We start from the raw sequence: 57,671 nt of genomic DNA, 5'->3' as shown, positions 1-57,671 counted from the left end.
CTGTCAGATCGGACAGTACCTTTCCACTGTTTTTCCGTAGACGAAACCAGCAATTGGTGGACACACGGCCGCGTAGCCACTGAACAGGCAGCGGGGAGACTAGCATTGGCCCGATGAACTGTGGCTAAATGCGAACAGCCACGTCTATCAATTAGATCGAACGCGACAAACGGAAACGAAAGCTATGCCTGGCTATCAAGCGGGAAAACTATCACTGCACACAAAAGGTGACTCCTTGGCACAGACGACTCGTGCGCTGAGGAAAACCGGGCGTCCTGTGGTGCTTGTTCCGGTGCAATTGCCTCTCCATGAAGCTCATATCGAATTGATTTGCGCTGCACGGAGCCTGCCGAGGGCGGTGGTCGTAGCGGCAGTGATTGATGAACAAACTCTTATGGGGAATGGCGCCGACAAAATGACGGTTGCCGTCATCGCTGACCAGGATCGCGCCCGATTGGAGCAAGCAGGGTGTGAGCTAGTCTACGTTCCCTCGATGGATGAACTTTTCCCCTCGGGATTTCGCACTACTGTGACTGCTGGTGAATTGGGGGCGTGTCTGGAAGGTGCCGTGCAACCGGGATACTTCGATAAATATCTCACCGCTGTCGCCAAGCTCATCAACCAGTCACATTGTTCCGACGTTGTCATCGGTGAGAAAAAATACCAACATTTGTTACTCGTTCAACAGATGGTTACTGACCTATCGTGGGAAATAACTGTGCATTCCGTTCCGGTTATTCGAAGGCGTGATGGGGTGGCCGTTTCGCGGGCGGAAAAGCAGCTGTCTCCCGAACAACGTGAAACCGCTATTGCGCTTTCCGCCGCACTGACTGCCGGTGCCCATGCCGGGCCGCAGGGACCGGAGAAGGTGAAAGAAACCGCGCAGATGGTCCTTGAATCGGTACCCGGCATCGACATCGACTACCTGGAGATCACCGACTGCTGGCTCAACCCGATCACCGCAGTCACCGGTGATCACACCGAGGCGCGGCTGATTGCGGCGGTGAGAATAGGGGATACCCGGCTGGTCGACAATGTGGGCGTGATCTGTGAGGACCTGACGGCCCGGCAGGAAAAAGAGATCGTCCAGGCGGCCTTGAATGCTGCAGGGTTGGACAGTGAGTTGTCCGAGCAGGAATACCGGGAACTGAAAAGCCTCAAACGTAAAGTCGACGAAATCCGCTCCGCCCGACACCACCGTGACAGCGACACAGACAACAGGTGAGCTGTCTTAGAAAAAAATGAGAAACCCTGGTTTCTCGCGTAAAAACAAGTCACATTCGCCCCACTAGTCACACAAGCATTCACGAGCAACGCTTATTGTCAATAGTTTTCGCGTCCTGCTGCCGTCTTAACCTATATGTGACCATGGGAAATTGTGCTTTGATCTGTGTTTACATGTCTTGACGTGCAACTTTTAGACATGTGTCAATTTTGGGGTCTCAGTTGGGTAACCTGAAACCACCCCCCAATGGGGGAGGGTAAAAAATTTTTTTCCGGCCCCGTCGGGATAGTTGTGCAGATATCGGAATGGCAGTCCGGGGTGTTACTGGGGAGGTTGAAAAGGCCACCCAACTTAAGCTTGAAAATGGTGCCGGAGCGGCCCTGATCGATCGTTAAGTTGTGAAAATCCCAGTTGAGATGCTTTTTAATTGGCTGTGACCGTGCGGGTGATATCTATCACAAAACCTATCTTCCGGGCGGGGTTCTCAGTTGCGGCCGCCGTTGTTCAGGCTTGACGGGGGCGATGCTCAGAATTATGTTGGTCCCTGACGTCCTGAGGGGCGTCAGCAACTGGAAACCTTCACCAGCTCCAGAGCTGGTACCTCTCAAGGAGAACTCATATGGATCTCGATGTCATCAAAGAGCAGCTCGGCAACTTCAAGGATTTTGTCGAAAGCATGTCCGGTCTGCTGAAGACCCTCCCCGCCTCCCTGCAGAACCTTGCCGGCCTCTTCGAGGGCGACATCAAGCCTTTCGGCGACACCGCTGATTACGAGGCGTCCAAGAAGGTATTCGACGAGAATTACGCTGCGGCTGTCGCTAAGAAGGCCAAGTAGTCGAACACGACTCGCGGGTTGATTTTTGAATCAGCCCACCAATGATCACCACACATCTTTCCAGCGGCTTGATCATAAGAGCCGTGATCCTCTAGGAGAAATCACATGTACGATTTTGTTGTTACCGTCACCAGCTTCTCTGTCGACGGCCCGCTGCCGAACATCTTCGACTTCCTGGCACCGTTCGCCAGCCTGGCCGGCAACGTCCAGAAACTGATCGGTCTGCTGCCCGCTATGTAGTGCGGCTTTTTTCGACCCTGTGATCTAGGGTCAAGACTGCAACCCCGACCTTTTGGTCGGGGTTAATGTCATTTCGGGGAAGGGGAAGAAAATTGAATGCGAAACGTTTTGAATTCGGCGCGAACACGGCAATTGCGGACTAATCTTGAGTTATGGCTGACACACACGACGACGAGCTTCCGGTCATCAACCTCGCCGCCACTGAAGGGTATGTGGTCGACGATTCCGATGACGATGACCCGGTTCTGATCAAACCGAACGGTGAACCTGTTCAGACGTGGCGGGAAAATTACCCCTACGACGAACGGATGACCCGCAAGGAATACGAGCACATCAAACGTGCCCTCCAGATCGAATTGCTGAAGTGGCAGAACTGGACCAAAGACACCGGCCAACGGCACATCATCTTGTTCGAGGGGCGCGACGCCGCCGGTAAGGGCGGTACGATCAAGCGTTTCAACGAGCACCTCAATCCCCGTGGCGCCAGGACTGTGGCACTGGAAAAGCCCTCCCCGCGGGAGTCGACGTCCTGGTACTTCCAGCGCTACATCCAGCATTTTCCGGCAGCCGGCGAGATCGTGTTTTTCGACCGGTCCTGGTACAACCGCTCCGGTGTGGAACGGGTGATGGGTTTTTGCACCGAATCACAGCACGCCGAATTCCTGCGTGAAGTGCCGATGCTGGAGAACATGATCATGGGGTCGGGTATCTCGTTGACCAAGTTCTGGTTCTCGGTCACCCAGAAAGAGCAGCGCACCAGGTTCGCCATCCGCCAGGTCGATCCGGTCCGCCAATGGAAGCTGTCGCCGATGGACCTGGCTTCCCTGGACAAGTGGGACGACTACACCCGCGCCAAGGAAGAACAGTTCCGCTACACCGACACCGACGAATCCCCCTGGATCACCATCAAATCCAACGACAAAAAACGCGCCCGCATCAATGCCATGCGGTTTGTGCTCTCCAAGTTCGAATACACCGGCAAAGACCACTCGATTGTCGGTGAACCCGATCCGAAGATCGTGCTCCGCGGCCGGGATCAGATCGGCGACTAAGATATCGGCCCCGCCCTGTGACCTTGGGTTGCGCCCGCCCGCCGTTCCCGGGCGGGCGCATACGACGGTGGGGCGGCTAGCGGGAAAAACACAACGAAACCCCGTGTTATCCCCGCCATCCGGACGGTGCGGTGTCAGCCGCATGTACCGCCCGGGTGGCGGGGATTGTGTGTCTTCGGCAGGATGTGGACGCATCGCTGTCTCGGGGGTAATGGCAGCCGGGTGCTGTGGGCGCTACATGTCGTGGCGCGCCCGCATCTGTCCCTATATAAGGTTGGTTCAGGGTAGTCTTGATGAGAGGTCGGACACAGTCGCGGTGTTGCAACCAGCGGTTTTGAAAATTATGACGCGATGTAGTTTTCTGTCAAACAGTCCGTGAGTATGATTGATTCACGGGCGAGAGATTATCTTGAGCAGGCTATATCCGCTGGTAGACGCCTTTTATGAACGACTGCAAAAAATACGGTCGTCGCCGGCGGATCGCCGTGAAGTCGCCGCAGGATTGCGGTGGCGGCCATGGCCGAGCCTGCTGACATTTTTTAAGGAAGCACAGCTATGACTATTGACGACGGGCAGGGCTACGTACCCCCGGTTTCCGGCAGCCCGGAGAATCCGGCCATGCGCATGGTTCCGGTCCCTTTGTCCACCGGCCCCGACAGCGGGGAGGAACACACCCAGCCGCCGGGCCGCCGGCGGATTCTTGACGCCGCCAGGGAACTGTTCCCGCGGCGCGGCTACGCCGGCACCACGTTGCGGGCGATTGCGGCGAAAGCGGAAGTGGATGTGGCGTTGATCTCCCACCACTTCGGCGGCAAAAAGGGCCTCTACGAGGAAGCCACCGCGTTGATGATCAACCCGCAGGAGGTGGCCGACCAGTTGTCCGGTGTGCCGCTCGACCAGCTTGGCACCACTATTGTGCGGGTGCTGGCGGCCAACTGGGAACGCACCGAAGGCTATGCCATGGTGGCCCGCTTCAAAACCCTGCTCATCGAGGACCCGGACGGGCTGCGCACCGCGGTCTACCAGTTGATCTGGGACGGGGTGGATGAGCGTCTGCGGGCTGAAGGCATCGACCAGGTGGATCTGCGGGTCGCCATTGCCGCCGGCCATTTGATGGGGCTGGGTATTGCCCGCACAGTGCTGGGGTATCCGGGGATTTCCCGCATGAGCGTCGGGGAAATCACCGCCATCTACGGGCCTGTCGTCCAGCAGGCTTTGACCGGGCCGTTGACCACGGACCGGTAACAGCGGCCACCCCACCCGGGCCAGGCCATCCCACCCCGGGTTGCGGGCCATATCACCGGCGCGCCCACCGCCCGGGGCTGTGGTCTGTGCGGGGTGTGTGCCGGTGGGGGAGCAGGTTGTCCGGGCGGCTATTTCTGCGGTTCGATCGGGTTGCCGCGCCAGCGGGTGCGGTCGGGGACATGGTCGCCGCGCATGACCAGTGATGCCGGGTGGATGACGGTGTCTGTGCCCAGGGTGGAGGCGGGAAGCATGACCGACTGGCTTGCCAGGGTGGCGCCGTCACCGATGGTGACCCGGTCAAGAGTCATCACCCGGTCCTGGAACAGGTGGGTTTGCACCACGCAGCCCGGGCCCACACTGGCGCCGTCACCGATGGTGACCAGGTCGGCTTCCGGCAGCCAGTAGGAGTCGATCCAGGCGCCCCGGCCGATGGTGGCCCCCAGGACGCGCAGAAACATGTTCAATGATCCGGTCCCCAGGTTGGGCACGGAAAACCACGGGGCGGCCACAGTTTCGACGAAGGTGTCCTGCAGCTCGTTGCGCCACACAAACGACGACCACAGCGGGTGGTCACCGGCGCTGATCCGGCCGACACACACCCATTTGACCGTCACGGTGATCACCGCCGCGGCAAGACCGGCCAGCATCAGCACCGGCCCGCCCGCCAGCCAGGCCAGCACAAGGCCCTGCAGCGGTGACGCGGCGTGGTGGACAATGGCCTGCAGGACGGCCACCACGGCTGCCGCCAGGGTGAAAGAGGTCACCGGGGCGAAAAGCCGGAGGGTTTCGACGGCTCCGCGCCTGGCTTTCAACCCGGCTGTCGGGGAGTAGGTCTGTGACTGGTCGTCACAGCAGGCGGCGGTGCGGCGCAGCCGCTCCGGCGGGGAACCCCACCAGTTGGAGCCGGATTTCGTTTTTTTCGGCACCGCCGACAGCACGGCCACCAGCGAATTTTTCGACAGTTTCCTCCCCGGCCCGGCCAGCCCGGAATTTCCCAGGAAGCTTCGTTTGCCGATGCGGGCACGGTCGGTGGTCAGCCAGCCGCCGCCCAGCTCGTAGCCGCCGATGGTGGTGTCGTCGGCCAAAAAAGCACCGTCTTTGATTTCCGTCAGCTTCGGGATCATGACCGCGGTCGATATTTCGACGTCCGTGCCGATCGTGGCACCCAGTGTTTTGAACCACCAGGGGGTCAGCTGGGCTGCGTAGAGGGCGAATAGGTGGGTGCGGGCGGCATCCAGCAGCCGTTCGGTCATCCACAACGCCACCCCCTGGCGGGAACGCACCGGATGCACGCCCGCGGTAATCCAGCCTGCCGCCAGCCGGATCAGGATTGTCACCTGCAGCATGTAGACGGCGAACGCGGCGGCGGTGCCGCACACCACGGCCGGAATCATGGCGAGAATGATATCTGCTGTGCCGCGGGGTGGGCCGGCGGTGAAAAACCCGCCCAGCCACAGGGCGGTGACCGCCCCGGCGGCCAGGGCCACCACCGGCAGCAGGGAGACCACCAGTCCGGCGGCAGCGTACGCGGCCACCCACTGGGGTGCGCGGGGCGGGGTGGTGTCGGGGAAGCGGTGTTTGGGGCGGCCGACTTTGCGGGCCGGCGAGCCCGCCCAGCGGGAAGAGGCCTTGATTTTTTTGGTGGCTGTCACCGCCGAACCGGATTCCACGTGGGCGTTTTTGCCGACCACCGTATTCGGGTAGAGCACACTGCGGGCGCCGATGCGGGCACCGTCTTTGATGGTGATGGTCCCGACATGGACGGTGTCGCCGTCAATCCAGATGCCGGACAGATCGCAGTCCGGTTCCACTGAGGCGTAGTCGCCCAGCTGCAGCATGCCGGTGACCGGCGGCAGGGAATGCAGGGTGGCGCCGGTGCCGATCCGCGCCCCCAAGGCCCGGGCATAGGTTTGCACCCAGGCGGCCCCGGCGATGCCCTGGGCGCCGACCGCATCGGTGATCCGCTGCGCCGCCCACAGCCGTAGATGCACCGCACCGCCGCGCGGGTAGTCCCCGGCGGTGATCCCGGCGGTGATCAGCCGGGCGCACAGCGCCCCGACAGGCAGGCGGCCCAGTGGGGTGGCGAAGACAACAAACATCACGGCCACCACCGGCCAGGGGATATCCACCGCCCAGTCGAGACCGAAAAAGTGGCCTATCGTATTGCCCACCGCCAGCCAGGCGATCCAGGTGGCGGCCTGGATGATCATCACCGGTATCTGGATCACGGCCTGGGCAAGCCGTGTGCCCGCCGGTACCGGGGCCACCTGTGACCGGACCTGCGAGGGGGCCGCGGCGGATCCGGAGGCCAACTGCGCGGCAAGATCGATGCCGTTGGCCTCCGCGATGTCGGTGATCCTGTCGGCCAGGGCCCCCAGCCGCGGGTGGTCGTAGAGATCCCGCACACTGACGGTGGGCACGGTGCCGCGGATACGGGCCACCAGCCCGGCCGCGGCAAGGGAAGTGCCGCCCAAAGAGAAAAAATCGGCGTGGTCGCTATCGACACTGACCGCCAGGGTCTCCACCCACAGTTCCGCCAGCCAGGCGGCCACCGGACCCAGCCCCGTGGCGGTGACATCGGCGCCGGGCAGCGGCCAGGGGAGGGATTTTTTGTCCACTTTCCCCGATGAGGTGACCGGCAGATCCTCCATGACATGGATACGCGGGACCAGCGCCCGGGGCATGGTGGCCGCAAGACGTTCGGTGGCGGCAGTGTGGTCGAAGCCTTGTGCGGTATCCACGAGACTGAGATAGGCGACCAGGACTTTATCCGCCGCGGCGGTGGTGCGCACCACCACGGCCGCTGATTTGACGTTGTCCAGCGCCCCCACATTGGCGTTGATTTCCCCCAGTTCAATGCGGCGTCCCCCGATTTTGACCTGGTCGTCGATCCGGCCGACGAAATACAGGCCGTCTTCTTCCAGCCGCACATGGTCACCGGAGCGGTAGGCGCGCCGCCAGCCCAGCTGCGGGGCGGGGGCGAATTTTTCGGCGTCTTTGTCCGCATCCAGGTAGCGGGCAAGACCCACCCCGCCGATGACCAGTTCACCGGTCTGCCCGATACCGACCGGCATACCGTCGCCATCGACGACCACCGTATCCCAGCCATCCAGCGGAACACCGATGGAGACCTCCCGTCCGGGTTCCAGCGGCGCCAGGGTGGAGACAACAGTGGCTTCCGTCGGCCCGTAGGTGTTCCACACCTCCCGGTCGTCGGTGGCCAGCCGTTCGACCAGTTCCGCCGGGCATGCCTCCCCGCCGAAAATCAGCAGCCGCACACTGTCGAGCGCTTCCGCCGGCCACATGCCCGCCAGGGTCGGCACCGTGGAGACCACCGTCACCGACTGCCTGATCAGCCACGGGCCCAGATCCATTCCGGAGCGCACCAGCCGCCGGGGGGCGGGCACCAGACAGGCCCCGTGGCCAAACGCCAGCCATATCTCCTCGCAGGAAGCATCGAAACCCACCGACAGCCCGGCCAGCACCCGGTCTTCCGGGCCGAGTGGCCCGCCGGGGGAGGAAACGAGAAAATGCCTGGCTTCGGCATCGACGAACGCCGCCGCCGAGCGGTGGGTCACCGCCACCCCCTTGGGCAGGCCGGTGGAGCCGGAGGTGAAAATAATCCACGCATCATCATCCGGGCCGGGCGGCCCGCACCGGCGGTCATCATTGACCGGGTGTGCCCGGCCACCGTCGCCGTGCAGGCGGCTGCGGACGGTATCGGTGACAGTGATCCCGTCGTCGGTGATCACCGCCGCCACATCCGCCTGGCTGAAGACCAGCTCGACGCGCTCATCCGGGTCGTCGGCATCCACCGGCACATAGGCGCACCCGGCGTGCAGCACCGTCACAATCGCGATGTAGAGATCATTGCGGCCCGATGTCAGCCGCACCCCGACCCGGTCGCCGCGCCGCAGCCCCGCCTCGGCCAGCCGGTCGACACCGACGGCAATAATGCGGTCCAGTTCCCGGTAGGTGACCACCCGCCCGTCATCAAGCGCCGCCGCATCCGGGTGCCGTGCCACCGATTCGGCGAACACATCCACCAGGGTGCGCGGGGCGGGCGCCTGATCGGACAGCAGAAACTGCGGCGGCACCCCGGCCGGTGGGCCGGGTACCTGGGCGGGGGTGGATTCGGTCACGGTCACTCACTCGCAAAAGGTGAAAAGACAGCAGGGGCAATGAAAGCTGGGGGAAACCGGCACCCGCGATCGGCGCCCCGGCGGGGGCCGGGGGTGCGCCCCGCGGCAGGCGCGGTGCCGGAACAAAAGTATATCCAGCAGCCATGCCCCGGGATGCCGCCCCCAGCAGCGAAAACAAGGTCGTAGTCGAATCGACACCGTCGCTTTACCGCCGTACAACCCCACCGTTTCCCGGTGTTCATGTTGTGCCCGCCCCGGGTGGCGCGGGCCGCCGCCGCCCGGAGCGGATGCGGGCGGGGGAAAACAAGCGTGCGGGAGAAAAACACCACCGCCGGTCTCCTGCCCGACCGGGCAGCCGGCGGCGGGAGGGCGCCACCCTCCGGGCATGCTGCAGGGGGCAGACACCGGCCGGCCTAATGCGGCGGGCGGGAGTGCCGCGGGAATCAGCCGGCTATCGCCCGGGGTGCGCGCCTAGTCCTCTTCGGCGGCGATAATGGCTTTGGCCAGTTTGCGCAGGTGCTTGAGCTGCTTGGAGGTTGATTCATCCAGCGCCCGGTCCTCGGCGGCGCTGACCAGAGAGGCAAGTTCCTTTTGCGCCTGGCGGCCTTTTTTGGTGGCGGTGACAATCTGGCGGCGGCGGTCTTTTTTGTCCCGCTGCCGTTTGACCCATTTGCGGTCTTCCAGGCAGTCAAGAAGCCGCACCATATCAGAGGCGTCGATGGCCAGCAGATCGCACAACGCCGACTGGGATCCGGTGGCTTCGGCCACCAGACAGGTCAGCACCCAAAATTCCCGCAGCGTGGTGTCCCGGCCATCCAATGTGGCCTCCACTTCGTCGCGGGTCCGCCGCCGCAGCCTTTCCAGCTGGAATGACGGTGACTGCAACAGCTCTGTGGGGATTCCCTCATTCGTCGGCATACCCACCGATCATAGTGGCTGCCGGTGGTCGGCACGGCGGGTTTGTCCCACAAGTCCGGGCGGGCGGCGCCTGCGCCCGCAGGTGGACAGTCAGCTCATCGGCAGCCCGGCGGCCGCCCAGGCGCTGGTGCCGCCGTCAACATTTGTCGCCTCAACCCCCACCGACTGTTCCAGCCACTGGCAGGCCCGGGCCGACCGGCCGCCCGACTGGCAGATGATGTAGACGGTCTCATCCTGGTTGAATTCCCGCCAGCGGGCGGGAACATCGCCCAGTGGCACATTGACTGCCCCGGCGGCATGCCCGGCGGCGAATTCCTCCGGCTCACGGACATCGATGAGCTGGGCGTCGGCGGGAACCTGTGCGGGAGTGATCTGCTGCATGGTGAAAAGTCTTTCCTTATGTACAAAAACTTAGGGGTTTTTTGCCGGGGTATCCCACCGCCTGTGGGGTGGCGCGGGAGCAACACACCCGGTGGTGCACATCCTAGGCCGCGGGACGCGGCCGTCACCGCCGGGGATACGCCCGGCGGGGGGCGGGATCAGGCCCCCGCCCGGCCGGTGCCGTTGCCACCGCTGTCGCCGTTGTCGCCGTTGTCGTCGTCCCCGTCGTCCCGGACGCGGCCGGTATCCCGGCCTCGACCGGTGCCACCGGCGGTACCGGGGCCGCCGGTCGTGCCCGCCACGGGGGTGCTCGACTCGGTGGCGGCGGATGCGCTGTCACGCGGGTGGTCCGGTGCTGTCCCGGCTGCCTGGTCCGCCGGTTCCTCCGGCTGGTCGGCGGTGTCGTCCGGGAGTGCGGGACGGGGGGAGGCAGGATCGGGTGATGCGGCGGCAGGTGGGGTCCTGCTGCCGTTGACCGGCTGGTGGGGGCCGATCTTTTTGAAATGGTCGAGCCAGCGGGCGAGACTGGAATCCCGGCGCGGGTGGCGGTGGTGCGGCCCGTCGGTGCCGGTGTCTTTTCCGGGGGGTGCCCCCTCTGCGGCGGGCCGGTCTGCGGGGGCCTGCTGTGTGCCCGGGCCGTCCCCCGCCGGGGTGGGGGCTGCCGCGGCCGGGGCTGTGCCGGTGGCTGCTTCGACCTCGGCGCGCAGGGATGTGATTTCCCGGCGCAGGGCAATGATCTCCAGCATGAGGTTTTGCTGCAGATCATCGGAGGAATTGTGGTCCTCGACCTGCTGCACCAGCCAGGCGGCCACCGTCGCGGTGACGATACCGGCGACGGCAATACCGCCGATCATGAGGAAAATGCCGATACCGCGGCCGAACTGGGTCACCGGGGTGATATCGCCGTAGCCGACGGTGGTCACCGTCACCACCGACCACCACAGGGCGTCACCGAAGGAGGTGATGTGGGAATCGGGCTGGCCGTATTCGGCGTCATACATCGACAACGCGGCGACCAGAATCATCAGCAGTGACGCCGCACCGGTGTAGATGGCCACCGTGATGCGCTGGTTTTTCGCCGAGAACCGCTGCATGAGGAACAAAATCGGCACGATGCGCAAAATCCGCAGCGGCCGAAACCACGGCAGCGCCACAATCAGCAGCTCATGGAGATGGGTGAGAAACCATTTGCCCCGCGGATTGGCCAGGATCAGCCGCACCACATAGTCGATGACGAAAATAATCCAGGTCACCCACATGCCGATTTCGGCGATCTGGGTGCCGAAAGCATCGGTTTTCCCCAGGGCCGCGCCGGTGAACAGGATCAGAAACACCACCGAGACCACCAGCATCGGGCCTTCCACCGATGCTTCCCATTTCCGCTGCGGGGGCGCGTCGTCGGGAACATCCGGGTAGAACAAAACCTCGTACGCGTAGCGTGCCCGGGCGAAAAAACCGGCCAGGGACTGCGGTATCGGCGACCGTGTGCTGCGGGGGTGTGTCGTCGGCATGGTTCCAAGTGTGCCACGGTGGGGGCACCGTGCCCGGCCCGGTCCCCTCACCGCCGCCGGTGGGGGGGAGGGGTGAAAAAACCGCCGCCGGTGCACGGAACCACCGGCGGCGGGAAATACTTCGGGGGCTGCGGGACTATTTGCCGAAGCGTTCGACGGCCTCGGAGAAAATCTTTTCCGCGGCGGCTTTATCGCCCCAGCCGGTGCCGTGGACTTCCTTGCCCGGCTCCAGATCCTTGTAGTGGACGAAGAAGTGCTCGATTTCGTTGCGCACATCCTGCGGCACATCGTCGATGTCCCGGTAGCCGTCGAAACGCACATCGTCGAGCACACAGATCAGCTTGTCATCGCCGCCGGCTTCATCGGTCATGTTGAACACGCCGACCACCCGGGCATCGACCACGCAGCCGGGAAAGACCGGCTCCGGCATGATCACCAGGGCGTCCAGCGGGTCGCCGTCCTCGCCGAGGGTGTTGTCGATGAAACCGTAGTCGGTGGGGTAGGCCATCGGGGTGAACAGGTAGCGGTCCAGTTTCACGCGGCCGGTTTCGTGGTCGACCTCGTACTTGTTGCGGGACCCCTTGGGGATTTCAATGGTGACTTCAAGGCTCATCGCAGTATCTCCCCGCCACCGGCCACAGGCGGCGGGGATGTCCTTTCTTGGTTGTGTCAGGAATAAAACGCACCCGCACCCCGGCGGTGGCACGACAAAATCAACCCGGCGGGCGGATGCGTCAACGGTCGACACCAGTCTAGGCCGACCCCGGCCGGCCGCGGTCGGCAAGGGGCCGCGGCGGGGCGTGACCGGCCGCGGCAGAGTATAAAGTGGTGTCGGCGGCGACCCGCCGCAGTGCGCTGCGCGCCGGGTTGCCTTTCGTGCTTTTTCACCTCTTGTCGTCTTGTTGTCTGTTGTTGTTTGCGAGTTTAAGGAGCGGGTCCGTGGCGAAAGCCGGATTTGTCGCCACTGCCGGTGTGGTGGCGGTGGCTGTTGCCGCCACCGCAGGCTACGCCGGGGTGAAAGCCGCCGCCGTCCCGGAGCTGGTGCATGATCCGGCGGTGGAGGTGGCCACACCGGCCGCCCTGGTGGCCCCGGCCACCGGCCTGCCGGCCGCCGACGATGTGGCCCGTATGACGGCGGAACTCGACCGGCTGGCCACCAGCGACGGTGCCGGGCAGCTCAGCGGGGCGGTGGTGGCCGTTGACTCGGGGCAGATGGTGTGGTCGCACGGCGGCCAGCCGCTGCGCCCGGCCAGTGTGACCAAACTGCTCACCGGGGCGGCCGCTTTGCGGGTGCTCGGCCCCGACCACCGGGTGGACACCACTGTTGTTGCCGGTGACAGGCCGGACACGGTGGTCATGGTCGCCGGCGGGGATGTCATGCTCGATCAGGCGCGCCTGGATGACCTGGCCGCACAGGTCATTGCCGCCCGCGGCCAGGGCACGGTCACCCGGGTGCTGGTGGATACCGGGGTGTGGTCGGACAACGATTTCGCTTCCGGCTGGCATGCCGAGGATGTGCCCGGCGGGTACATCGCCCCCATGCAGCCGGTGATGGTCCACGGCGGCCGGATCGGCGGCGACAGCGGGGATCTTCCCCGCTCAGCCGCCCCGGCCCTGGATGCGGCAGCCGCCCTGGCCACCCGCCTGGGGGCCGGGGACACCGGTTTCGGCGGCAGCCCGGAGCAGGCGGAGGTGCTGGCCCGGGTGCACTCGGCGCCGCTTGTCGAGCGTTTGGGCGCGATCATGCAGCATTCGGACAATGTGATGGCTGAGGCGCTCGGCCGGGAAATCGCGGTGGCCCGCGGTGTGCAACGCCCCGACAGCGCGGCCGCGGCCCGGGCCGTCATTGATGTGCTGGCCGGTATGGGCGTCGACACCACCGGGGTGGTGCTGGCCGATACCTGCGGGCTGTCCGACGACAACCGCATCCCCCCGGCGACACTGACCGGGGTGCTGGTCCAGGCGGTGGAATCCCCGCCACTCACCCCGCTTGTGGGCACCCTGCCGATCAGCAATGCCACCGGAACCCTGGCCGGACGCTACGCCGACACCCCGGCGAAAGGATTCGTGCGGGCCAAAACCGGCACCCTGCTCGAGACCTCCGCTCTGGCGGGAACAGTGACCTCCCGCGGGGGTGTGGTCTATGTGTTCGCCCTTCTGTCCAACGGCACCCCACCATTTGCCGCCCGCCCGGTCCTGGACCGGATGGCCGCCGCCGTGCAGGGCTGAAAAAACACAAGGATCATCCGCCATGCCCGCCACCATCGGTGACATCCCCATCCCGGAACCCAGCCCCCACTTCCTGGCGCTGCGGCACGCCCTGCGGCGGGCCTGTCCGGACGGCGGGCTGGCGGTGGGATGCTCCGGGGGGCCGGATTCCCTGGCGCTGGTGGCTGCCGCGGTCGCCGAAACCCCGCAGGTGCATGCCCTGATCATCGACCACGGGCTGCAGCAGGACCACGCGGCGGTGGCGGCCACGGCCGCCGCCACCGCCCGCCGCCTGGGGGCGGAAGCCGAGATCATCCCGGTGACGGTCCCCGCCGCGGCGGTGGCGCGCGGCGGGGTGGAGGCTGCGGCACGTGCCGTGCGGCTTGACGCCTTGACAGCCCGGGCAGCAGCGTTGGGGCTGGATGTGGGCTTGGCGCACACCCAGGATGATCTGGCCGAAAACCAGCTGATCAGCAGTCTGCGGGGGCAGCCGAACAGTATGCGGCCGGTCAGTGTGCGCGGCCCGGTGGTGGTGCGGCGGCCATTTCTCGGGGTGCGCCGTGCCGACACCACCGGGGCGATGAAAGAACTCGGCGTTGACTACTGGGACGACCCGATGAACAGTGACCCGTCTTTTCTGCGGGTGGCCATCCGCCGGCAGATCATCCCGCAGCTGGCGGCGGTGATCGGCGGGGATCCGGTGGCGGCTTTGGCCCGGGCGGCGGCAATCGGCGCCGACAACGCCGGATTTGTCGCCGCCGCCGCCGAGAAACAACTCGCCGAACTCACCGACACCGACGGGCGGCTGTCGGTGACGCTGGCCTGCCGCCCCGAACCGCTGCGGCGGGCGGTGATCGCCGCCTGGCTGACCGGCCACGCGGTGGCGGTGAGCGCGAAGAAACTCGCCGCCATCGACTATCTGCTCACCGACTGGCACGGCCAGGGACCGGTGGCCGTCGGCAAAGCCGGTGCCGGCCGCCGGTTGGTTGTCACGCGCAAAGGTGGCAAGCTGGCAGTTGCCGCAGGCGGTCCATCCCTGCCCGCCGCGCCCGCCCCGGGCGGGCGCCGGCAGCTGCCGGACAGACCACCGACCCCGCATCCCCCGTTGAACACCACCGTCACGAAAGACCAGCCACGCGATGATGACCACCCCCCCAGCCCGCCCGGTACCAGCCAACGCCTACGGCGATGATGTGGAACGGGTTTTAGTCACCGAGGACGAACTGCACACCCGGATCCAGCAGATGGCCGACAAAGTCTCGGCGAAATTCGGCGACGAAGACGACGACATCATTCTCATCGGGGTGCTCAAAGGGGCGGTGTTTTTCATCACCGATTTCGCCCGCGCCCTGACGATTCCCTCCCAGATGGAGTTTATGGCCGTATCCTCCTACGGCAACCAGACCTCCTCCTCCGGGGTGGTGCGGATTCTCAAAGATCTCGACCGGGACATCACCGGCCGCAACGTCATCATCGTCGAAGACATCATCGACTCCGGGCTGACGCTGTCGTGGCTGATCAAAAACCTAAAAAACCGCGGCCCGAAATCGCTGGGGGTGGTGGCGCTGCTGCGCAAACCCGACGCGGTGAAAACGAAACTCGACCTGGAACTGCAGGATCTGGGATTCGACCTGCCCAACGAATTCGTCGTCGGCTACGGACTCGATTTCGCCGAACGCTACCGGGACCTGCCCTTCGTCGGGGTGCTGCGCCCGAGCGTCTACCGGTAAACCCGACCCCGGCCGGCGGGGCTGGTTTCGGTGATACCGCGGCCGGTAGCTACTGTTAGAGACCTGAAAAAGTCGGCGCTACTGGGCCGGGCCGCGGTCTGCGGCCCGCGCCAGTGCCCCGTGCACCCGACACCACGACCGACAGAAAGGCGGCCGGCACCCCGACTCATCCCCCGTGCCACCAGTTCACCACCCCCACGGTTGCAGCACAACCGTTGCGCCGGTGGGGCGGCACCCCGGGTTGTGGAGCGGCTGGTTTTTAAAGGATGGACAACAAAAAGATTCTGAGGTACGGCCTCATTGCCGCCGTGGCGCTGATCGCCCTGTACGTGATGACCATCGTCACCGATGACACGCGCGGCTACCGGACGGTCGACACCTCGATTGCGGTGGCCCAGCTGGCTGACGGCAACGTGAAAAAAGCCCGCATCGACGACCGGGAACAGACGCTGAATCTGCAGCTGACCAAGGCCATCAAGGTCGAGGACAAAGAGGGTGTGGACAAAATCACCACCCAGTATCCGGCGCGGACCTCCCCGAAGATTTTCGAGCTGGTGGAGAAAGCCGAACCGGAATCGTTCACCACCAAGGTCACCAAGGATTCCTTCCTCGGTTCGATGCTGATGATGATGCTGCCGATGCTGCTCATCTTCGGGTTGATCATGTTCGCGTTTTCCCGGATGCAGGGCGGCGGCATGGGCATGTTCGGTTTCGGCGGCTCGAAAGCCAAGGAACTCAACAAAGACATGCCCACCAACACCTTCGCCGATGTGGCCGGGTGTGAGGAAGCCGTCGACGAACTGCACGAAATCAAAGACTTCCTGGAAGACCCGTCACGGTATGAGGAACTGGGGGCGAAAATTCCGCGCGGCGTGCTGCTCTACGGGCCACCCGGAACCGGTAAAACACTGCTCGCCCGGGCCGTGGCCGGGGAAGCGGGGGTGCCGTTCTATTCGATCTCCGGATCCGATTTCGTGGAAATGTTTGTCGGTGTCGGTGCCTCCAGGGTGCGGGATCTGTTCAAGCAGGCCAAAGAAAACAGCCCCTGCATCATCTTCGTCGACGAAATCGATGCCGTCGGCCGACAGCGCGGCTCCGGCATGGGCGGCGGACACGATGAGCGGGAACAAACCCTCAACCAGCTGCTGGTGGAAATGGACGGTTTCGGTGACCGGGAAGGCGTCATTTTGATGGCCGCCACCAACCGGCCCGATATTTTGGATCCGGCGCTTTTGCGCCCGGGGCGTTTCGACCGGCAGATCCCTGTGACCAACCCGGATCTCGTCGGCCGGGAACAAATCCTCACCGTGCACGCCGACGGCAAACCGTTGGCCCCGGATGTGGATTTGAAGGCGCTGGCCAAACGCACCGCCGGGATGTCCGGTGCCGATCTGGCCAACGTGCTCAACGAAGCCGCCCTTCTCACCGCCCGCATCGGCGGCAATGTGATCACCGCCGATGCCCTGGAAGAAGCCACCGACCGGGTGGTCGGCGGCCCGCGGAGATCCTCGCGGATCATCTCCGAGCACGAGAAAAAAGTCACCGCCTACCACGAGGGCGGCCACACGCTGGCTGCCTGGGGGATGGAAGACATCGACCGGGTGCACAAGGTCACTATTTTGGCCCGCGGCAAAACCGGCGGGCACGCCATGACCGCCGGCGACGATGACAAAGGCACCTACACCCGGGCGGAGCTTTTTGCCCGGCTGGTCTTTGCCATGGGTGGGCGTGCGGCGGAAGAACTGGTCTTCGGCCAGCCGACCACCGGGGCGTCCGCCGATATTGAGCACGCCACCAAAATCGCCCGCGCCATGGTCACCGAATACGGCATGTCCCCGGCGGTGGGAACCGTCAAATACGGTGAAGAACAGGGCGATCCGTTTGCCGGCTACGGCGGCGCCGGGGGCAGCCTCGACTATTCGCCGAAGGTGGCCGCCACCATCGACGAAGAAGTGGAATATCTGCTGGCCAAAGCCCACCGGCAGGCCTACAGCATTTTGTCCGACAACCGGCAGTACCTGGACCGGTTGGCGGAGAAACTGCTGGAAAAGGAAACCCTGCGCAGGCCCGACCTGGAGGCGTTGTTCGGGGATCTCCCGCGGCGGGCATCCGGGGAAGTCTTCCCCGGGGAAGACGCCGACTTCCCCCGCCAGCCGGGCTTTGAACCGGTGAAAACACCGGCCGAGATCGCCAAGGAAAAAGGTGTCCAACCGCCGAAACGGTTCTCCATTCTGGAGGCGTCGAAAGCAGCCCGCGCGCGGCGGGAAAAACAGCTCGCCGTCTCCCCGGCGGAGTCGTCTTCCGCTGCCGGTGACAGCTCCGGCGGCGGGCCGGGGGCGAAAACCTACAGCCACTCGCCGGTCTACGGTGGGGCCACCCCGCCGCCGCCGGACTGGGAAGTCCCCGGATGGCAGGAAACTCCCGCACCGCAGCGGGGCGACACACCGCATCCCGGACACCGGTCCTACCCGGCGGACGGTGCCGGCAGCGCCCATGACCGTCCCACACCGCCGGAGAGTGAACTCATTGGTTTCCGGCTGCCGGACAACGAGCGCCCCGACCACCCCGAAGAGGACGGCTGGGGGCAGGCCGAGTACCGCAGCCAGTTCGATGACCTGCCGGACGGGGATGACTGCCCGGCCACCGGTGACAGTGACGGCACCGCCGGCGGGCACGCCGAACAAGTGGATCCGCACACCGGCAGTGACCGTTTCGGTGACGCCGACGGTCCGGAACACACCCCCCGGCCCGGCACCCCGGGGCAGGGCGATGACCCGTGGAGGTCGAAGTGACCGGGGTGGATATGCCGCGGGCGGAAGCCGCGGTGAAACAACTGCTGCTGGCCATCGGCGAGGATCCGGAGCGTGAAGGCCTGAAAGACACCCCGGCCCGGGTGGCCCGGGCGTGCGCGGAAATATTCGCCGGCCTGCACACCGACCCGGCCGGGGAGCTGTCGACCGTGTTCAACGAGGACCACCAGGAGATTGTGCTGGTGCGTGATATCCCGGTGTATTCGGTGTGCGAACACCACCTGGTGCCCTTTTTCGGCACCGCCCACATCGGCTACATTCCCAACCACACCGGCACCGTCACCGGCCTGTCGAAACTGGCGCGGCTGGCCGACATGTACGCCAAACGCCCCCAGGTGCAGGAACGGCTCACCCGGCAGATCGCCGACGCCATCGTCGACCGGCTCGACCCACAGGCGGTGATCGTGGTCCTCGAGTGCGAGCATCTGTGCATGTCGATGCGGGGCATCCGGAAACCGGGGGCGGTGACAACCACCTCCGCGGTGCGCGGCGGATTCAAGAAAAATGCCGCCTCCCGGGCGGAAGTGCTCTCTTTGATCGGAATGAAAAGGTAGAAACCCCACTGATGGCTGCCCCGCATTCACCCACCACCGCCTTCCCGCCGGTGAGTCTTCCCGGTATTCCCGCCGCCGCCACCACGCAGGTGATGGGCATTGTCAATGTCACCGACGATTCTTTTTCCGACGGTGGACGCTACATCGACCATGACCGGGCCATCGCCCACGGCACAGAGCTGGCCGCCGCCGGTGCGGCCATTGTGGATGTGGGCGGTGAATCCACCCGCCCCGGGGCAACAAGAGTCACCGAACACCAGGAACTGGACCGGGTGATACCGGTGGTGGAGCAGCTGTCGGCGGCCGGTATCGCCGTGTCGGTGGACACCATGCGGGCCGAAGTCGCCCGGCAGGCGGCCGCCGCCGGGGCGGTGTTGATCAACGATGTCTCCGGGGGGTTGGCCGACAATGACATGTACGCCGCCATCGCCGACGCAGGTATCGCCTGCTGTCTGATGCACTGGAAAACCGACCGTTTCGGTGACGCCGCAGGCTTGGCCGGGCACCATCCGGACACCATTGTCGACGAGGTGCGCGCCCACCTGGACCGGTTGGCCGGGCGGGCGGCCGCCGCCGGGGTGGGCGAGCATTTGATCACCGTCGACCCGGGGCTGGGTTTCGCCAAAACCCCGGCCGACAACTGGGCGCTGATCCGCGGGCTGGACACGATCATGGCCGACGGCCGGCCGGTTCTGGTCGGTGCCAGCCGCAAACGCTTTCTGCAGCAGGTCCGTTCAGCCCGCCGGGGGCAGGTGACGCCGGTGGATGCCGACGGGGCGACTGTTGCGCTGACTGCCCTGGTCGCGGCGAAAAAAGTGTGGGCGGTGCGCACCCACGAAGTGGCCGCCAACGTCGACGCCTGTCAGGTGGCGGCACTGGTCTCCGGCAGGGCAGGTGGTAGCGATGGCTGACCGTATTGAGATCACCGGCCTCCATTTCACCGCCTGCCACGGGGTGCTGGAAGAGGAAAAAACCACCCCGCAGCCCTTCGTGGTCGATATCCGGCTGTGGCTGGACTGCGCGCCGGCCGCCGCCACCGATGATATTGCCGCCACCGTCAGCTACGCCGATGTTGCCGGGATTGCGGAAAAAATAGTGTCCGCCCAACCGGTCAACCTGATCGAAACCGTGGCCGCCCGCATCGCCGATGATGTGCTGGCCACCTACCAGATGCTGCATGCCGTGGAGGTTACGGTGCACAAACCCCAGGCCCCGCTGCCGCAGCGTTTCGACGATGTGGCGGTGGTGGCCCGACGCTCCCGGCCACGGCGCGGCCCGGGCCGGGCGGGGGAGTGAGACCATGCGGGATATCTGCGGCCGACTACGGGCGGAAAGGGGGGCACCCTGATGCGTGCGGTGATCTCCATCGGGTCGAACATGAACGACCGGTTAGCCCTGATGACCGGTGTCTACCGGCATTTTTACCACGATCTTGTGGCAGTCTCCTCGATGTGGGCCACCCCGCCGTGGGGTGGGGTGGAACAGGACGAATACCTCAACGCGATCCTTGTCGTCGACACCTCCCTGACCCCGCTGCAGCTGCTGCGGGAAGGCCAGGCGCTGGAGGATGCGGCGGAAAGGAAACGCACCATCCGCTGGGGGCCACGCACCCTTGACGTCGATATCGTGCAGTGCACAACACCCGACGGTGACAGCGGACAGGAAGAGATCCTCTCCGACGATCCGGTGCTCACCCTGCCGCACCCGTGGGCCACTTCCCGGGCTTTTGTCCTCCTGCCGTGGCTGGAAGCCGAACCGGATGCACAGCTGCTGGGCCGGACGGTGAGGGAATGGGTCAAAGAACTCGACCCGGCCGATATCGGCCAGCTGCGGGCGGTGGCGAGTTTTCCGCCGCGGGAAACAAGCCGGTAAAAAACAAGTCAATACAACACATGCCCTTTTCAGCTGCGGCATCCCGGGCAAAAAGCGGATGCCACGGCAGGGGACAACACACGATCAGGCTGGCGTGGCGCCAGTGGAGAAAGGACGCACCGGTGACGAAGACCGCAACAGCGAACCTGGTGTTCGCCGGTTGTTTCTGCGCGGCCGCCGCTTTCATTCTGGTGCGCCGCTTCTACGGATCCCTGCCGCCCGCCGCGGTCGGGGCCTCGGTCACGCTGTGGGCGCTGGGGCTGGTGTGCTTTGTCATGGGGCGGAAAATCCGCGGCATGATCGACGACCGCAAAGTCGGCATGGACCGCAGCCAGATCAGCCCCACCCAGGTGGCCCAGTGGCTGGTGGTCGGCCGGGCCTCAGCCTGGACCGGGGCGATTGTGGGTGGCGCCTATCTGGGGGTCACCGCCTGGCTGGCCATGAAGCTGCCGGTCCTGGACGCGGCGGCCGATGATTTTCCCGGCGCCCTGGCCAGCCTGGCCGGTGGGCTGGTGCTCAGCGTGGCCGGAGTGTATCTGGAACGCTCCTGCCAGGCCCCGCCCCCACCCGCCGCACAGGCCGCCGAACAAGCCTAGGCGCCCCGGATTTTTTGGTGCTGAGCAGGCCATTGTGATCCCCTCCCGGCCTGGTGCGTGGGGTAGGCGGGGCCGGTGGTACCGATGTGACTTGCAGCCTGAATGGGTACATACAGGACACGATCGCGTAACATTGTGGGGTAAAAGGCCAGTCGAATTTTTTTACCCGGACAGATTGGAAGCCATGAGTGACACCGTGCCGCAGGGTACTGAAGCCGAACTCGAGGAAAACGAGTCCCAAGCAACCGACCGCGGACAAATCGTCCTGACGGTTTTGGTGATCCTCGCCCTCGGCGCGTCGATCGCCATGCTGTTCACCGATTCCGCCGCCGTGATGAAAGTCGCGGCGTTGGCGGCATTGTGGGCATCGTTTCTCGGGGTATTCCTAGTCTCCCGGTACCGCAGGCAATGGGCGCATGAAAAATCCCGCGCCACCGAAATGTCGCGCACCCATGCCGCGGAGCTTGCCCACGAGCAGGAACTGCACCGTGAGCAGGAGCTGCTCATGGAGCAAAACTACGCCGATGCGCTGCGCGACCAGCAGGACCGGGCCCTGGCGGAGATCTCCGCGCAGCTGGCGGAGATGCGCGCCGTCCTGGAAGCACTCACCGGCGGTGACTGGACCTATGATCCCCCCACCCTGCATGTCGAGGCCCGCCGACGCGGTGAATTGACCGGCACCGACTGGCCGGACGCCGATATGGTGGCGACCTACACCGCCGGACCCGACCATGCTGAGCAGGCCGATAAACGCCGCAAAGAACTGGAAAAGCAGCGCCGCGACCAGGAACGCAGCGCCGCCGATTCCTCCGGTGCCAGCGACGCGGCCAAAAAAGCCGAAGCCATCAAACGGCAGCGGGCCGAAGCCGATGCCCAGGCCAAACGCAAAGCCGAGGAAGCCCGCAAAAAGGCCAACGAAGAAGCAACCAAAAAAGCTGAGGAACTCCGCCGCCGCAAGCAGCAGGAACAGCAGCAAGCCCCGGCGAACGAAGAAACAAGCGCCGCCGACAAGGCCCGCGAACTGCAGGAACAGCAGCGCAAAGCCGACGAGCAGCGGCGCAGCAAGCAGATCGAGGACGCCAAACGCAAAGCCGAGCAGGAAGCCAGGCGCAAAGCCGAGCAGGCCCGCCAGCGTGCCCTGGAAGAAGCCAAGCGCAAGGCCGAGGAAGCCAAACGCAAGGCCGCGGAAGAGGCCCGTAAGAAGGCTGAAGAGGAAAAGCGCAAGGCTGAGGAGGAAGCGCGGAAGAAGGCCGAGGAAGAGCGCCGGCGCCGCATGGAAGAAGCCAAACGCAAGGCAGAGGAAGAGGCCCGTAAGAAGGCTGAAGAGGAAAAACGCAAGGCCGAGGAAGCCAAGCGTAAAGCCGAAGAGGAAGCCCGGAAGAAGGCCGAGGAAGAAGCCAGGCGCAAAGCCGAGGAAGAGCGCCAGCGCCGCATAGAAGAAGCTAAACGCAAGGCTGAGGAAGAGGCCCGTAAGAAGGCTGAAGAGGAAAAACGCAAGGCTGAGGAAGCCAAGCGTAAAGCCGAAGAGGAAGCCCGGAAGAAGGCCGAGGAAGAGCGTCAACGCCGCATAGAGGAAGCAAAGCGCAAGGCTGAGGAGGCCCGCCGCAAGGCTGAAGAGGAAGCCCGCCGCAAGGCCGAGGAAGAAGCCAAACGCAAGGCCGAGGAAGAGGCTCGCAAGAAGGCTGAAGAGGAAAAACGCAAGGCTGAGGAAGCCAAGCGTAAAGCCGAAGAGGAAGCCCGGAAGAAGGCCGAGGAAGAAGCCCGTCGCCGCGCCGAGGAAGAGGCTCGCAAGAAGGCTGAAGAGGAAAAGCGCAAGGCTGAGGAGGAAGCGCGGAAGAAGGCCGAGGAAGAGGCCCGCCGCCGCGCCGAGGAAGAGGCCCGCCGCAAGGCCGAGGAAGAGGCCCGTAAGAAGGCTGAAGAGGAAAAACGCAAGGCTGAGGAAGCCCGCCGCAAAGCGGAAGAGGAAGCACGCCGCCGCGCGATGGAAGCTGCCCGGCAGCGGGCCGAAGAGGAAGCCCGCCGCCGCGCCGAGGAAGAAGCCCGTAAAAAGGCTGAGGAAGAAGCCCGCAGGAAGGCTGCTGAAGAGCAGGCCCGCCGCCGGGAGGCCGAGCGGATCGCCGCGGAAAACGACGAGCATGCCGCCCGGGCGCGTAAGGGCCGTATCGCCATGACCGCCACCGGACCGCTGGTATTCGACGACAACTCTGAGGCCGCCCGCCGTAACCGCCCGCACCGTCATTCCCGCGACGAACAGGAACCGGACCGTTCGGTGTTCTCGGTACAGGAGGTCAACGCCACCTACCGTGACGACGGCACCCCGCGCCGGCACCGCCGTGACACCCGCGGCGGCGGATCCTTTGACACCGGTTCCTTTGCGTCGGTGCGCTGGGACGAAGGCGGCACCGCCGCCACCGGTGACACCAGCCCCGCCGGCCACCGTCGTGAGGAACGCCCCGACACCCCCCAGGCTGCCGCACCCGAACCGGAGGTTATCGATGAGGCCGACTTCGGGATCATCGACCGGGCCCGCCGGGCCGATGGCGCCGATGATGTGAGTGTGGCCGATCTGCTGCGCCTGTCGCGGGAGAAAAGGAAGAAAAATTCCTGATCATTCAACCCCGGCACTGCATGCTGGAATCGTGACCGACAGCCCGTCAGGAGAAATCCTGGCGGGCCGTCTGGTTCAGGCAGGGCATGTGGTCACCGGTATCACCCGTATCCCGCCGTCCCCGGTCCCCGGCGGCAGTTCCGGCAGCCCGGATGAGACTGTACTGGCAAGTGAACTGCTCCTGATTGATCTGCACCGGGACAATCTGCTGGCCTTTGCCGGCCATTTCACCCCGGCGGCGTCCAACCGCATCATCATCCACACCTGTGCCTCGGTCGGGGTGGCTCCGCTGGCCGCGGCCGGTGACCAGCGCATCATTGCCGCCGCCACTCCGCTGGCGGTACTTGACGCCGCCCACCCGGATAATCTTGACGGATGTTTCTGGGCTGTCACCGCCCACGGGCTGCGCAATAAAGCGGTGACGGAAGTATTCATCGAGGATCTTCAGGGCCGGGTACTCGATGTCCCGGACAGCATGCGCCCCGGGCTGGCCGCCGCCCTGGCGCAGGCAACCGGACACACCGCCACAGTGATCAGTGATGCAGTCAACCAATTGACTTCTGCTGTGGGGGAGCGGGAATTCGCGGTCGCGGCTTTGCGCCATCTGCTGGCCCAAACCGTGCAGGCCGGGTTGGAGCCACCGGCGGCCCGCCGCCAACACAACCAGCAGCCCGCCTGCGGCTACACCGCGGGACTGGGGGACCCGGATGAGGCTGCCCTGGCCCATGCGGCAGTGACTGATCCCTCAGCTGCCGAGGCGTTCATGCATCTGATCCGCCGCACGGCGCAAACAACCGGTGCGCTGGATGTGGAACTGTGGACCCACACCGCCGGCAGCTGACCGCGGCGGTCCCGCCGCGGCCCGGCGGGACCTGTCCGTGCTGTGCTGCATGAAGGTGGACTAGTCTTGTGGCCGTGAGTCAAGCAAAAAACACCCCGGTCCCCGACAACGACGACGACAATGCCCCCGAGCAGATCCGCATCCGCAAAGACAAGCGGGCCAAACTCATCGAGCAGGGCATGGATCCCTACCCGGTGCAGGTGGAGCGCACCCATTCCCTGAAACAGGTGCGCGAGGCCTACACCGTGGTCGCCGAAGGGGACACGGCCACCCCGCGCGACGGTGTCACCGTATTGGGTGTCGGCGAGGAAACCGACGATGTGGTCTCGGTCGCCGGCCGCGTTATTTTCGTCCGCAACACCGGCAAACTGTGTTTTGCCACCCTGCAGGACGGCGACGGCACCCAGCTGCAGGCCATGCTGTCGCTTCGGGAAGTCGGCGATGACGCGCTCGCCCTGTGGAAGTCCGATGTGGACCTGGGCGATATTGTCTCTGTCACCGGCCGGGTTATCTCCTCCAAGAGGGGTGAGCTGTCGGTGATGGCCACCAGGTGGCAGATGGCCTCCAAGGCGATCCGGCCGCTGCCGGTGGCCCACAAGGAGATGAGCGAGGACACCCGCATCAGGCACCGCTACACCGACCTGATTATGCGGGAACAGGCCCGCGCCAACGCCATGACCCGCATCAAAGTGATGCGTGCCCTGCGCCACCACCTGGAAGGCGAAGGCTTCGTCGAGGTTGAAACCCCGATGCTGCAGACCCTGCACGGCGGCGCCGCGGCCCGGCCGTTTGTCACCCACTCCAATGCTTTGGATATCGACCTCTACCTGCGTATCGCCCCCGAGCTGTATCTGAAAAGGTGCGTGGTCGGCGGTATCGACCGGGTCTTCGAGGTCAACCGCAACTTCCGCAACGAAGGCGTGGATTCCTCCCACTCGCCGGAATTCGCCATGCTGGAGACCTACCAGGCGTGGGGCACCTACGACGACGGCGCGGAAACCATCAAAAACCTCATCCAGGCCGTGGCGGTGGAAGTCTTCGGCTCCACCACCGTCACCCTGGCCGACGGCAGCCAGTACGACCTCGGCGGGGACAAGTGGACAACCATCGAAATGTATCCCTCGCTCAACGAGGCGCTGCAGCGCAAATTCCCCGGCCAGCCGGAAGTCACCATTGATTCCACCGTTGAGGAGCTCCAAGCCATCGCCGATGTCATCGGCCTATCGGTTCCCGAACACGGCGGCTGGGGCCACGGCAAACTGGTGGAGGAAATCTGGGAGGTCTTGTGCGAAGACCAGCTGGAAGGCCCGATTTTCGTGCGTGACTTCCCCGTGGAGACCTCCCCGCTGACCCGCCAGCACCGCTCCAAACCAGGCGTGACCGAAAAATGGGACCTCTATGTCCGCGGTTTTGAACTGGCCACCGGCTACTCGGAGCTGGTTGACCCGGTTATCCAGCGGGAACGTTTCGTCGACCAGGCCCGCCTGGCCGCCAACGGCGATGACGAAGCCATGGTGCTCGACGAGGACTTCCTCACCGCCATGGAACAGGGCATGCCGCCCACCGCCGGCTGCGGCATGGGTATCGACCGCCTGCTGATGGCCCTGACCGGCCTGGGTATCCGGGAAACCGTGCTGTTCCCGATTGTCAAACCCGAAGCAAAACAGTAGAAGGTCAAACAACCACCGGCAGCCGATGAGGTTGCCCGCCACGGCCCGCGTCAGGCTGTGCCCCGGTGTCACCACCGGGCACATCCTGGCGCGGGCCGCAGTCGTGTCACGGCAAGAAAAAACCGTCCCCGTCGGCGGCTGCCGTGGACCGGGCAGTCTCAACCGGGCGGGGAGAACAAGCGGGAGGCGCATGCCACCGTGTTGCGCCGGTTGACCGGCCCACGCGGTAGGAGCGGGCGGCGCCGCAGCTGTGTGCGTAAAACGGCTGGGGAGTAAAGGGGCAAGGCACACAATGCGTGTAAAAATTTCCGCGATGAAAACCGCTCGCACACGCTAAAACAGCGCCCTTTCATCCCCGCCCGGAAACACCGGCGCCAGACAGCTGTGGCATCGTGCGCCGGGAAAGCATGGTTGGTTTCCCGGCGGGTTGGCCGGAGGGATCACCCCACACTTGCGGGGTGGACGAACCTGGCTGTTTGCCCCCTGCCGCGCAGCGATAAGACTGCGCGTTCGATCATTGCCATGAATCCGGCGAGAACAAAGAAAAACACGTAGACCAGGACAATATTGCGGATCGTCGCACCCCAGCCGATGGTGGGCACATCAACAATGCTGTAGGGGTAAAACCCGCCGGTGACCTCACCGCGGTAGAGCATCCACGCCGTCCAGGTCACCGGGATCACCAGACACCAGGCGACGGTTTTGAACGTCACGTCGCACCTGCCGCGGGCCGGGATCGACACAAGCCACACAAGCGGTACCGCAAACGGAAGCACCGTGTGCATCGTCGGGGAGGTAATTGTCCACACCCCGTGGTACGGGTCGTGGGTGAGCACGAAGTTGTAGACAATGCCGGTCACCGCGATCATGGTGACCGCATTGATCCGCAGGACCGCCGAAAAACGGCTTCGTGCCAGCACAATCAGCCCGAACAGGATCGCGGCCAGAGTCGACCAGATCGTGAAGTAGGAGTAGTAGGCGAGAAGCTTTTCGCCGGCGGTGGAAAACTCCGGCCAATCGGAGAAAGGCTCCTGTGCGGTCGCCCAGGACGCCACCGTCAAAACGATGGCCGCCAGGGCGCTGACAGCAAGGCTGATGCGTGTGATGACAATGTGCTGCACGCCATCACGATACCGGCGCTTGAGCTGGAACTGTCCCCGGCACCCCCGCCGGTAAAAACGGCTGTTCGGGCTGCACAGCAGATGTGAACAGTCCCTTGACCGGATGCTGGAAGGGGGTGCAGCCCGCCGGGGATGCTCCCGCCGGGTTGGGGGACAACCACGTCTGTGCCTGCTGCCGCGGGGCTGCGGCCGGTGTGAACCCCAGGTGATGACCTGCTGTTCGCTTAAGGCGTACAGTGCGTAATTCATACCGGGAAATATGCGTTGAGCAGGAAAAACAATTATTTTTTGTGGGGGTGGGTGTGTCTTGTCCACAGGCTGCCTGCGCCAAGCGGGCAGGCAATATCGGGCCGCCGCGTTAGAGTGGACCCACTTACTGAGAATGATCTTTGCGTGTGAAGGGAATGGCTAATGTTCGAGAGGTTCACCGACCGGGCCCGCCGCGTCATCGTGCTGGCGCAGGAAGAGGCCCGGCTTTTAAACCACAACTACATCGGTACCGAGCACATTTTGCTCGGCCTCATCCACGAGGGTGAGGGAGTTGCCGCCAAGGCACTTGAGTCGATGGGTATTTCCCTGGATGCGGTGCGCCAGGAGGTCGAGGAAATCATCGGCCACGGCTCGCAGCCGCACACCGGCCATATCCCGTTTACCCCCCGCGCCAAGAAGGTTCTTGAACTGTCGCTGCGCGAGGGTCTGCAGATGGGCCACCGCTACATCGGCACCGAATTCCTGCTGCTCGGCCTGGTCCGTGAGGGCGAAGGCGTGGCAGCCCAGGTGCTGGTGAAACTGGGGGCGGATCTTCCCTCCGTGCGCCAGCAGGTCATCAAACTGCTGTCCGGTTACGACAACAACCAGTCCGGCTCCCCGGAAATGCCGGCCGGTCCGGAAACCGCCGGAGCCGGTGCCGCCCCCGGCGGCCGCCCGCAGGGTGGTCCCGGTGAGCGCTCCAATTCACTGGTTCTCGACCAGTTCGGCCGGAACCTCACGCTGGCGGCCAAGGAAGGCAAACTGGATCCGGTTGTCGGCCGTGAAAAAGAGATCGAACGCATTATGCAGGTGCTTTCCCGGCGCACCAAGAACAACCCGGTGCTCATCGGTGAACCCGGTGTCGGTAAAACCGCCGTCGTCGAGGGCCTGGCGCTGGATATCGTCAACGGCAAAGTCCCGGAGACACTCAAAGACAAGCAGCTGTACTCGCTGGATCTGGGTTCCCTGGTGGCCGGTTCCCGCTACCGCGGTGATTTCGAGGAACGCCTGAAAAAGGTGCTGAAAGAAATCAACCAGCGCGGTGACATCATCCTGTTCATCGACGAGATCCACACCCTGGTCGGTGCCGGTGCCGCGGAAGGCGCCATTGACGCAGCCAGCCTGCTGAAGCCGAAACTGGCCCGCGGTGAACTGCAGACCATCGGTGCCACCACCCTCGACGAGTACCGCAAGCACATCGAAAAGGACGCCGCCCTGGAGCGTCGTTTCCAGCCGGTGCAGGTGCCCGAGCCCTCCGTCGAGATGACCATCGACATTCTCAAAGGTCTGCGGGACCGCTACGAGGCCCACCACCGGGTCTCCATCACCGATGGTGCGCTGGCTGCTGCCGCCAACCTGTCGGACCGCTACATCAACGACCGGTTCCTGCCCGACAAGGCCGTCGACTTAATCGACGAGGCCGGTGCCCGCATGCGCATCAAGCGGATGACCGCGCCGGAGGGCTTGAGGGAAATCGACGAGCGCATCAACGATGTGCGGCGGGAAAAAGAAGCCGCCATCGACAACCAGGACTTCGAGAAAGCTGCGGGCCTGCGGGACAAAGAACGCAAACTTTCCGAGGAACGCGCCGAGAGGGAAAAGCAGTGGCGTTCCGGTGACCTGGAGGAAATCGCCGAGGTCGGCGAGGAGCAGATCGCCGAAGTGCTGGGCACCTGGACCGGTATCCCGGTGTTCAAACTCACCGAGGAGGAATCCTCCCGCCTGCTGCGCATGGAAGACGAACTCCACAAGCGCATCATCGGCCAGGACGATGCGGTCAAAGCCGTGTCCAAGGCGATCAGGCGTACCCGTGCGGGCCTGAAGGATCCGAAGCGGCCCTCCGGTTCGTTTATCTTCGCCGGTCCCTCCGGTGTCGGTAAAACAGAGCTGTCGAAGGCTTTGGCCGAGTTCCTGTTCGGCGAGGAAGATGCCCTCATCTCCATCGACATGGGTGAATTCCACGACCGGTTCACCGCTTCGCGCCTGTTCGGCTCACCCCCCGGCTACGTCGGCTACGAAGAGGGCGGGCAGCTGACCGAGAAGGTCCGCCGCAAGCCGTTTTCGGTGGTGCTGTTCGACGAGATCGAAAAAGCCCACAAAGAGATCTACAACTCGCTGCTGCAGGTGCTGGAAGAAGGCCGCCTCACCGACGGCCAGGGACGCATCGTCGACTTCAAGAACACGGTGCTGATTTTCACCTCGAACCTCGGCACGCAGGACATCTCCAAGGCCGTGGGTCTCGGTTTCTCCGGCCAGACCGGCATGGATGAGGACGACCAGTACGACCGGATGAAGCAGAAGGTCAACGACCAGCTGAAAAAGCACTTCCGTCCGGAGTTCCTCAACCGTATCGATGACATCGTGGTCTTCCACCAGCTGACCCGCGACCAGATCGTCGAGATGGTCGACCTTTTGATGCACCGCATCGAAAAGGCCCTGGCGCAAAAAGACATGGGGATCGAACTGACCGACCAGGCCCGTCAGTTGCTGGCCAAACGCGGTTTCGACCAGGTGCTCGGCGCCCGGCCGCTGCGCCGCACCATCCAGCGCGAGATCGAGGATGTGTTGTCCGAGAAGATTCTCTTCGGCGAACTGGGTGCCGGCGAGATCGTCACCGTCGGTGTCGACAACTGGGACGGCACGGGCAAGGGCAAGGACGCGGAGTTCACCTTCACCCCGCGGCCGAAGCCGCTGCCGGAGGACAAGTTCGAGGACTACTCCGACGACACCCGTGAAGCGATCAAGGATGTCGCCGATGCGGCAGGTGACAACGAGGTTCCGGAGACCGAGACCGCCTTTCTGATCGAGGAAAGTGACGCCGCGGACTCCGACAAGAGCTAGCTTGTTGCCGCCGGTGGCATGCTGTGTCACCGGCGGATGGGGGCACATATTCCCGGCGGGATCCGGGTGGGCCAGGTCGCTGCGCCCCACCCGGGTCCCGCCGGTTTTTTCACCTGCTGCCAAACCGGTGGGACCAATCTCACGCCGGCAATTTTCACCGCCCCGAAAACACCTGTCCGCCGGGTGGTGAAAAGCACTGTTTTTCTGCGTTAACGGGCGTTGCCGGGGTGGTGTTGACTGCAGGGCTGCCGCGCCGGTGAATACGCCCGGTGCTTTTATTTGATGTGAAACCGTGTTGCCTGACGGTGGTGTGGCGGGATTAAAATGGCCACGCCCGCCTGACGGTTCCATCGACGGGTGTTCATTCCCGGCGGTTGTTTCCCCGTCCGGGCGACGACCGCAGATTAGGAAGGTGGCCGGTTAAGCAGTGTCCGGTCAAAAAGACGCGAGCCGCAAACCCCCCGAGGATCTCAAGTGGACCCAGGAGGCGAAAGTCCAGCATGAACTGGGAGTTGAAGCGGAAGCGGTGATCCGTTTGGGCACCATGCTCATGGAGTCCGGGACCGCCGGCTACCGGGTGATGCGCGGCATGAAACGTGCCGCCCGGGCGCTCGGCTTCGACGGCCTGGATCCGATTGTCGGGGTCAATACGATCACCTGCACCTTCCGGGAGGGGGAGCATTTCCGCACCGTGGTGTCGGTGCGGCAGAACCCGGCTGTCAATGCTTCCCGTATCGAGGCGCTGGAAAACCTCACCCACAGACTGCACCACCGCATCAGTGTCGACGACCTCAACGAGGCACTCGACTACATCGATGCCAATGTCAACCAGCGCTGGAGTAGAACCTCGGTGGTGCTGGCCTCGGGTTTCGCCTGTGGGGCGTTCGCGGTGCTCAACCACTACCCGTGGGCTGAAATCCCGGTGGTTGCCATTGCCGCCGCATTCGGTCAGTATGTGCGCACCGTGTTCGGCCGCAGGCATTTCAACCAGCTGGGCACCGTGGCGGTGGCCGGTGCCGCATCGGCGCTGATGTACTACGCGGTGACGATGCTCATTGTCACCCTGAACCTCACCGACCGGGATCCTTCCAGCTTTGCCGCCGGGTATGTGGCCGCCGCCCTGTTCCTCATTCCCGGTTTCCCGCTGTTTTCCTCCCTGCTGGATTTGTCCCGCTTCGACATTGACGCCGGGGTGGCCCGGTTGACGTATGCCCTGTCGGTGATTTTGACCGCCACGATTTCGGTGGGCATGGTCTCTGCCGTGACCGGGTTGAACCCGCTGCCGGCAGCCCCCGGGCCGCCGGATGCCGGCTGGTACATTGCCGCCGCCGGGGCGACATTTGTCGGTGTGGCGGGCTTTTCGGTGCTGTTCAATTCCTCCCGCAGGATGGTGTTGACCGCGGCCTGTGTTGCCGTGGTCGGCAATATGGTGCGCCTGGTGATGGTGGGGCATGATGTTTCCGTCCAGTACGGCGGTTTCGTCGCCGGCCTGATTATCGGCCTGATTGCCGCGGTGGTGGCCAACACCGCCCGCATCCCGCGGATTACGGTCACAGTCCCGGCCTCAGTGATCATGATTCCCGGGGTGGCGATGTACCGCTCGATGTACTACCTCAACACCCGCAATATGGATCAGGCCATCGGCAATGCGGCAACAGCCTGCCTGGTGGTGGTGTTCATTGCCGCGGGTCTGGCCGCCGCCCGCATGCTCACCGACCGGAACTGGACCTTCGGCCGGGTGATTGACTTTTCCAAACCGCTCGACCCGGTCGATGATCTGCCGCAGCCGACGGTGGTGAAAACCGCGGCCAAAAAGATCGGGGAGGTCGCCAAACCGACGAACCTGCTCACCCGGCTGCCGCACACCGACACCACGACCCTGCGCGGCAGGCTGCTCCGCGACAAAGACCACGGCCGTTTTCCCGCCGAGCCGACAGATCCCGGTGCCTTGCCGCGCCGCGACCGCGGCGGAGAAGTGTTTCCCGACTAGCGGTGGCACCCGCCACCACAGCCGGTTGTGTGCTACTGCTGCGGCAGCCGGTAGCGTCCGCCACCGGTGTGTTCGGCCAGCCCGTCGCTGATGAGACTGTCCAGGCACCGCCGGAGCTGGATGCCATCCGGCCACAGGCGCGATATCTCTTCGTCGGTGATGCTGGCGGTACCCCCGCGCAGCGCCGCCATGATTTTTCCGCGCACCTGCCGGTCGGTGCCGGTGAATTTCTGCACCCGTTTTTTCGCCGCCACAAGCTCGCCCGCATCCGGTTCCGGTTGACCGGCCGCAACCCAGGCGCATACTGCGGCAACCGGGCAGCTGCCGCACTGCGGCGCGGCAGCGGTACACACCAGGGCCCCCAGTTCCATCAAAGCCACAGACACCACCGGTCCGGTATCCGGATCATCGGGCAGTAGGGCCGCGGCATCAGCCAGATCGGATTTTTTCGCGTTGCCGGCCAGCGGCCGGGCTTTGACCAGTCGGGCGATGACCCGCCGGACATTGGTGTCAACCACCGGCACATTGTGCCCGTGGGCGAAACAGGCCACCGCCCGGGCGGTGTAGTCGCCGATACCGGGAAGAGCCAGCAGCTGGTCAAGATCCTCCGGCACCCGGTTGGCGTGGTCGGCGGCTATTGTCTCGGCGGCGCTTTTCAGCCTCAGCGCCCGCCGCGGGTATCCCAGGTTTCCCCACGCGGTAATCACCTCCGCCGGTGTCGCAGCCGCCAGATCGGTGGGAGTGGGCCAGCGGCGCATCCAGTCGCGCCAGGCGGGTTCCACCCGGGCAACCGGTGTCTGCTGGCTCATGACCTCACTGACCAGCACACCCCAGGGGCTGGTGGAAGCGGTGCGCCAGGCAAGCTGCCGCCGGTGCATCCGGTACCAGCGGCACAGCACATCAGCCAGATATGCCGGATCAACCGGTGGGGGTGTGCGGGTGCTGGTGCTGGTGCTGGGGACGGTCATGGTGATGCGGATTGTAGCCGGTTGCGGCCCGCGGGGGATGATAAGCGCCAGATGACACCCGCCGGTGCCGGGGCGGGCAGCGGCAGCCGATGGGTGAGGTGCAGGTCGAAGCAGTCGGGCGGATGGTATTCGACCAGTATCACACCGGGTTTACGCCCCGTCGCCTGAACGGGGGAGTCATAATGGTCCCGGAAGGCACCGCGTGTCCTTTCACGCCCCGGGGCGTGGGGATTGTGTTTACCGTGATGGTGTCCTTCCCAGCCCACCCGCGAAAGAAAGCCCACCGATATGGCCCGGACAATCACCACCGACCGCCCGCAGACCCCCTCCGCCGCCTGGCGGGCGCTGAAAGACGGCAACCGGCGTTTCATGGATTTCAAAACCGAAAGACCCAACCAGGACCGGCGCAGGCGCCTGGAATTGACGTTGGGGCAGTCGCCGATTGCCGCGGTGCTGGCGTGTTCTGATTCCCGCGCCCCGGTGGAGATGATCTTCGACCAGGGGCTGGGGGATTTGTTTGTGGTGCGCACCGCCGGGGAAATCATCGACATGGCGGTGCTGGGTTCTTTGGAATACGCGGTGGAATCACTGCATGTGCCGCTGGTGGTGGTGATGGGCCATGAATCCTGCGGCGCGGTGCAGGCCACCGTGGACGCCATTGACGGCAAAGGCATTCCCAACGGCTACCAGCGCGTCCTGATCGAAAAAGTATCGCCGTCGATTATGGAGGCCCGGGCGGCCGGAACCGGCACGATCGCCGAAATGGAGGAACGCCATGTCGGTGAAACCGTCGACCAGGTGCTGTCCCGGTCGCCGGAAATCAAAGCCCGGGTCACTGCGGGCATGTGCGGCCTGGTGGGGGTGCGCTACCGGCTCAGCGACGGGTTGGCCGACCCGCTGGTGGAGGTCGGTTTCCGGGAATCCGACTGGGAGGAAGCCTTCCCCGACGGGGCGTGAGTGAAAAAACCCGGCCCGCCCCGGCCGGTGCAGAACCGCCGCCGTGGGACACGCCGGGGTGCGCCTATCGCACGTTCGGCTGTGACCCCGCCTTAAAGTAACAGGTTATGGAGTCGCGTCAGAGTCACGGTCGTCCGGATCCCGCCCGCCCCGGCGGGGCCCCCGGCCACCGCCCGCTGCCGAGGAAAATCTACATCCGCCGCCGGGTGGCGGCACTGGTGGTCCTGATCGCCGTGGTCGCGGTGATCATCTGGATCATGACGCTGTTCGGCGGGGCCACAACCGGCGACAGCCAGCAGTCCGGCGCCGTGGAGACCACAACCACCCAGGCCAGCGGCACGGGGGCGTCCACCACTTCCGTAACGCCGTCGGATCAACCCACCCAGGGGGTGACCACCGCGCCGCCGGCCGAAACCGGCGAGCAGACCATGGCGCCGACCACCACTGTGGTGCGGGAAGCCCCGGTGAAAAACACCTGCCAGCTGGACGATCTGGTGGTCACCGCCACCACCGACAAGTCTACCTACAGTCCCGGTGAAATGCCGAAGTTCTATATGACGGTCAGCAATCCGACCACGGCGGACTGTGTCATCGACCTGAACGACAATATTTTGCGCTTCGAGGTCTATGATCTGGCAACCAACCGCCGGGTGTGGGCCGATGTGGACTGCAATTCCTCTGAGGGAACCGGTACCCAGACGTTCCCGGCGGGCAAGGAAACCTACTACGAGGCGGTGTGGTCACGCACCGAATCAGCCCCCGGCGCATGTGAACTCCGCCCGGAAGCCGCCCCCGGTGGTTTCTACCTGCACGCGCTGATCGGCAGCAATCATTCCGACGCGAAAACCTTCAACCTGGCCCCGCCGGCTGATTTGAGCCGCTGATCACTCCCGCCGTGGATGGGGGGACAACCGGGCTGCCGGGTAAAAAACACTGCCCCGCCGACACGGTGCTGTGGGCCGGGGTCCCGGAAAAAACTAGCGTGTGGCGTCGCCGAAAACACCGGCCACAGCCTCTGCCAGGCTGGCGACCCCCCGGACGGTCATGGTGGCCGGAACAGCGGTATCCGACAGGCCGGCCTGCGGCACCAGAGCGCGGGTGAAACCCAGCCGGGCGGCTTCTTTCAGCCGTCGCCCCAGATCAGGGACCCGCCGGATTTCACCGGCCAACCCCAGTTCACCGACAGCCACTGTGCCCGGCGCGATCACCCGGCTGGTCTGGGCTGACACCACAGCCAGGGCGATGGCCAGATCGGCGGCCGGTTCGGTGACTTTCATTCCGCCCACCGTGGCCACATACACATCCTGGTTGGAGGTGCCGGTCACTTTCGCCCGGGCCTGCAGTACAGCCAGAATCATCGGCACCCGGGTGGGGTCCAGGCCGGTGACGGCCCGCCGCGGATTGGTCTGGCGGGGGGATTCGACAACCAGGGCCTGCACTTCGGCCAGCAGGGGGCGCAGCCCGTCGACGGCCACCGTGACCGCCGCCCCGTCGGGGGTGGTGTCCCGGTGGGACAAAAACAGTCCCGACGGGTCGGGGACTTCCCGGATACCGCCGTCGGTCTGTTCGAAACAGCCGACCTCATCGGTGGCGCCGAAACGGTTTTTGATTCCCCGGAGCATCCGCAGCGAGGAGTGTTTGTCGCCCTCGAAACCGAGGACCGCATCCACCAGGTGCTCCAGCACCCGGGGGCCTGCCACAGCGCCGTCTTTGGTGACGTGGCCGACCAGCAGAATCGGGATTCCGGTGGATTTGGCCAAACTGGTCAACCCTGCGGTCACCGCCCGGGATTGGGCGACCCCACCGGCTGTTCCCTCCACCCCCGGGGCGCGCACCGTCTGCACCGAGTCGACGATCACCAGTGACGGTTTGAGTGTGTCGACATGGCCGAAGATGACCTCCAGATCGGATTCGGCGGCCAGATAGCAGGTGTCGGCGATGGTGCCGGTGCGTTCGGCCCGCAGGCGCACCTGGCCGACGGATTCCTCGGCTGTCACATACAACGCGGTTCTGGTCGCCCCACCCCGGGTGGAGGTGGTGGGCTGTTTCGCCCACCGGGAGGCAACCTCCAGCAGCAGGGTGGATTTACCCACCCCGGGTTCCCCGGCCAGCAGCACCACCGAGCCGGGAACAATGCCGCCGCCCAGCACCCGGTCCAGCTCACCGATCCCGGTGGTGGTGCGCACCGCGGCCCCGGGATCGATATCGGTCAACGGCAGTGCCGGACTGGAGGGCGCCAGGGTGGCAATCGCCGGGGCTGTGCCGGGGGAGGCCACAGCCTGCTCACTCATGGTTCCCCACGAGCCGCATTCGGGGCAGCGGCCCAGCCACTTGGGTGTGGAGTAGCCGCACTCGGAACAGCTGTGCATTACCCGGGGTCTTTTCGCCATGGTGATAAACATAGTCCGGGGGTGCGAGACGGCCTTTCCGGATACCTGCGCCACCCCACCGCGCCGTCTGCCGGGCACGGCGGTCACCCACCCGGCCGGTGACTGTCGGCACCCTGTTGAAGACACGACAAAGACCCCGCAGCCTGCGGGGTGCACGGTGGGGGCCACCGTGCCCGGCTGGGGGTCGTTGTGCCATGAGTGCGAGAAAAACTCACCCGACCCTGCCACCGGGTCCGGCCGGTGGGGCAGGGACAATTGTCACGGGGTTTTTACGGCCGCCACGCACCAATCAATCAACCGTGGCGGGACAGCCCCGGGCCTTTAGTGGCCTTCCTTGCTGTCGGCGTGGTCACCTTTGTAGTTGCGGTCGACCTTGCCGGCTTTCAGGACCGGCTCGGCGACAGCGGCAGTAACGGCCACGGTGGTGCCGTCACCGAAGTCGAACTGCACCGGAACACTGCCGCCGACCGGGAAACCGGTGTTTTTCAGATTGGCGGTGGTGTAGTACATGCAGGAGTTCTCCGGCACCTGCAGGTTGTCTTCCTGCATCAGGGTGTCGGCCACCAGCAGACAGTTGCGGGCAAGCTCGGGGGAATCGCCGAGTGTGACTTTCTGGCCGTCCACGGTCACCGACTTCAGGGTGTAGGTCTTCATGTCGGTGTCGTTGTTGATGGCGGTGAATTTCAGGTCAGCCATCGGATCGTCATCACTGACAACAACGGTGACGTCGCGGACGCCGACTTTACCGTTGTCTGTGTCAGCTGAGGCGCCGTTGACGGCGGCAACCTGGTGGGCGGTCTGGGACACCTGGCCGGCGCTGCAGGCACCTAAGGTCAGCGCGGCTGCTACTGCGGTCACCGCGACAGCACCGGGCCGTGCGACGGACTTGAGGGTCATCACTTGTTCGTCCTCCATCTGAAGACTTGGGGTCGGGTGGATCAGCTTCTGGGAAACACCTTAGTATTCGGGTGGGGCCGCTCCCAGTTTCAGACCACTTCACAGGGGTGGTCCGGGGGCATACTTTTGCAAGCGTTATCTGTCGCCCGGGAACCGTGTGGCCAGTTTAACCGACGCTGTGGGGGCTTGTGGCCGCTTTCGGGCACGCGGCAGCGTCCCGAAACGTGATCAATCCCACGTTATCCACCCCGGCGGGGACGGCGGCACCGGGGTGCCGGGCAACGGGATCTCTGCGCCCGGAGCGAACCCGTACAGGGCAGGGGGATGATCCCGGCCGAAAAAACGGGGGCAAGAACATCTGCTGTCTTTTCTGTCTGTCCCGCCGGTTCCGGGATATGGCCCGGGGCGTGCCGGCCGCGGTGGTCCGAAACCCCGGGCCACTTACCGGTCAGCGGCCCGAAATACGCTGGTTGCCGGCATGATAGAATGGCCGACCGTATCCCCGTCCGGTACACGGTTGCCGGGCTGTATGGTGCAGTCGGCTGACGCAGCCGGGAAACAACACCTGTGCACCAGGTAAAAGAAGTCTTGAGTTTTTAACGACAAGCTTGTTGACAAAGCTGGCAGGAGAATCAAACGCATGGAGTTCAAGGTTGGCGACACCGTCGTCTACCCGCACCACGGCGCCGCCGTCATTGAGGGCATGGAAAAAAGGAAAGTCGGTGACGAGGAACTCGACTTTCTCGTCCTGCAAATCCACCAGTCCGATCTGACGGTGAAAGTGCCGGCCAAAAACGCCGAACTCGTCGGTGTGCGTGACGTTGTCGGCGAGGAAGGTTTGCGCCGCGTGTTCGGTGTCCTGCGGGAAACCGATGTCGAGGAAGCAGGCAACTGGTCCCGGCGCTACAAAGCCAACCAGGAGCGGCTGGCCTCGGGGGATGTCAACAAGGTGGCGGAAGTCGTCCGTGACCTGTGGCGCCGCGACCAGGACCGGGGACTGTCCGCCGGTGAAAAACGCATGCTCAACAAAGCCCGTCAGATTCTGGTCGGGGAACTTGCCCTGGCTGAAGCAGTCGACGAAAACACCGCCCGGGAGATACTCGCGGAGCTTGATGCCGTCATTGAGCGCCAGGGTTCGACCGGGCCGGCGGAGAAGAAAACCGCCGCCCCCAACAAAGACATCGACCTGGATGATCTCGACGACGATGACGATGACGACATCGATCTCGACGACATCGACGACGATGACGACGATTAACGCCCGTCCCCGCCGCGCCCACCGGTGCGGCGGTGCCGGTTGCCGGTTGAAAGACCCCGCAGTTTTTTCAACCCGGTTTTTCTTTCTTTTTGTCCACCCAGCCCACGGCCCCGGCCGAGTTTTCACGGAACGGAAGAAACACTCAAGGTGACAACCCCCGCCCCCGTTGACCCGACCCCGGCTGCCCGCCGGAGTGTCACCGGTGTGGTGGCCGCAGCCGGCAAGGGCACCAGACTGGGGGCGACAGTTCCCAAAGCATTTGTTCCGTTGAACGGAAAAACCCTGCTGGAACGGTCGGTGACCGGCATGGTCACCTCCGGGGTGGTCGACGAGATCATTGTCACCGTCTCCGACCAGATGTTCGGCTACGCCGAAAAACTGGCCGCCGGCTGCGGGCTGTTCGAGCTGGATATCCCGGTGCGGCTGGTGGTGGGGGGAGCCGAACGGGCTGATTCGGTTTGGCGCGCCCTGGAGGCCATCGACCACGCCGACGGGGTGGTGCTGATCCATGATGCGGCACGCGCCCTGACCCCTCCGGGGATGATTGCCCGGGTGGCCGGTGCTGTCCTGGAAGGCGCCCCGGCGGTCATCCCGGTGGTGCCGGTGGCCGACACCATCAAAGAAGTCGACGGCCGCACCGTCACCGGGACCCCGGTCAGGGCCAATCTCCGGGCCGTGCAAACCCCGCAGGGCTTTGACCTGGCGGCCCTCCGGCAGGCCAACGCCGACTATTTCGCCTCCGACACACCTTTTGAAGCCACCGATGACGCATCGCTGATGGAATGGCACGGGCACACCGTCACCACCGTCAACGGCGATCCGATGGCGATGAAGGTCACCACCCCCATGGACTTTCTGCTCGCCTGCCAGCTGACCGAGCAGGCCGAAAAAACCGTTTTCGAGGTACCCGGTGACTGATCAACCCAGCAACAGTGCCCTTCTGCCGCGTATCGGCCAGGGTTTCGACGCCCACCAGATTGAGAAGGGAAAACCATGCCACATCGCCTGCCTGGAATTTCCCGGCGATGACGGCTGTGAGGGGCACTCCGACGGCGATGTGGTCGCCCACGCCATTGTCGATGCACTGCTGGCGGCCGCGGGCCTGGGGGATTTGGGATCTTTTTGCGGGGTGGGGCGCAAAGAATACGAGGGTGCTTCCGGTCTCCGTCTTGTCGGCGAATGCGTGGCACTGCTGGCAGACCACGGTTTCGCTGTCGGCAATGTCTCGGTGCAGTTGATCGCCAACACCCCGAAGATGGGTCCGCGCCGGGACCAGGCCGAAAAGATCATCGGCCGGGCACTCAACGCCCCGGTCAATATCGCGGCCACCACCACAGACGGCATGGGCTTTACCGGCGAGGGGACAGGCCGTGCCGCCATCGCCACGGCGCTGGTCTACCGGGGGAACTGACAGCGGGCCGCCCCGCAGCGCCTTCCCTGCCGGGGGACTGTCGGCCGCGCCCGCAGGCTCCGTGGTTGTGGTGCGGCTGCCGTGCATGCGCACGCCCTTCGTACCGGGACAGGGGTGCGGTGGTGCCGCGCCGGGGTGGGGGAGCCGGGGAGGGTGGAAAAACCGCCGCTTTTTACCCGGCGGTGCCCAGTGACGGGCGCCGGGGCTGTTAGATTGGGGATCGTGACTTTGCGCATATACGACACATACAACCGTGAGATCCGTGACTTTTCACCGGTGACCCCCGGCCGGGCAACCGTCTACCTGTGCGGCGCGACCGTGCAGTCGGTGCCGCATATCGGTCATCTTCGCAGCGGTGTCGCCTTCGACATTCTCCGCAACTGGCTGGAGCATGAAGGCTTCGATGTGTGGTTTGTCCGCAATGTCACCGACATCGACGACAAGATCATCACCAAAGCCCGGGACAACGGCCGCCCCTGGTGGGAGTGGGCCGCCACCCACGAGCGGGCCTTCAACTGGGCCTACGACAAGCTCGGCGTGACCCCGCCGTCACTGGAGCCGCATGCCACCGGCCACATCACCGAGATGATCACCTACATGGAAAAGATCATCGACGCCGGCCACGGCTATGCCGCTGACGGCAATGTGTACTGCTCCCCGGCGTCGATCGACGGCTACGGAAAACTGTCGGGGCAGAAACTCGACGAGATGGACCAGGGGGAATCCGCTGGCACCGGTAAACGGGATCCCCGTGATTTCACCATGTGGAAGGCCGCCAAAGAAGGTGAGCCGTCCTGGCCCACCCCGTGGGGTGAGGGCCGCCCCGGCTGGCATCTGGAATGCTCGGCGATGGCGACGAAATACCTGGGCGGCACCTTCGATATTCACGGCGGCGGCCTTGATCTGAAATTTCCGCACCACGAAAACGAGATCGCCCAGGCCCATGCCGCCGGCGATGGTTTCGCCAACTACTGGATGCACAACGGCTGGGTGACCATGGCCGGGGAGAAAATGTCGAAATCCCTGGGCAATGTGCTGGCGGTGGAAAACCTGCTCGGTCTGGTGCGTCCCGTGGAGCTGCGCTACTACCTGGGCAGCGCCCACTACCGGTCGATGCTCGAATACTCCGAAGCCACCCTGCTGGATGCCGCCCAGGCGTTCCGCCGGGTGGAAAGCTTCGTCAAGCATTTCCCCGACCAGGCCCCGACACAGGTCACCGACGTGTTCGCCGCTGCCATGGATGATGACCTGGCGGTGCCGAAAGCCCTGGCCGAAATCCACAACACGGTCCGCCGCGGCAACAGCCTGCTGGCCGGCAACGACACCGCAGCGGCACAGGAAGTGGCCGGTCAAGTCCGCGCCATGATGGCGATCCTCGGGGTGGATCCGCTTGATGGGCATTGGGCGAAAGAGGACACCGGGGTGCCGGTGGCCGCCACCAAAGCCCTTGACACCCTGATTTCCGCGGAGCTTGAGCGCCGTGCCACCGCCCGGGCGGACAAAGACTGGGCCACCGCTGACGCGGTGCGTGACCGCCTGGCCGCTGCCGGCATTGAGGTCACCGACACCGCCGACGGCCCGCAGTGGTCGTTGAAACAGGACCGCTGACAGGCTTTGCGCGGAAGCTGTTTTTCTTCCCCCACCGCCCGGTGCCCGCGGGGGACAGGCGCCAGTGCCGGTCCTGCGGGGGTGTTTTTCCCGGTTGTGCAACACATGCGCCGCGGGTGGGGAAAAGACGGGATATGCCCGTCATTGGTGTAATCTTCACCTCTGCCGGGTACAACCGCCCGCCATGGACCGTCCCGCTGACCGGGGCGGGGCTTTTTCCCGCGGGGTTCCCGCATGTTCTTTTCACACTTTTCCCACCGCCGGGTGGCTTGTCATCCGGCCGTGGTTTTTTACACGGAGGTCTTCGACGGTTATGGCCGGAAACTCGAAACGCCAGGGCGCCATGCGCAAAACCAACAAGAAGGGCTCCCAGAAAGGAAGCGGTGGGCAGGTGCGCCGCGGCCTGCGGGGCAAAGGCCCCACGCCGAAAGCCGAGGACCGGGTCTACCATGCGGCGCACAAACGCAAAATTGAGCGGGAACGCAGACAACAGGGCCGTCACGACAAATCCGATTCTTCCGAGCTGGTGGTCGGGCGTAACCCGGTGCTGGAATGCCTGAAAGCGAAAGTCCCGGCCGAACAGCTGGTGGTGGTGGCCGGCACTTCCTCCGACGACCGGCTCACCCAGTCGGTGCAGCTTGCCCGGCACCGCGGGATCGCGATCCTGGAGGTGCAGAAACATGAGATGGACCATCTCACCGGCAACAGCATGCACCAGGGCATCGGCATCAAAATCCCGCCGTACACCTACGCCGATGTCGACGAGCTGATCGACCAGATCAAAAACACCGGGGAACCGGGCCTGGTGGTGTGCCTGGACAACATCACAGATCCCCGCAACCTGGGGGCGGTCATCCGTTCCGTGGCGGCTTTCGGCGGCCACGGGGTGGTCATCCCCGAGCGCCGCAGTGCTTCGGTGACGGCGGTGGCCTGGCGGACATCGGCCGGTACGGCCGCCCGTCTGCCGGTTGCCCGCGCGGTCAATATGACCAGAACAGTGAAGAAATTCCAGAAAGCCGGCTACCAGGTCGTCGGTTTGGCCGCCGGCGGTGAGCACACCCTGGACACCTACGACGGCACCGGCCCGACGGTGGTGGTTGTCGGCAGCGAGGGCAAGGGGATCTCCCGTCTGGTCAGTGAAAACTGCGACCAGCTGGTGTCGGTGCCGATGACCGACTGGGTGGAATCCCTCAACGCCTCCGTGGCGGCCGGTGTGGTGCTGGGGGAGTTCGCCCGGCAGCGCCGCGCCGTCACCCGCGGCTAGCGGCCCACCTTTCCCGGCCCTGTCCCGCCTGGCCCCGTGCCGGGCAACCAGGTCAGCCTATTGCGCACGGCCTGATCGTTAATCTTTCACAAAAACCCCAAGTAGACAACGTTTTTGTGGGCGGTGTAGCGTGACAGTCACCCACCGGCGGGGCCGGGGGAAACAAGATCTGCTTTCCTCTGCTGCTCCCCGGTTTCTGGTAGAAAAGCGGTGTCGGCGGTGGGCCGTCGGCACGCGGACGACAACAACGTGGGGTTGTGGGCAATGAGGGTCAAAGGTTTTCTCCGGCGGCTGATGGCCGCCACGGTATCGGCTGCAACAGCGGCCAGTTTGTTGTCTCCCGCGGTTGCGGCCGCCGATGAAGCCCCGCCGGCCGTGTCGGCCCCGGTTCCGGTTGAGGCCCCGCTGCTGCCGCCTGCTGCGGGGACGGTGAACGAATGCCCGGCCGCGGTGATGCTTCTGGCCCGCGGATCCGGTCAGCTGCGTCTGGAGCCTGCACGGCTTGCCAACGGGACGGAAGTCAACGGTTGGGAGGGCGAGACCCTCCGGCCGCTGCTGGAGCGGATCGACACCACCGATATCCGGGTGCATCCGCTGGCCTACGACCAGTATTCGGCCAACCCTTTTTGGACCGAACCCTATCAGGCGGGCGTGCGGCGCTCGGCTGTGGAAGGCGCCCTGGGGGCGATACGGGAAGCCGTCAGCTACGAGGACGCCACCGGCTGCCGTCCCGACTACATTGTCGTCGGCTACTCGCAGGGTGCGATGGCCATGGAAATGGCCGAACGGATCCTGGCGCTGTCGGGCAGGCTGACAGGCAGTGTCTATATCGGGGATCCGTGGCTGGATCCTTTCGACCCGGCACTGGTGGGGACCCCGACCGGTGGGAAGGGCATGCTGTTTCGCACCGGCCCGCTGTTTGCCTCCACATCGCTGCGGCTGTCGCCCGATGTGGTCGAATACTGCGAATTCGGTGACCCGGTCTGTGACAACACCCGGTCGTTTATCGACCAGGTGTCCCTCGGCGGCGCGACACCGCATCTGAGCTATTTCATCCGGGAACGTGACGCTGACCGGCTGGCCAACGAGGACTATGTTGTCGAGCGCATCAACCGCATGACCGAAGCCTCCCGGCAGCGCAAACGGCAGAAAACCAATGCCGCCGCCGTCACCCCGCTGACCTGGCGGATGATGGTGGCGGCCACCCCCGGCGAAATCAACCGGCTGTGGATCACAGCCCTGTTCAACCAGGCTCTGGCTGACGGGGTGCATGCCGCCGACCAGCGGCTGCGCCTGGTGGGCGGGGCACTGCCCGACGGTGGGCGGACAGTTCCCGCCACCACCTATGGGGTGGTGGGCGGTACCACAGCTGTGACCCTGATGAGCCTGGCCAATGCTTTCGTCGACGGCGGTGTCCCGGCGCTGGCGCAGGCCCTGTCGTCGGCTCCGGGCGGGTTGTCGTCCGGGGTCAATGCCCTGTGGGCGCTGTCATCGGCGACGGTATCGAGTCCGACATCGGTGTTTTACGGCACCAACCTGTCGAGTTGGGCGAGTTCGGACACCTTTTTGCTGACCACCCTGTCGGTCCAGGGGTCGGTGGCTTTGTCCACCGGGTCGCTGTAGGGGAAAGAGCAACGCTGGCCGCCGCCGGGTCCGTCGGGTGACGGACCGGGGTGGTAGTTTCTGCTGTATGGCGGGAAAGAAAACGGGTGCAACCCTGGGCAGTATCGCGGCGGAACTGGGGGTGTCGAAAACCACGGTGTCCAACGCCTACAACCATCCCGACCGGCTGTCGAAACCGCTGCGGGACCTGATTTTCGCCACCGCCGCCGACCACGGCTACCCCGGCCCGCATCCCACCGCCAGAAGTCTGAAAACCCGCCGCACCGGTGCGGTGGGGGTGCTGTTGACCGAACATCTGACCTACGCCTTCGAGGACCTGGCGTCGGTGAGTTTCCTGGCCGGGATGGCGGAAGCCCTGGCCGGGCCGAAAACCCCCATGCTGCTGCTTCCCGTCGGCCCGGATCCCAGTGTGGAAAAAGCCGCCGCGGCACGCCTGGTCAACTCCTGCGCGGTCGACGGGTTCGTGGTGTATTCGGTGGCCGCCGATGATCCCTATCTGGCGGCGGTGCGCTCCCATGACACACCGGTGGTCATCTGTGACCAGCCGGCCGATGATCCGCAGGCGGCTTTTGTCGGTATCGATGACCGGTTGGCCATCGCCCCGGCCGCCCGGGCGCTTTTGGAGGCCGGGCACACCAGTATCGGGATTTTGACCATCCGTTTGGACCGGCAGAAAAACGACGGCCCGGTCAGCCCGCAGCGTCTGGCGGGCGCCGGTCACCATGTGCAGCGCTCACGGGTCACCGGTGCCCTGGAGGTATTTGCCCGGGCGGGAATCGACCCGGGGACTGTGCCGGTGATCGAACGGCACATCAACGACGCCGCCAACTGCCGGGATGCGGCCGCGGAAATGCTGCACAACCATCCGCGGATCACCGCGGTACTGTGCACCACCGACTCGATGGCCCTGGGGGTGATCGACTATGCGCAGGCCCACGGCATCCGCGTGCCCGAGGATTTGTCGGTGACCGGTTTCGACGGCATTATCACCGCCCTGCACCGGGATGTGACCACGGTGATCCAGCCGACCAAAGACAAAGGCCGCGCCACCGGTGAGGTATTGATGACCCTTCTGTCCCCGCCGCCCGGCGGGGCGGTCAAAGCGGAAAAAACCATTCTGCCGACCGTGTTCCGGCCGGGATCAACGGTGGCCGCCCCACGGCCGGGGCGGCTGCGCTAGGACACAAAGACCCGGTAGCGGTGCCACCGGCGGGGCGGGGGCCGGTGGTTTAAAACACCCCGCCCCACGGATTGCCGTCGCTGCGGAAGGGATTGGCTGACCCTGGCATGCCCGGGGTTTTCAGGGTTGCCAGCGTGTGGTTCAAAAGCCTGCCCCCCGCCCTGGGCTGGAGCTGGGGTGCCGCCGGTTGGTCCGGCCGGTGGCTTATCGACAGTCCGCCGCCGGTGGACGGTTCCACCATCCAGTGTCCGGCGGCCCCCGGCAGCGCCCGGGCTATCACCGACGGGACCGTCGGCTGCGTGGAGGCGACGATGATCTGCGCCGGTTCCAGCCCGTCCACCTGACATCTGGCGGTGAAAATCAGTGACGACATTAGCTCCGGGGGAAGCTCCGCGTCGGAGAAATCACACAGCACCAGCCCCCCGCCCAGCAGCCGGGCGGCAGCCACCGCGGCGGTGATAAACAGCCAGGAACAGATGTTGCCGGTGTCGGTGGCGCTGCCGATGACCAGGTCGGGGGCGTTGATGTGGGCGACCCGCATTTTTTTGATCAGATCCTGCAGATCGGCATGGCTGATGCTGCCCGGGTTGATGTCGGTGGTCACCCGGCCGGCCAGGCAGTCATCGATGAAGCGGGCCGGGCGCCGCAGCGCCGGGGAGGCCAGATGCTCGTCGATGGTCACCGATTCCACTGTCGGATCCAACGATTTCAGCACCGTCGGCAGTGATGACAGTGATCCGGGGTTTGTCACCATGCTGTCGAGCAGAACCGACCATTCGCGGTTTTGCCGGCCGCGCTCACGATGGAAGGGGGTGGGGACCCGGACGATGGCGTCGGCCAGCCAGGACAGGGCCGTATCGAAACTGGTGCCGCGGTCGTGGGCGCGCCAGGCCGAGACCGCCAGGGTCCACGGGGTGAGCATCTCCGTGATGATGCGGGTCGCCGCGAAATTGACACCGGAATCGGTGTGGAAAAACATTTTGTCCGCGGTGCGGGTGTACAGCGGCAGCCACCGGTCCTCGTCGCGCACGCGCAGCGATTCTTTGCGCACCCCCTCCCGGGAGAGGGTGAGCTGGAAGTCGTAGCGGTAGCCGTCACTGACCCAGAAAATCCGCATCGTCGTCGGCTCGTCGACATGGTAGGGGTGCGGGTGAAACAGCTTTTTGGTCAGTGCCGGGTCGTCGGCTGACCCGGCCACCGCCGCCGACAGCCCCGCCAGGCAGGAGAAAATATCGGTTTTCCCGGCCATCGTTTCCCCGCTGACCGTTCCCGCCCCGTAGATGACCGAGGACCATCTCCGGTCGGCGGGCCAGGGGGCCGTGAATTCGGGATGGCGCATGTCGAGTGCCGCTTCGGCAACGACCGAGCGGTAATTGGACACGGAGAACTTCACCAGCACGCCCACCAGTATAAAGGCCCGGGCGACAACCACACGCCGGTAGCGGCGGCCATCCGGTGGGGCAGCAGTGTTTACCTGCGGTTGTTTTCCCCGTCACCGGGACAATCCGCCCCGGACCCGGGTGCCCCCGGCTGTGGAGCATCCGGCACTGACGGGGGTGAAAAAACGCCCCGTCAACCACCCGGGCCGATTGCAGCCACGGTCACAATGCTGTGTGTGCCGCACGCCGGTCGGCCAGCAGGGTAAGAAACACCCCGACTTCGTCGACATCGGCGACCCGCGCTGTGGCGGCCGTTGCTCCGGGGCCGACTTTCACCCCCAGATCAGTTTCGGTGAGGACAGCGAAACCGGCTTCGTCGGTGGTGTCGTCGCCGAGGAACACCACCCGGTCGGCGCCGGTGGCCGTGCGCTGCCGGGTGATCCAGTCACCTTTGGTGATGCTGCTTGCCGACAGCTCCACAATGCAGCTGCCGACAGTGGTGTGGATGCCGTCCATGGCGGCACCGGTGTCGACTGCCCGGGACATCAGCGTCTGTGCCACAGCGGTGTCGGTGACTTTCCGAACGTGCAGACACGCCTGGAAGGGTTTGCGTTCCACGAAACATCCCGCAACCCCCGCGGCCAGGTGCTCCAGGGCTTCGGCGGCCCGGTGCACACGATCTCGCTGCTCCGCGGTGACCGGACTGTCGATGCTGGTGGTTTCCGCGCCGTGGCTTCCCGCCAGGACAATCGCCGGGGAAAAATCAGTGACGGTGGACAGGGTGGCCAGATCCCGCCCGCTGAGCACGGCGACGGTGGTACCGGCCAGCCGGGCGAGTTTTTCCAGGGCGGCCACCGACAGCATGTTCGGTTGCGGGGAAAAGGTGTTGCCGGTCAACGGGGCGATGGTGCCGTCGAAATCACTGACGACCAAAAGGCGGCCGCATTCGGCCAACTGCTGCGGGAGGGACACCATGTGGGTGAGTCTAGTCGCCCGCGGCCCCTATCCGCCCGGGGCGACCAACCGCAGGGCGTTGCGGGTGAGAGCGTCTTCCGGCTGGGCATCCGGTCCGGGCGCCGGTGTGAGCAGCAGCGCCCTGCTGCCGTCACGGGTGAGCAGATACTGCCCGGAAGAGAAAAACCCGGCGATCCGGTCATGGAAAAAACGTGCCGCCCCCGTACAGTCGACCGGCTGAAACACCGGGTCGGTGACCGACACGACAAACCGTTGGGGCTGGTCGGCGGAGGTATCCTTGCGCAGTGTTGTGGCGGCCCGGAACTGCCCGCAGCCGGTGTTGCCGACCATGCCCTGCCCGTCGAAGACCAGCAGTGCTTTCCCGGCGGTGTCGTCGGGAAGCTGCGGGGGATTGTCCAGCTCGGTGTAGACGCCGGTGATCTGCCAGGTGGTGTCTGTCACCGGCAGGGCCGCCTGGCCCCCGCCGCAGCCGGCGGCTGCCACCAGGCCTGCCGCAGCTGCGGCCACGGCCGTCGCCCGGCGGAAAAATTGCTGGTTTTTCACAGGCTCGTGCCTTTCGGGGATAAAAGACAGGACAAAAATTTTTGTGCCCACCACGTCACGTCGCAGTTCCGGACGGTCTCGGCCATGGCGTGCATGCGGGCTGCCGCGGCATCCGGGTGAGCGGTCATCTCGGCGGCGGCCGCGGCCATGGCCCGGGGCAGGTCTTCCGGGGCATGGGGGTTGATCAGATGGGCCTGGGTGAGTTCCCGGGCGGCACCGGTGAACTCACTGAGCACCAGCGCCCCGCTGCCGTCGGTGTGGCAGGCCACAAATTCCTTGGCCACCAGGTTCATGCCGTCTTTGAAAGCATTGACCACCATCACGTCGGTGGCCCGGTACAGCTGGTAGAGCTTCTCGGCGGGCAGGGTGCCGTGCAGATAGTGCACCACCGGATGGCCGATGGTGCCGAAACGCCCGTTGATCCGGCCGACTGCCTGCTCCACTTCCCGCCGGGTGGCCCGGTAGTGTTCCAGCCGCTCCCGGGAAGGGGTGGCAACCTGCACGAACACGGTGTGTTCGGGGTCGAGTTCCGCGCTGTCGAGCAGCTGCTCGAAGGCCTGCAGCCGCTGCAGGATGCCTTTGGTGTAGTCCATCCGGTCCACGCCCGTGATCACCAGCCGCGGATCGCCCAACTGGCGGCGCAGGCTCTCCGGGTCGGTGGCGGCAGCCTGCTCCACCACTGTGGCGGTGTCGATGGAAATCGGGAATGCGCCCACCGCGCTGGTGTGGCCGTCCGTGCCCGTCACCGAGGCGGTGGCGGCAAAACAGGAGGGTGTTCCGGCAACCCGTGCGGCCGGGAAGGTCCGTTGCACGGTGGCCAGGAAGTTTTTCGCGCAGTCCACCAGATGGAAACCGATCAGGTCGGCCTGCAGCAGGCCGGACAGTATTTCTTCCCGCCACGGAAGCTGGCTGAACAAATCCGGGGACGGGAAAGGGATGTGGCAGAAAAAACCGCAGCGGATATCCGGCCGGAGTTTTTTGAGCATTCCCGGCACCAGCTGCAGCTGGTAGTCCTGCACCCACACGGTGGCGCCGGGGGCGGCCACGGCCGCGGTGTGGTGCGCGTAGCGCCGGTTGACCTTCCGGTAGCGGGAAAACCACTGCGGGTTGTAGACCGGTTCGACGATCCGGTCGTGGTAGAGCGGCCACAAGGTGGCATTGGACATGCCCTCGTAAAACAGGCGGTAGTCGTCCTCGTCGAGCTGGACCTGCACCACCGACAGCCCGTCACAGGGGCCCAGCGCAACGGGCGGGTCCTGCGGGTCGCCGGCGATCTGGCCGTTCCAGCCGACCCAGTGGCCGTGATGGGTTTTCAGCACCGGGCGCAGCGCGGTCACCAGCCCACCGGGACTGGGGCTGGCGGTGATGCCGCCGTCGGCTGTCCGGGTGATGTCCACGGGCAGCCGGTTGGCGGTGACAACGAAATCTGCCGGGTGCGGGTGAGAAAGCCTGGATGCCACGGGGATCGGGTAACAGTCGGTGTCGGGGGAGGGGTGCTACGACTTCTTGGTGGTCTTTTTCGCGGCGGTCTTTTTCGTTGTTTTCTTCGCCGTGGTTTTCTTGGTGGTTTTCTTCGCCGCTTTTTTGGTGGTCTTTTTCGCGGCTGTTTTCTTCGTTGTTTTCTTCGCCGTGGACTTTTTGGTCGTCTTCTTGGTGGCCTTCTTGGCGGCGGCTTTCTTCGTCGCCTTGCGTCCCCGCTTTGATTTTTCCGCGGCAGCCTGGGCTTCCGCATGCTCGGTGGCGAGCTTTTTGTAGTCCAGCTCTTCCGGGGCGACTCCCAGCATGCTCATCAGCGTGGCGGCATCGAAGAAGTCCTCGGCATAGGTGGCGACCACCCGGCGGGCGGCGGCCGCGGTATCCGAGTTGATCGAGTGGAGGGACTCTGCGTTGGGGGTGCGGGTTTCTGTGACCTTCGGTGGCACGAATCCTCCTGGGATGGTGGCTGGAAAACGAATCGGTGCCGGGGATTTCTCCTCCGGGCTTTCCCGCCGGGAGCGGCGGGCGGCGGGCACCCTATGATGTGCCGGCAGTGCAACCACTCTACCTTACCGGTTTCAGGCGCGGTCGCTGCATACCCGGCGGGCTGCCGGGGATTGTCAGTAGCTGCCGTGGTGGTAGTCGGTGCGCCCGGCGATATCGGTGCGGCGGTTGGAATCGGTGAACAGGCTTCTGCGGCCGTGGACCAGATGGCGGTACCAGTCGGCGGGGCGGGGGCGGCGGATTTTCCGGGCGATCCATTCCCCCAGCACCACCCCGGCGGCCAGCGCGGATCCGATGGCCAGGGCCAGCGCCAGGTTGGCGAAACCGAGCAGCATCTGATCGTGCAGTACCGCATACATGCCCCGGTAGATCGCCAGCCCGGGCAGCAGCGGCGTGATTCCGGCGACGGCGGTAATCAGCGGGGGAATCAAAAACCTGCGGGCCAGCAAACCACCGGCCAGGCCGATGATTGTCGCCGCGGCCCCCAGCCCGGCGACCGGGCCGACATCCATCGGCAGGCACACGAAATAGTAGAAGCCGCTTCCCGCCGCTGCCGTTAAACCGGCCACCAGCACCGATGACCAGTCCGCGTAGAGGGCCACAGCGAAACCGGCCGAAGCTATCGCCCCGGAGATCACCTTCACCCCGGGGGATGCCACCGGGCCTGCGGCCGCGGTTTCCAACGGCGGCAGTGATATATCCAGTGCCCCGGCCAGCTGAATACCCAGACCGACCCCGGCAATAATGCCGCCGGTGAGCAAAATCGTGTCGAAAAACCGTGCTGAAGCGGTCACCGGCGCGCCGGTGATTCCGTCCTGCAGCGACTGCACCAGAGTCAGGCCGGCCAGCATGGCCACAATGCCGGAAGCCACAATCTGGCTGGGGGTGATCTCATAGTCGTTGATCAACGCCCACTGGTAGGTCAGGGCAGCGGGCACGGTGGCCACCACACCGCCGAAAATGTTTTTGAAAAAGTCCGGCAGCCCCTGTTTGCCGAGAATGGTGAACCCGTGCATGATCACCACCGCCGACAGCGTGGAGATCACCGTCACCACCAGGTTGCCGCCCAGCAGCACGGCAACGGCACCGGTCATCACGGCCCAACCGGCCAGCGATGTCAGATACCCGTAGGGCGGCGGGGCGGCCATGATCGTATCCAGCCGGGCTTCCGCCTGGGAGGGGGTGGTTTGCCCCATGCGGATCGACCGGATCAGCTTGTCGACTTCCTGCAGCTTGGAAAAATCCAGCGACAGTTTGCCCACCACCCGGAAAATACTGATCGGATGGTCCCGGAAATCACCGACGTGGGTGAACACGGTGATGGTGTTGAACGTGATGTCAACATGGCAGTAGTGCAGGCCATAGGCGGAGGCCACGGTGTGGATTTGTGCCTTGGCGTCGGTGTTGCCGGTTCCGGCGGACAGCAGAATATCGCCGATGCGGGCAGCCAGGTCCATAATGCCCGACACCTGGCGGGGATCGGTCAAATCCACCGGGGCCAGCGGGGAGGGCGGCGGGGCTGCTGTTGCCGCATCAATGGTCGACAGGCGGCCGCGGCGGGACAGCAACTGCGTCAACTGTGCCGCAGCACCGGATAGACGGCGCACGGGGACCTCCGGGAAAGATGAAACTGGTTGGATTCGGCGGGAGGCGGCATCAGGGGCGCACAACCGGGCCTGTGGTGCACTTGGCGGATTACCGCCGGTCACCCCAGGAACAATCGTCCGGCCGGTGTCCCCGGCCGCCGGCCACATAGTACCGCTTCACCGGCAGGGTGCCCAGGTGGAAAAACACTCCCGGTGATCCTCCCAGCGCACAGCCCCGGCGATCGTGCCGTGAGGGCGGTGGGCCGGCTGCCGGCGGAGCCTGGACAGTAAAAACCCGGGGCAACCCCGGGTGGTGGCAACGGTGGGCGGCGGTGTCTTTGTTTCCCGCGGTTTTGGCCCCTGGTCTGTGGTTTTCGTGTTTGACGGACAAGTGTTGTAGCATCCTTTGATACGTGCCCGCCGCGCGGGGAACCGGTCCGGATAACTGTAACCGGCCCCTACGTCGTGGTCCGCTTGAAATGGCGGTGCGAAGTGGCATGGGTGCTGGAGTGGCGCAATCGGTAGCGCACCTGTCTTGTAAACAGGTGGTTGTGAGTTCGAGTCTCATCTCCAGCTCACAATAGACCCCCCACCTGGAATTCCAGGTGGGGGGCATTTTTTTGGGCGGGGCCGGGACAACGGGGTGATGGGCGGCCATCGGCCCGCCACGGATGTGCCCGCGGCGGGAAATTCATCCCGCCGCGCTGACCGGTCCGGTCATCACACCTGTTCGTCGGGGGTGCGGGCCCATTCCACCAGGTGGTCGATGAGGTGGCGGCGGCGGGCTTTTTCCGCCGGGGTGGTCGGGGTGTTGGCGTTGTGGATCCACAGCCCGTCGGCGGCCAGTCGTGCGGCGAAGGCGTTGCTGCCCCGGCCGTCATCATCCGGCGGCGGCGGGGACCAGCGGGCTTCCACCGCATCCCAGGATGCCGACATATTCGGGGTGGTGATGGCGTGGACGGTCACAATCAGTTCCGCGGGGGTTGATTTTTCGGCCATCGACCGGATGAATGCTTCGGTTCTGGTGTCCCGGTCGACTTCATCTGCTGTGCCCCCGGCAAGGTGCTCCATCTCCTGTTCCCAGTCGGCGGCGAGTTTTTCGTGTATCCCCTCATGCAGCGCCACCATGGTGGGGAAGTGGTAGAGCAGCCCGCCTTTGGAGACCCCTGCTTTGGCGGCCACCGCATCCATGGTCACCGCCGCCATTCCCCCCTCGGTGATGATGTCAATGGCGGCGGCGATGATCTGGTCTTTTTTACTGGGGCGCATCAGCTATCACGTTCGGTTGTCCGGTTGCTGCCGGTTGGCTTGGTTCGGTTTGGTGCCATTGTTGCACGCAACGGCGGAAACAGCCGGTTCAAAACCACTGCCAGCACCGCTGCGGTGGCGGCGGCGATGAACAAAACCCACTGTGCCGCGGCATCGTAGGCGTGGCCGGCGGCCTGGGATACGGCACCATCGGCGTGGTTGAGTGCCCCGATCACATCGGTGGCGTGGCCGTCGGGTGCACCGAGCCGGTAGCCGACCTCCATCAAGGTGCCGAAGGTGGTGATCGCCAGCAGGAAACCGACCTCGTAGGCCACTTCCTCCAGCGATCCGACAGTCCCGGCCGAGTGTTTCGGAACGGTGGTGATCACCGCCGCGTTCGATGAAGCCTGGGCGGTGCCCAGCCCAAGACCCGCAATCATCAGGCCCGTAACGAAAGCCGTCATGTGCACGTCACCGTCGCTGAACGCCGTCGCGGAGACAACGATTCCGGCTGTGGTGACCGTCAACCCGGCGGTGACCACCGCCCGCACCCCGAAGCGGGGCATGACCTGTCCGCCGATGAGGGTGCCGGGGATCGCCGAGACCGCTACCGCGGTGGTGACCAGCCCGGCCTGAAGGGCGGTGAAACCGCCGACCAGCTGAAAACGCTGGGTGGTGACAAATTCCAGGCCGCCGGGAATGATCATGGTCAACAGGGCGGTCGCCAATCCCGCCAGCAGCACCGGGTGGCGCAGCGCCGCCGGATCGGCGATCCGGGTGGCCGGATGGCGTTGCCTGCGCTTCAACAGCATGACGGCACCGGCGGTGGCTGCCACGGCCCCGGCAGCCGTCATCCAGGCCGCGGTCGGGGAAGTGCCACCGGCGCCGGTGGTGGTGTGGGCGACAGCTTCGAACGCCAGCACCAGGGAACCGACGGCCACCATCAGCAGCACCGAGTTGACCACACTGAAGCGGCGTCCCGGTTGCGCCACGTTGGCCGGGCCCACCGCTTTCAGTGCCAGTGCCACCAGGGCGATCAGCGGAAGCTGCGCGGCAAACAGCAGATGCCAGTCGAGATATTCGAGCAGGGCGCCGCCGATGATCGGGCCGAGTGCCACAGAAGCCAGAAACACCGCATTCCAGATGCCGACCGCGCGGCTTAGCTCCCGGTGGTCGGTGAAGGTGACTTTCAGCAGGGCCAGTGTGGCGGGCATCAAACAGGCGGCACCCAGTCCCAGCACGGCCCGGCCGGTGATGAGAACCGCCGGGCCGGGGGCCACCGTCGAGATGGTGCAGCCGACGGCAAAAACCGCCAGCCCGAGGGCGAACAGGCGGCGGTGGCCGATGCGGTCACCCAGGGAACCGGCGCCGATGAGCATGCCGGCCAGCACCAGTGAATAGCTGTTGATGATCCACAGTGACTGGCCGCCGGTGGCCGGCAGGGTGGCCCGGATGGTGGGCAGGGCGGTCAGCAGCACCGAATTGTTCAAACCGATCAGAAACAGTGCCGCCGACAGCACGGCCAGAAATAGCCAGCGGGTGCGGTATTCCCGGGTGGTCCGGTGGAAAGCCGTGGAAGCCATTGCTGTCAGCTCTTTCGTGTCGTCGTCCGTGCGGGAAACCGTTACTGTAACGGCTGGACGGTATAAAAACAAACCGGGTGGACGGTAAAGTTACCGGGGGTGGGGTTGGCGGGTGTGTGGCGGGTCAACGGCCTGCCGGGCGACTGGGTGCCGTATGCCGGATGCGGTGTGGAGTTGACGGTGACTGATTGTCCACCGGCTTTTTCGTTGTCTGGCACATCACACGCAAGGCAGTGTTTATCCAGGTTGGATGCCGGTGAAAGACAACCTGCGGCAATCTGTGTCCGGTGGGTGCGCCCGTCCGGACGGCACGGTGACGGGGAATTTGTTTGACTGGGACGGGAAAGAAAACACCACCTAAAAAACGGCAACCGTTTATCTGTCAAGGAGAGTGACCGTGGCCGACAATTTCGCCCACCAGATCGTCAAAGCACTGGAAGCCCAGGGGGTCACACGCATCTACGGGCTGACCGGCGACAGTCTCAACCCGATCGTTGATGCTGTGTCTGATTCATCCATTCAGTGGGTGCATGTGCGCAATGAAGAGGCCGCCGCTTTCGCCGCGGAAGCCGACTCCCTGGCCACCGGGGAGTTGGCGGTGTGCGCCGGTTCCTGCGGCCCGGGGAACCTGCACCTGATCCAGGGGCTCTACGACGCGCACCGCAACCGGGCGAAGGTGCTGGCGATCGCCTCCCACATCCCGAGCGTGCAGATTGGCTCGAACTTTTTCCAGGAAACCCATCCCACCCATGTGTTCAAGGAATGCTCCGGCTACTGTGAGCTGGCCAATTCCGCCGAACAGGGGGCGGTGATCCTGCACCACGCCATCCAGTCGACGATGGCCGGACAAGGCGTGTCAGTGCTGGTCATCCCGGGTGATGTTTCCACCCAGGATGCGTCCAACAACCACTATCTCGAATCGCGGATCGCGGTGAACCGGCCGGTTGTCTACCCCCATGACAGGGATGCCGCCCGGCTGGTGGAAGCGATCAACAATGCTTCTTCGGTGGCCCTGTTTTGTGGTGTGGGCTGCAAAGACGCCCGGGAACAGGTGCTGGCGCTGGCAGAGAAAATCAAAGCGCCCGTCGGCCACGCCCTGGGCGGGAAAATGTTCATCCAGCACGACAACCCCTTCGATGTCGGCATGTCGGGGCTGTTGGGCTACGGCGCCTGCTTTGATGCCTGCAATGACGCCGACCTGCTGATCATGCTGGGCACCGATTTCCCGTACAACAATTTCCTGCCCGACAACAATGTCGCCCAGGTCGATATCGACGGGGCGGCGATAGGTCGGCGCACCAAGGTGAAATATCCGGTGGTCGGTGATGTGGCCGCCACCATCGACACCATCCTGCCGCACGTGGAAGAGAAAACCGACCGCAGTTTCCTGGACAGGATGCTGCGGGCGCACGAGAAAAACCTGCGGCACGTCATCGAGGCCTACACGAAAAACATCGACCACCACACCCCGATCCATCCCGAGTACGCGGCCCGCATCATCGACGAGGAAGCCGCACACGATGCGATCTTTACCGCCGATACCGGCATGTGCAACGTCTGGTCGGCCCGCTACATCAACAACGACACCGGCAACCGGCAGCTGATCGGTTCCTTCCGCCACGGAACCATGGCCAATGCCCTGCCGCAGGCCATCGGCGCCCAGCTGGCCCACCCGGACCGGCAGGTGATTTCTTTGTGCGGTGACGGCGGGCTGTCGATGCTGCTCGGGGAGCTGCTGACCGTGAAACTGCATGATCTGCCGGTGAAAATGTTCGTGTTCAACAACAGCTCGCTGGGCATGGTGAAACTGGAGATGCTGGTTGAGGGCATCCCCGAATCGGAAACCGACCACGAGCATGTCTCCTACGCCGATATTGCCGCGGCGGCGGGAATCACAGCCATCGAAATAAGGGATCCGAAAAAACTCCGGGAAGGCATTGCCGCGGCGCTGGCTGAACCCGGCCCGGTGCTGGTGGACATGGTCACCGACCCCAATGCCCTGTCGATTCCGCCGGATATCACCTTCAGCCAGATTCAGGGCTTCACCAAAGCCGCCGCCCGCACGGTGCTGGAAGGCGGCGTCGGCAAAATGTATGACCTGGCCAAATCCAATCTGCGCAATATCCCCCGCCCGTAGCGCAGACGCCGATAGGGGCGCCGATGCTTTCGGCGGCCCGCCACC

General features: G+C 64.8%; 45 protein-coding genes, 1 tRNA gene and 1 pseudogene. 30 read left to right on the top strand and 17 right to left on the bottom strand.

What is annotated here, in order from left to right:
* Nucleotides 1-235: 235 nt before the first annotated feature.
* The 5 genes from JZY06_RS10885 (at nt 236) to JZY06_RS10870 (ending at nt 4,597) form a co-directional block, all read left to right on the top strand.
* Nucleotides 236-1,225 (top strand): pantoate--beta-alanine ligase, encoded by a 990-nt coding sequence (locus tag JZY06_RS10885; RefSeq protein ID WP_207279582.1) that lies wholly within the window; start codon nt 236-238, stop codon nt 1,223-1,225.
* 619 nt (nt 1,226-1,844) lie between these two features.
* The gene (locus JZY06_RS10880) at nt 1,845-2,060 is read left to right on the top strand and encodes a PorH family porin (protein WP_207279581.1); all 216 of its coding nucleotides are present in this window, start codon (nt 1,845-1,847) and stop codon (nt 2,058-2,060) included.
* A 105-nt stretch (nt 2,061-2,165) separates the two neighbouring features.
* Nucleotides 2,166-2,300 (top strand): hypothetical protein, encoded by a 135-nt coding sequence (locus tag JZY06_RS12465; RefSeq protein WP_255568552.1) that lies wholly within the window; start codon nt 2,166-2,168, stop codon nt 2,298-2,300.
* Between the two features lie 152 nt (nt 2,301-2,452).
* Nucleotides 2,453-3,352, top strand: a complete 900-nt coding sequence (ppk2, locus tag JZY06_RS10875; RefSeq protein ID WP_207279580.1) for a polyphosphate kinase 2 — start codon at nt 2,453-2,455, stop codon at nt 3,350-3,352.
* Between the two features lie 555 nt (nt 3,353-3,907).
* Complete coding sequence (locus JZY06_RS10870) at nt 3,908-4,597, top strand: TetR/AcrR family transcriptional regulator (protein WP_207279579.1); 690 nt, start codon at nt 3,908-3,910, stop codon at nt 4,595-4,597.
* A gap of 128 nt (nt 4,598-4,725) precedes the next feature.
* Here JZY06_RS10870 and JZY06_RS10865 read toward each other — a convergent pair whose 3' ends face one another.
* The 5 genes from JZY06_RS10865 to JZY06_RS10845 form a co-directional block, all read right to left on the bottom strand.
* A complete protein-coding gene (locus JZY06_RS10865; protein WP_207279578.1) occupies nt 4,726-8,739 on the bottom strand; it encodes a Pls/PosA family non-ribosomal peptide synthetase in 4,014 nt (1,337 codons plus the stop codon).
* 471 nt (nt 8,740-9,210) lie between these two features.
* Entirely contained in the window at nt 9,211-9,657 is a 447-nt protein-coding gene (locus JZY06_RS10860) for a MarR family winged helix-turn-helix transcriptional regulator (protein ID WP_207279577.1), read from the bottom strand.
* 90 nt (nt 9,658-9,747) lie between these two features.
* Nucleotides 9,748-10,038 carry a rhodanese-like domain-containing protein gene (locus JZY06_RS10855; protein ID WP_207279576.1) on the bottom strand — a complete coding sequence of 97 codons (291 nt, stop codon included), beginning with the start codon at nt 10,036-10,038 and terminating at the stop codon, nt 9,748-9,750.
* 158 nt (nt 10,039-10,196) lie between these two features.
* Nucleotides 10,197-11,549, bottom strand: a complete 1,353-nt coding sequence (locus JZY06_RS10850; RefSeq protein ID WP_207279575.1) for a potassium channel family protein — start codon at nt 11,547-11,549, stop codon at nt 10,197-10,199.
* Between the two features lie 136 nt (nt 11,550-11,685).
* A complete protein-coding gene (locus tag JZY06_RS10845; protein WP_207279574.1) occupies nt 11,686-12,162 on the bottom strand; it encodes an inorganic diphosphatase in 477 nt (158 codons plus the stop codon).
* A gap of 326 nt (nt 12,163-12,488) precedes the next feature.
* Between JZY06_RS10845 and dacB the strand changes: the two genes are divergently transcribed.
* From dacB to lysS, 12 genes are all read left to right on the top strand, one after another.
* Nucleotides 12,489-13,778 (top strand): D-alanyl-D-alanine carboxypeptidase/D-alanyl-D-alanine endopeptidase, encoded by a 1,290-nt coding sequence (gene dacB / locus JZY06_RS10840; RefSeq protein WP_207279573.1) that lies wholly within the window; start codon nt 12,489-12,491, stop codon nt 13,776-13,778.
* Nucleotides 13,779-13,800: 22 nt separating this feature from the next.
* Nucleotides 13,801-14,949 carry a tRNA lysidine(34) synthetase TilS gene (gene tilS / locus JZY06_RS10835; RefSeq protein ID WP_207279572.1) on the top strand — a complete coding sequence of 383 codons (1,149 nt, stop codon included), beginning with the start codon at nt 13,801-13,803 and terminating at the stop codon, nt 14,947-14,949.
* Nucleotides 14,900-15,487, top strand: a complete 588-nt coding sequence (gene hpt / locus JZY06_RS10830) for a hypoxanthine phosphoribosyltransferase (protein WP_207279571.1) — start codon at nt 14,900-14,902, stop codon at nt 15,485-15,487. The genes tilS and hpt overlap by 50 nt, the downstream gene beginning before the upstream one ends.
* A gap of 266 nt (nt 15,488-15,753) precedes the next feature.
* The gene (ftsH, locus tag JZY06_RS10825) at nt 15,754-18,279 is read left to right on the top strand and encodes an ATP-dependent zinc metalloprotease FtsH (RefSeq protein ID WP_207279570.1); all 2,526 of its coding nucleotides are present in this window, start codon (nt 15,754-15,756) and stop codon (nt 18,277-18,279) included.
* An 11-nt stretch (nt 18,280-18,290) separates the two neighbouring features.
* Entirely contained in the window at nt 18,291-18,851 is a 561-nt protein-coding gene (gene folE / locus JZY06_RS10820) for a GTP cyclohydrolase I FolE (protein ID WP_207279764.1), read from the top strand.
* 92 nt (nt 18,852-18,943) lie between these two features.
* Complete coding sequence (gene folP, locus JZY06_RS10815; protein WP_207279763.1) at nt 18,944-19,762, top strand: dihydropteroate synthase; 819 nt, start codon at nt 18,944-18,946, stop codon at nt 19,760-19,762.
* A complete protein-coding gene (gene folB, locus JZY06_RS10810) occupies nt 19,755-20,147 on the top strand; it encodes a dihydroneopterin aldolase (protein ID WP_207279569.1) in 393 nt (130 codons plus the stop codon). Before folP ends, folB begins: the two co-directional genes overlap by 8 nt.
* 51 nt (nt 20,148-20,198) lie before the next feature.
* Entirely contained in the window at nt 20,199-20,723 is a 525-nt protein-coding gene (gene folK, locus JZY06_RS10805) for a 2-amino-4-hydroxy-6-hydroxymethyldihydropteridine diphosphokinase (RefSeq protein WP_207279568.1), read from the top strand.
* 122 nt (nt 20,724-20,845) lie between these two features.
* Nucleotides 20,846-21,319 carry a DUF3180 domain-containing protein gene (locus JZY06_RS10800; protein ID WP_330617272.1) on the top strand — a complete coding sequence of 158 codons (474 nt, stop codon included), beginning with the start codon at nt 20,846-20,848 and terminating at the stop codon, nt 21,317-21,319.
* 184 nt (nt 21,320-21,503) lie between these two features.
* A complete protein-coding gene (locus JZY06_RS10795; protein WP_207279566.1) occupies nt 21,504-23,927 on the top strand; it encodes a DUF6779 domain-containing protein in 2,424 nt (807 codons plus the stop codon).
* 31 nt (nt 23,928-23,958) lie between these two features.
* Nucleotides 23,959-24,768 (top strand): 6PGD fold domain-containing protein, encoded by an 810-nt coding sequence (locus tag JZY06_RS10790; RefSeq protein WP_207279565.1) that lies wholly within the window; start codon nt 23,959-23,961, stop codon nt 24,766-24,768.
* A 74-nt stretch (nt 24,769-24,842) separates the two neighbouring features.
* Nucleotides 24,843-26,438: a lysine--tRNA ligase gene (gene lysS, locus JZY06_RS10785; RefSeq protein ID WP_207279564.1), complete on the top strand. Its 1,596-nt coding sequence runs from the start codon at nt 24,843-24,845 to the stop codon at nt 26,436-26,438.
* A 440-nt stretch (nt 26,439-26,878) separates the two neighbouring features.
* On the opposite strand, the gene JZY06_RS10780 is transcribed toward lysS, so the two are convergent.
* Nucleotides 26,879-27,559: a Pr6Pr family membrane protein gene (locus JZY06_RS10780; protein ID WP_207279563.1), complete on the bottom strand. Its 681-nt coding sequence runs from the start codon at nt 27,557-27,559 to the stop codon at nt 26,879-26,881.
* A gap of 411 nt (nt 27,560-27,970) precedes the next feature.
* Between JZY06_RS10780 and JZY06_RS10775 the strand changes: the two genes are divergently transcribed.
* Nucleotides 27,971-30,649: an ATP-dependent Clp protease ATP-binding subunit gene (locus tag JZY06_RS10775; RefSeq protein ID WP_207279562.1), complete on the top strand. Its 2,679-nt coding sequence runs from the start codon at nt 27,971-27,973 to the stop codon at nt 30,647-30,649.
* Between the two features lie 505 nt (nt 30,650-31,154).
* Nucleotides 31,155-32,411: pseudogene (locus tag JZY06_RS10770) on the top strand (threonine/serine ThrE exporter family protein); the annotation flags it as partial.
* 260 nt (nt 32,412-32,671) lie between these two features.
* Here JZY06_RS10770 and JZY06_RS10765 read toward each other — a convergent pair.
* The gene (locus tag JZY06_RS10765; RefSeq protein WP_207279561.1) at nt 32,672-33,607 is read right to left on the bottom strand and encodes an A/G-specific adenine glycosylase; all 936 of its coding nucleotides are present in this window, start codon (nt 33,605-33,607) and stop codon (nt 32,672-32,674) included.
* A gap of 288 nt (nt 33,608-33,895) precedes the next feature.
* Between JZY06_RS10765 and JZY06_RS10760 the strand changes: the two genes are divergently transcribed.
* Both JZY06_RS10760 and JZY06_RS10755 read left to right on the top strand, forming a co-directional pair.
* The gene (locus JZY06_RS10760; RefSeq protein WP_207279560.1) at nt 33,896-34,564 is read left to right on the top strand and encodes a carbonic anhydrase; all 669 of its coding nucleotides are present in this window, start codon (nt 33,896-33,898) and stop codon (nt 34,562-34,564) included.
* A gap of 107 nt (nt 34,565-34,671) precedes the next feature.
* Complete coding sequence (locus JZY06_RS10755; protein WP_242516951.1) at nt 34,672-35,448, top strand: hypothetical protein; 777 nt, start codon at nt 34,672-34,674, stop codon at nt 35,446-35,448.
* Nucleotides 35,449-35,541: 93 nt separating this feature from the next.
* Here JZY06_RS10755 and radA read toward each other — a convergent pair whose 3' ends face one another.
* Both radA and JZY06_RS10745 read right to left on the bottom strand, forming a co-directional pair.
* On the bottom strand, nt 35,542-36,954 hold the full coding sequence (gene radA, locus JZY06_RS10750) for a DNA repair protein RadA (protein WP_207279559.1): 1,413 nt from the start codon (nt 36,952-36,954) through the stop codon (nt 35,542-35,544).
* Between the two features lie 321 nt (nt 36,955-37,275).
* Nucleotides 37,276-37,851 (bottom strand): hypothetical protein, encoded by a 576-nt coding sequence (locus JZY06_RS10745; RefSeq protein WP_207279558.1) that lies wholly within the window; start codon nt 37,849-37,851, stop codon nt 37,276-37,278.
* Nucleotides 37,852-38,491: 640 nt separating this feature from the next.
* Between JZY06_RS10745 and JZY06_RS10740 the strand changes: the two genes are divergently transcribed.
* The 7 genes from JZY06_RS10740 to JZY06_RS10710 all read left to right on the top strand — a co-directional run bounded on the left by JZY06_RS10740 (nt 38,492) and on the right by JZY06_RS10710 (nt 46,195).
* A complete protein-coding gene (locus JZY06_RS10740) occupies nt 38,492-39,109 on the top strand; it encodes a CarD family transcriptional regulator (protein WP_207279557.1) in 618 nt (205 codons plus the stop codon).
* A gap of 147 nt (nt 39,110-39,256) precedes the next feature.
* Nucleotides 39,257-40,027, top strand: coding sequence for a 2-C-methyl-D-erythritol 4-phosphate cytidylyltransferase (ispD, locus tag JZY06_RS10735; protein ID WP_377769053.1), 771 nt, complete (start codon nt 39,257-39,259; stop codon nt 40,025-40,027).
* A complete protein-coding gene (gene ispF, locus JZY06_RS10730; protein ID WP_330617271.1) occupies nt 40,020-40,520 on the top strand; it encodes a 2-C-methyl-D-erythritol 2,4-cyclodiphosphate synthase in 501 nt (166 codons plus the stop codon). The genes ispD and ispF overlap by 8 nt, the downstream gene beginning before the upstream one ends.
* Nucleotides 40,521-40,742: 222 nt before the next feature.
* Nucleotides 40,743-42,128, top strand: a complete 1,386-nt coding sequence (gene cysS, locus JZY06_RS10725) for a cysteine--tRNA ligase (RefSeq protein WP_207279556.1) — start codon at nt 40,743-40,745, stop codon at nt 42,126-42,128.
* 313 nt (nt 42,129-42,441) lie between these two features.
* Nucleotides 42,442-43,392, top strand: coding sequence for a 23S rRNA (guanosine(2251)-2'-O)-methyltransferase RlmB (gene rlmB / locus JZY06_RS10720; RefSeq protein WP_207279555.1), 951 nt, complete (start codon nt 42,442-42,444; stop codon nt 43,390-43,392).
* A gap of 294 nt (nt 43,393-43,686) precedes the next feature.
* Entirely contained in the window at nt 43,687-45,015 is a 1,329-nt protein-coding gene (locus JZY06_RS10715; protein WP_207279554.1) for an alpha/beta hydrolase family protein, read from the top strand.
* A 67-nt stretch (nt 45,016-45,082) separates the two neighbouring features.
* A complete protein-coding gene (locus JZY06_RS10710) occupies nt 45,083-46,195 on the top strand; it encodes a LacI family DNA-binding transcriptional regulator (RefSeq protein WP_207279553.1) in 1,113 nt (370 codons plus the stop codon).
* 49 nt (nt 46,196-46,244) lie between these two features.
* On the opposite strand, the gene JZY06_RS10705 is transcribed toward JZY06_RS10710, so the two are convergent.
* The 6 genes from JZY06_RS10705 to thrE form a co-directional block, all read right to left on the bottom strand.
* Nucleotides 46,245-47,594 carry an AAA family ATPase gene (locus JZY06_RS10705; protein WP_207279552.1) on the bottom strand — a complete coding sequence of 450 codons (1,350 nt, stop codon included), beginning with the start codon at nt 47,592-47,594 and terminating at the stop codon, nt 46,245-46,247.
* 202 nt (nt 47,595-47,796) lie between these two features.
* Nucleotides 47,797-48,549, bottom strand: coding sequence for a trehalose-phosphatase (gene otsB, locus JZY06_RS10700; RefSeq protein WP_207279551.1), 753 nt, complete (start codon nt 48,547-48,549; stop codon nt 47,797-47,799).
* Between the two features lie 27 nt (nt 48,550-48,576).
* Nucleotides 48,577-49,092 (bottom strand): hypothetical protein, encoded by a 516-nt coding sequence (locus JZY06_RS10695; RefSeq protein WP_207279550.1) that lies wholly within the window; start codon nt 49,090-49,092, stop codon nt 48,577-48,579.
* Nucleotides 49,089-50,552: an alpha,alpha-trehalose-phosphate synthase (UDP-forming) gene (locus JZY06_RS10690; RefSeq protein ID WP_207279549.1), complete on the bottom strand. Its 1,464-nt coding sequence runs from the start codon at nt 50,550-50,552 to the stop codon at nt 49,089-49,091. The genes JZY06_RS10695 and JZY06_RS10690 overlap by 4 nt, the downstream gene beginning before the upstream one ends.
* A gap of 36 nt (nt 50,553-50,588) precedes the next feature.
* Nucleotides 50,589-51,014: a hypothetical protein gene (locus tag JZY06_RS10685; RefSeq protein WP_207279548.1), complete on the bottom strand. Its 426-nt coding sequence runs from the start codon at nt 51,012-51,014 to the stop codon at nt 50,589-50,591.
* A 174-nt stretch (nt 51,015-51,188) separates the two neighbouring features.
* Nucleotides 51,189-52,649, bottom strand: coding sequence for a threonine/serine exporter ThrE (thrE, locus tag JZY06_RS10680; protein WP_242516982.1), 1,461 nt, complete (start codon nt 52,647-52,649; stop codon nt 51,189-51,191).
* Nucleotides 52,650-53,161: 512 nt separating this feature from the next.
* Between thrE and JZY06_RS10675 the strand changes: the two genes are divergently transcribed.
* Nucleotides 53,162-53,234: transfer RNA gene (locus JZY06_RS10675), tRNA-Thr, on the top strand.
* Nucleotides 53,235-53,378: 144 nt separating this feature from the next.
* Here JZY06_RS10675 and JZY06_RS10670 read toward each other — a convergent pair.
* Both JZY06_RS10670 and JZY06_RS10665 read right to left on the bottom strand, forming a co-directional pair.
* Nucleotides 53,379-53,927, bottom strand: a complete 549-nt coding sequence (locus JZY06_RS10670; protein ID WP_207279546.1) for a TetR/AcrR family transcriptional regulator — start codon at nt 53,925-53,927, stop codon at nt 53,379-53,381.
* Nucleotides 53,927-55,489, bottom strand: a complete 1,563-nt coding sequence (locus JZY06_RS10665) for an MFS transporter (protein ID WP_207279545.1) — start codon at nt 55,487-55,489, stop codon at nt 53,927-53,929. The genes JZY06_RS10670 and JZY06_RS10665 overlap by 1 nt, the downstream gene beginning before the upstream one ends.
* A gap of 397 nt (nt 55,490-55,886) precedes the next feature.
* On the opposite strand from JZY06_RS10665, the gene JZY06_RS10660 reads away from it, so the two are divergent.
* Nucleotides 55,887-57,626, top strand: coding sequence for a pyruvate dehydrogenase (locus JZY06_RS10660; RefSeq protein WP_207279544.1), 1,740 nt, complete (start codon nt 55,887-55,889; stop codon nt 57,624-57,626).
* Nucleotides 57,627-57,671 lie beyond the last annotated feature (45 nt).

The organism is Corynebacterium mendelii (assembly GCF_017307055.1).
Classification (GTDB): domain Bacteria; phylum Actinomycetota; class Actinomycetes; order Mycobacteriales; family Mycobacteriaceae; genus Corynebacterium; species Corynebacterium mendelii.
Note: the sequence above shows the minus strand (reverse complement) of the source record. Positions and strands in the feature narration are given on the sequence as shown.

Coding starts and splice junctions, on each gene's coding strand:
- JZY06_RS10880 (WP_207279581.1), top strand. CDS start 1,845: ATGGATCTCGATGTCATCAAAGAGCAGCTCGGCAACTTCAAGGATTTT.
- JZY06_RS12465 (WP_255568552.1), top strand. CDS start 2,166: ATGTACGATTTTGTTGTTACCGTCACCAGCTTCTCTGTCGACGGCCCG.
- ppk2 (WP_207279580.1), top strand. CDS start 2,453: ATGGCTGACACACACGACGACGAGCTTCCGGTCATCAACCTCGCCGCC.
- JZY06_RS10870 (WP_207279579.1), top strand. CDS start 3,908: ATGACTATTGACGACGGGCAGGGCTACGTACCCCCGGTTTCCGGCAGC.
- JZY06_RS10860 (WP_207279577.1), bottom strand. CDS start 9,657: ATGCCGACGAATGAGGGAATCCCCACAGAGCTGTTGCAGTCACCGTCA.
- JZY06_RS10855 (WP_207279576.1), bottom strand. CDS start 10,038: ATGCAGCAGATCACTCCCGCACAGGTTCCCGCCGACGCCCAGCTCATC.
- JZY06_RS10850 (WP_207279575.1), bottom strand. CDS start 11,549: ATGCCGACGACACACCCCCGCAGCACACGGTCGCCGATACCGCAGTCC.
- JZY06_RS10845 (WP_207279574.1), bottom strand. CDS start 12,162: ATGAGCCTTGAAGTCACCATTGAAATCCCCAAGGGGTCCCGCAACAAG.
- tilS (WP_207279572.1), top strand. CDS start 13,801: ATGCCCGCCACCATCGGTGACATCCCCATCCCGGAACCCAGCCCCCAC.
- hpt (WP_207279571.1), top strand. CDS start 14,900: ATGACCACCCCCCCAGCCCGCCCGGTACCAGCCAACGCCTACGGCGAT.
- ftsH (WP_207279570.1), top strand. CDS start 15,754: ATGGACAACAAAAAGATTCTGAGGTACGGCCTCATTGCCGCCGTGGCG.
- folE (WP_207279764.1), top strand. CDS start 18,291: ATGCCGCGGGCGGAAGCCGCGGTGAAACAACTGCTGCTGGCCATCGGC.
- folP (WP_207279763.1), top strand. CDS start 18,944: ATGGGCATTGTCAATGTCACCGACGATTCTTTTTCCGACGGTGGACGC.
- folB (WP_207279569.1), top strand. CDS start 19,755: ATGGCTGACCGTATTGAGATCACCGGCCTCCATTTCACCGCCTGCCAC.
- folK (WP_207279568.1), top strand. CDS start 20,199: ATGCGTGCGGTGATCTCCATCGGGTCGAACATGAACGACCGGTTAGCC.
- JZY06_RS10795 (WP_207279566.1), top strand. CDS start 21,504: ATGAGTGACACCGTGCCGCAGGGTACTGAAGCCGAACTCGAGGAAAAC.
- JZY06_RS10775 (WP_207279562.1), top strand. CDS start 27,971: ATGTTCGAGAGGTTCACCGACCGGGCCCGCCGCGTCATCGTGCTGGCG.
- JZY06_RS10765 (WP_207279561.1), bottom strand. CDS start 33,607: ATGACCGTCCCCAGCACCAGCACCAGCACCCGCACACCCCCACCGGTT.
- JZY06_RS10760 (WP_207279560.1), top strand. CDS start 33,896: ATGGCCCGGACAATCACCACCGACCGCCCGCAGACCCCCTCCGCCGCC.
- JZY06_RS10755 (WP_242516951.1), top strand. CDS start 34,672: ATGGAGTCGCGTCAGAGTCACGGTCGTCCGGATCCCGCCCGCCCCGGC.
- radA (WP_207279559.1), bottom strand. CDS start 36,954: ATGGCGAAAAGACCCCGGGTAATGCACAGCTGTTCCGAGTGCGGCTAC.
- JZY06_RS10745 (WP_207279558.1), bottom strand. CDS start 37,851: ATGACCCTCAAGTCCGTCGCACGGCCCGGTGCTGTCGCGGTGACCGCA.
- JZY06_RS10740 (WP_207279557.1), top strand. CDS start 38,492: ATGGAGTTCAAGGTTGGCGACACCGTCGTCTACCCGCACCACGGCGCC.
- rlmB (WP_207279555.1), top strand. CDS start 42,442: ATGGCCGGAAACTCGAAACGCCAGGGCGCCATGCGCAAAACCAACAAG.
- JZY06_RS10715 (WP_207279554.1), top strand. CDS start 43,687: ATGGCCGCCACGGTATCGGCTGCAACAGCGGCCAGTTTGTTGTCTCCC.
- JZY06_RS10710 (WP_207279553.1), top strand. CDS start 45,083: ATGGCGGGAAAGAAAACGGGTGCAACCCTGGGCAGTATCGCGGCGGAA.
- otsB (WP_207279551.1), bottom strand. CDS start 48,549: ATGGTGTCCCTCCCGCAGCAGTTGGCCGAATGCGGCCGCCTTTTGGTC.
- JZY06_RS10670 (WP_207279546.1), bottom strand. CDS start 53,927: ATGCGCCCCAGTAAAAAAGACCAGATCATCGCCGCCGCCATTGACATC.
- JZY06_RS10665 (WP_207279545.1), bottom strand. CDS start 55,489: ATGGCTTCCACGGCTTTCCACCGGACCACCCGGGAATACCGCACCCGC.